Below are 57,671 nucleotides of genomic sequence, written 5' to 3'. Positions count from 1 at the left end.
AAGATAATAAGCACCTGCTCGTCCTACTGCACTCTTTACCAAATCAGGAGTTAAACCTACAGAAGGAACAACAACTGCATCCTTTAAATTAAAATATTTTTCCAGCTTCTGTTCCAATTCAACTGTATGGATACTCTCATCTTTTATATATATTTCAATAATTCCTGCTTCTTTTGCCTTTTGTATCATTTTCGAAACAATCGGTCTAGACACGCCAATTTTTTTGGCAATTTGCTCTTGTGTCCATCCTTCTGTGTAATATAAAGTCGCTATCTTGACAAGTTGTCTCCTTTCTTCCCACGTTAACATTTCTTCACCTCTTTATTTAACCATCAGCATTGTTAAAAATAACTTATATTAACTAACCTTTGACTTAAATTAATCTTATTCCTCAAGTTGTTATATTCAAAAAATTTTGGCTCTTCACCACAAAATGTACTTGACAATCAGGTTGTTTTCTGATCAAGGGTACAAAAAATGCGAAATTTCCTGTATGGTAAAGGTGACCAAACCATCAACCATGGAGGAAATTTCGCATGCAATCTCAGTTTATCAAAGATTTGATCACTTTACCAGGCTTTCTTATTCATGGAGAACGAAAAGAGGGAGAACGATGGATTTTTGAACTTTCCCTCCCTCCTCATTGTCCGATCTGCCCGACTTGCTTCGGACGGACAACCAAAATATCATCGAAACGAAAACAATGGATTCATGGCTATACAAATACGGTCGGTTTATTTTGGATTGAACTTCCCATAGAAAGACGGCGTTGCCAAGCCTGTTTTCTGACGTTCACCGTTTCTTATCCGGGACTTCCGTCTCACAGTATCGCGACGGAATCGTTTCAACATTGGGTCGCCCAGTTATGCATCGGAAAAACGATTCAAGAAGTCGCTCGCTTGTTACAACTCGCCTATACGACAGTAGAACGCTGGTTTTATCAATATGCCCCGGCTCTTTTACCAACATCGAATCCTACAGTAGTATGTGTGGATGAATTCGCTTTCCGAAAGGGACATGATTACGGAGTAGCGGTGATGGACACACAGACTCGGAATGTCCTTTCCATTGCTTCTGGAAAAAATGAAGAAGCCATTGTGGAGGCGCTTCAACCCGTCGCCTCCAAAGTGAAGTATGTTGTCAGCGACTTGGCTCCTGCCATGAGAAAAGCCATTGAAAAGGTATGTCCAAAAGCCATCCATGTTCTTGACCACTTCCATGTGATTCAGTTATTCACCGATGCACTGGAACGTTGTCGCAAATACCTTGCCAAAGGCGGAACCAAACATGGAAGCGTTCGCCGCGTGTGCCGATTGTTAAGCCAACGTCCAGAAAAATTAACAGAAGAAGAGAGACAGGAAGTTCGACAATGGTGCCAAGAAAGTGCTTATTTACGTGATGTCTATCAAGCACTTCAACATTTCCGTTACGTATCCAAAAGCCAAACAAGAAAGCAAGCCGAAACTCGTTTGACCCAATGGTTTGACCGGTACCTTTTTAGCGACTGTGCCGCCGTACGCAGTATTGCCAAGGCACTCATCACCCGAAGAGACGCAGTGCTTTCTTGCATCGTTTTTTCTTACTCAAATGGTCCAATGGAAGGAATCAACAACAAAATAAAATTGATCAAAAGGCGAGGATATGGGTATCGAAATATCCAGCGTTTTACTTTGCGTGTCCGTCTAGAGACCTCTATCACATTTTAACGTAAAAATCAAGTACATCTTTTGGTGATGAACCAAAATTTTGTAATATTTTTAAATATATGGAAAATACATGGTCTTTAATCAGTATAAAAAATCCTTATAATTAGAATTTCTAATTATAAGGATAGTTCCCATGGATAAGGATAACACAAAAAACACAACAAATGAACTAATAAGTACAATGAATAAGCAAGAATTTTCTGAGTTGTTCAATTTGATTCATCAAACACGTCAAGAAACTAACGGCCTTAAGTTTCAACACTTGAGTAAGATAGCCTAAATGAAAAGCATACGAAAGATCTAAAATGGGGAATGGTGAAAGTTGTTGCCAGAGCTGAGAAGGACTATTTCTGCAAGAAAAAAAGCAGAGTGTGGAGTCAACATTAAAAATTTGCAATAATATAACTCAACGATTCAGTTATAAAAGGCTTGACATGGAGCCGCTGCAGCTTAATTCTTCCAACAATCACCAGTTAAAACAGTTAAACTTTTATTGCCTTCCTCCATGTAAAGCCCAGTGTATATCACTGCATAAGCACTTTATTCCTCTCCACACTTTTATATTGAAATAAACAAAGGACTTTTCCTTTATTCAATTTCTTTAATCAAAAAGGTCAAACACAAAAAAGAATCCGCCATGTTTTAACAACAATTTAACGAAGGTGAACTGGGACCATCTAGACTATTTAACTATCATTCCCCTTGTTTCCATATAAATTCTTATTAATCTTTTTTATTATTGTATTTGATAATTGAATTTTGAGCCACTCCGATTACATACTTGTGAGTCACTTCGAAATTGGCAAATGGTAAATCTGGAGTGTCTTGACATGGAGCCTCCAGAGGCATGATTTCACTCGAAACGCGACACATCAAAGTGTTTCGATAGGCAACAAGCCTATCATGCCTCTCACTCCATATCAAGATGGTGTTTTTAGATGGAAATGGAGTGGTTCACGTTTTCATGAGCGAAGTGGCTCAATTTTATGTGAGCAAAAACAATTATGAACGAAAAACACATATAGCTATTGTTTTTTGAACATAAAGTTGCCCCAATACAATATTGACCATTATTTTTAAGATGAAAAAATGGTTCTTGTAAAGCTCAAGAAATAGATGATCAAGTTCAAAACTAATCAAGTGAACTTAACCGCTTTTTGGTCTAAATGTTCTCCCGCCATCTGCAATAATGATTTGTCCATGAATATATGCTGATTCTTCATTAGACAAAAAATTAGTGAGATTTGAAATATCAGAAGGTTTACCCAGTCTGCCTATCGGAATTTCTTTTTTTAGAGTATTTTTGGATCCCTCTGAAGGATACAAGCGGTCAAGCATGTCCGATTCAATTACACGAGGAGCAATCACATTTATGTTAATTCCTTCTTTACCTAGCTCTCCTACTAAAGATCTCATAAATCCAAAAGCACCACCTTTTGAAGCAGCATAATGGATACCTCCGCCTGAACCGGTTATAGCAGAACCAGATCCAATGATTATAATACTACCCCCATTTTTATTTTTCATTAATGGCAACACTGCTTTTGTACTGAAAAAAAGTCCATGTAAATTTACAGCTATTGTTTTTTTCCACGATGCCCAATCAATATTCAAAAAAGAAACTTGTTTCGTAATCCCTGCAGAATAAACAAAAATATCAATCGAATTTAAAGTTTCTTTAACTTTTGTCATCATATTTTGAACGCTTTCCCAGTTCGATACATCTACTTCAAAACTTAAAATGTCATTTGGTCTTCCGCTTTCATTGATTAGTTGATCAAGTGCTTTTTTATTAATATCAGCTACTGCTACTTTTTTTCCCCTTCCGGCAAAGTCTAAAACAATCTGTTTTCCAATGCCCGCCGCTCCTCCAATTACCAATACATTCTCTCTATTCAATGAATATTTTCCTCCTCTCCAAGGAAAATTATTTCGCCTTTTAAATGTGTAGCATATGGAGAGCATAAAAACAAAACTGTGTTTGCAACTGCTTTACTGAGAGAAGACAATGATGTCGATGTTTGAACGATATCAGGAGAAATGCTATTTACACGTATTCCAAATTCACGGAATTCCCTAGACAATCCTTTAGTCATTGAATTTAATGCGCTTTTCGACGCTGCATAATGGGGGCCGATTTCACCGGTGACTGCCGCGGTTGCTGAAATGTTAATAATGTTTCCCTCCCCAATTCTTAGCATGTGTGGAATCACTTCCTTGCTGCATAAGAACGGAATATCAAGGTTGAACTCCAACGTTTCAATCCAATCATTAGGATCTAAATCCTCAATTGTTTCTTTTGACAAAACATGAATATTATTGATTAAAATGTCAATTTTTCCACTATTCTTTGCAATTTTTGAAATAACTTTTTGAACCTCTTCTAGTTTCCTTAAGTCGCCTGAGATGACCTTTGCTGTTCCGCCGAGTGAGGAGATTTCTTTAGAAATTTGCTCAATTTTGTCCTCCTCGTTAAAATGATGAATCCATACCTCAGCGCCAGATAAAGCAAGTGCTAAACATATCTCTTTCCCAAAAATAAAATTACTTCCAACCACGATCGCAACTTTATTTTTTAACTTTATTTCCAAAGGATTTTTCACCACCATTTATTACGATTTAATCAATACTTTTAGGACATTCTCTTTAGTACTGTGTGCACATTGAATGGCTTCATTCAGCTGTGATAAATGGAAACGATGTGTGATCATCTTATCCGCTTCTACAACACCCATCTTAAGTAGTTGTAATGCTTTATCGTAATTATATGGATTGGATGAATAGGAGCCAACAAGTTTAATTTCATCTTGAAAAAACCTATCCGCCCGTAATGGGACAAGGTCCCTCTTAAACGGAGCAAATACTAATATTGTCCCACCTTTGCCTACACATTCCATTGCTTCCGTCAACAGATGATTAACACCAGCTGAAATAATAACTACATCTGCCCCTTGACCATCTGTTATTTCCATTATTCTGTCCCTCACATGTTCATTCTTGCTATTTATGATATAGTCCGCACCAAATTCTAATGATTTGTTTAACCGAAATGGGTTAATATCACTTACGATTACTCTGTCAGCTAAGAAATATTTTGCCAACTGAATTTGAATGCACCCTATTTGACCTGCCCCCATTATAAAAACTGTATCTCCAGGATTTAATGCAATGGACTCAAATCCATGCAAACAACAAGCAACTGGTTCTACAAAAGCTCCTGTTTCAAAGCTCATAGCAGATGGCAATTTTCCCATTGTATGTTTTACATGAACAGCAGAGACTCGAATATATTCTGAAAAACCACCAGGATCTAGATTTGTTGCTTTAAACTGAGTACATAAACTGTAATTTCCTCTATTACAATAATGACAGGTGAAGCATGGTACATGATGGGCAACAAAAACACGATCTCCTTCTTCAAATTGTGTAACATTTTTACCAACTTGTACAATTTCCCCTGCTACTTCATGCCCTAATACTGTATTAGGCGGTACAGTTCTATCGACTACTTTATGAATATCAGTTCCACATACACCACATACCTTCATTTTTAATAGAACTTCATTTTCACCTATTTGAGGAATTGGTCTTTCTTCATACCTTATATCCTCCCTATCATAAAAGACAGCAGCTTTCATATTGATCTCCTCCACTAAAGTACGCGAGCACCTCTATTTATTAATTCACTTAATAATTCAGAGTAACCGTCCATTTTATATGAAATCCAATATCTTCCGCCAAATATTCGCGGGTTACCTATGCGAATGTATATTTGGCCAGCAAAATCATATTTTTTTATTTTCATTTCATTTTTAACTTCACTCCAATCATATTTATGCTGTCTGCCAAATCCTTCAAATAAAATTCCTTCTTTCGTTACCGTGATAGAAGAAGGAAATTGTAAACCAATAACGGAGGATAATATTAAAAAAGGCATAACAATGATTAATAGTTTATATAATTCATTATGTTCATCAATAAGATAGCCATATATCCCATAACCAAACAAACCAACCATTAAAATCAAAGGAACAAAATTTTTACTGCAAACCATCCATTTACTATACCTATACTTTTTCATAACAACCTCCGAATTGAAAGAAGAGTTAGATTTCTTTTTAAGGAATTTGAAATCTAACTCTTTTTCCAGATACATGTTACTTGTTTAAATATTCAATAATTTTGTTAATATCATCATCAATCCCAACACCCGTTAAAAAAGAGACAGTCTGAATAACTGGCACATCCCCAACATTACTTACTGGTGTTGTCGTAACGATTACATCAGCATTTTCAGCTTTTACAGGCACTTCTGCAGCCTTGCATTGTTCAACAGCTACATTGAATCCTTTATTTTTTAAAACTTCTTCAATCTTTTTGGCTACTACAGTAGAAGTGGCAACAGCTGTTCCGCAACATACTAAAATTTTTTTCTGTGCCAAATTTATTCCTCCCTCATATTTTTTGCTATTCTATATTTTTATTATTCTCTTCCAAGATTCCCATTTCCTTTGCGAATTGCTTTTTGATATCATTTCTCACCCAATACCAAATCAACCCATATAGTACTGCGCATATAATTGCAGCAATAAAATAAGGATTTGTTGGGTCCAGTAAACGAACGATGATCCAAGGAATAACATGAGATCCTAAATCAATACCAGAAATCAACGAAGCTCCCTCAGGAAAATCAAAACCTACTGCTCTTCCCATTGTTGTTGCCAATTCCGCTAAATTCGTTGCTATAAAAAGAACAATCATGATCGTAATGATAGCATTAATTAATCCCCTAACAATATTTCCTCTAGCTGCTGCTACAGCCCAAATGACGGTAAAAGGCAGAACCGCTAAATCTGTAAATGGTAACATTTGATTGTATGGAAGAATCACGGCCAAAAGAATCGTTATAGGAACCATAATTAAAGCTACTGCCATATTTGCTGGATTACCAATTACAATAGCAGCATCTAATCCAATATATACGTTTTTTCCAGGAAATTTTTTATTAATGTAATCTCTTGCGCCTTCAGAGATAGGGATCAGCCCTTCCATAAGGAGGGATACCATCCGAGGCAAAAGAACTAACACAGCTGCCATTTGTACGCCAAGTGTTAAAATTCCCTTTAAATCGTAGCCTCCAAGGATACTAATTAGCATTCCTAAAATTAGCCCCATCATCAACGGTTCCCCAAATATTCCAAATCTTTTACTTAAAGTTTCAGGATCTGCATGAATTTTGTTAATTCCCGGTATTTTGTCCAATATTCTATTTGTTGCGTAAGTGATTGGGGCAAAATTGACCGTTTCCGAGTGCGCTAAAGACACGCCTTTTAAGCCAAAATGGTGTTCAACAGCTGGTGCTGTCCAGTCGGCTAGTTTTAATGTAATCGCAGAAACCACTAAACCTACAAACAATGCAAGTATCATTTTGTCATAAGCATAATAAGTAACAGAAGCTGCAAAAATTAAATGCCAAAAGTTCCAAATATCAACATTTAAAGTTTTAGTAAAATTAATCGACAATAAAATAACATTTAAAATTAGTACTAAAGGAATCATAAGTGGAGCGACTGGAGTACCAAATGAAATAGCTGCACCAATCGGCCAGCCAACATCTAAAATTCCCAACTCCAAACCAAGTTTTTTGACCATTGCCTCTGTAGCTGGACCTAATGAATTCGTTAAAAGAGTAATGACAAGGTTTACTCCAACAAAACCAATTCCAATTGTCAAAGCAGCCCGAAATGATTTTTTAAATCCTTGTTTTAAAATCAATCCGAAAATTGTCATTATGATAGGCAACATGATGGATGGTCCTAAATCAAGAATAAAATCAACAGCTTGTTTAATCATTTCACCCACCCCCTGTAATAAATAAGGTATTTAAAACGCTTACATTTTAAAATATTAAAAATTAAATTTATTATCTAATATTTTGTATATTTCAGCTTTTTCCCTAGCATTTTTTAATTTAAACATTTCATCATTATTTTGAAACATTTCCATCAATTTTTCTAACATTGTTAGCTGCTTATTAGGATCTTTAATTGCTAGTATAAAAACTATTTCTACTTCTACAGATTGAGATGGATTTCCCATCATTTGAAAAGTCACAGGTTCACGAAGAACTGCAACACCAACAGTTGGAATGTTAACATGTTCGGGATCCGTATGTGGAATCGCTACCCCCATATTTTCAAGAGGTAAACCAGTAGAATATACTTTTTCCCTACTTAAAACAGCTTTAAGAAACGATTCCTTCACATAATTCTTTTTTTTCATTTTTTCAAACATATAAGTAATTACATCTTCATTCGTTTTTTTATCGACATCCAAGCAAATGATATCTTCATCTAGATGTACAAACTTCTCCATAAAACCATCTCCCTATTGCTTTATAAGGAAAGACAATCATTTGGAATTCTCATCTTCTTTCCAAAAGTTCTTTAATATTACATTTGTTAATAATATTTTAAATCGTTAGAATTATCGAGTCAATACTTTTTAATTAAATTAGAAAAAATAAGAGCTTATTTACAAATTTGTTTTACTAAATGTTAATTAGTATAACAATTGTAAATAAGCCCTTTTTACATCACGCTATTATTTTTTACTTTTGTCTATAATGTTTCTTGCGACGTCAAAAAATGATTCAGATATGGTTGGGTGAGGATGGATCATATTGGCTAGTTCTTCTACAGTGCCTTCTAGGGATATGAAAGAGGAAGCTTCTGAAATCATTTCGGTCACGTGAGGGCCAACCATTGTGACTCCAATTATTTCTCCATATTTTTCATCATACACTATTTTTATAAATCCTGATGTGTCGCCAGAAACAAGCGCTTTTCCATTTCCGGCAAGATCAAATCTTTCAGCCTTTACTTGCAGCCCTTTGCGCTCGGCCTCCTCTTCTGTCAAGCCAACACTAGCTACTTCTGGAAGCGTAAAAATGCACCTGGGAACAACTTTTTCATCCATTTTCCGTTCACAGCCTGCTGCGTTCGATGCGGCAACAATTCCTTCCATATACGCCGCATGCGCCAGCTGATATCCTCCTATGACATCGCCGACAGCATAAATATTCGGATAGCTCGTTTCCATTTTTTCGTTTACTTTAATAAAAGGCCCGTTTTGTTCTAGCTGTAATGCCTGAACGGCAGATAAATTAGGTTTTCTTCCAACGCTTACTAAAAGCGCCTCCCCTTCTACCGATACCGATTCGCCTTTTTCATTTAGACATTCGACAATGGTTTTGTCTCCGTTTTGTTTCACGCTTGTTACTTTCGCGTCTGTTAAAATTTGGACTCCTTTTTTTTGCAGCGATTTAGCAAGCGCTTTGGAGGCGTCAGCATCTTCAGTTGGGATAATCCGTCCGGCCATTTCAATGATCGTTACATTTGTTTTTAGACTGGAAAAAATAGTCGCTAACTCCACCCCAATGACTCCACCGCCAATTATGGTTAGGGAGCTTGGTATTTTTTCAATATCAAAAATGGTATCGCTTGTATAAAAAGACGCAGAGTCCAGTCCATCTATTGGGGGAACGGAAGGGGATGAACCGGTTGCCACAATAATTTTGTCTGCTTGAACACGTTCCTCTTTTTTATCCGAAACTACTTTTACAATATTTCCTTCTTCTACAAAGCCTTCTGCCTCATATACATCAATTTTCCCTTGCTTTAACAAAAACATAACACCGTTTCTGAGACGGGAGATGACTTCGTCTTTGCGCTTTTTCATTTTGTCTAATGAAATCGTGATGTTGTCCGTTTGAATTCCCCATTCTCTTGATAATTCAATTGCCTCAATAATTTCAGCGTTTTTCAACCATGTTTTGGAAGGGATGCAGCCTCTATTTAAACATGTGCCGCCCAAAAAATCTTTTTCGACTAGCATTACTTTTTTTCCAAACCGAGCTGCATGAAGTGCTGACATGTAGCCTCCTGGTCCACCACCAATTACTGCAATATCATACGATTTTGTCAAATTGAGCCCCCTCCTTATAAGATCATTTCATACGGGTTTTCAAGAATGCGTTTTACTTCAGCCAAAAATTCTGCAGCAGGTGCTCCATCTATTACACGGTGATCAAAAGACAGGCTGGCTGTCATCATCGGCCGAATGACGATTTCCCCGTTGACTACTACAGTTTTTTCTTGGGTTCTACCAACACCTAAAATGGCTATTTCCGGCTGATTAATAATCGGTGTAAATACATCTATCGGATACATGCCGAGATTGCTGATCGTAAAGGTAGAGCCTTTAAGCTCGTCAGGCCGGAGTTTTTGTTCCCTTGCACGTTTGCTTAAATCTTTTGCTTCTGCACAAATAGCGGCCAATCCTTTCTGCTCAACTTGTTTAATTACCGGCACCATTAAACCGTCTTTTACCGCAACTGCCACTCCAACATTAACTTCATTTTTATAAATGATTTCATCATGCTCCAAATGAACGTTCACTTCAGGGAATCGTGATAAAGCTGTACCGACTGCTTTGATAATAATGTCTGTATAAGTTAAACGGAATCCAGTTTGTTTTTCTACAACCGGAAGAAGCGCTGTTCTCATTTCGATTGCTTTTGTCATATCAATATCGCTGGCCAATGTAACATGTGGAGCAGTAAATGCGCTTTGCACCATTCTGTCGGCAACCACTTTCCGCAATCCGGATAGTTTCTTCCGGACTTCAGGCTGCTGAGCTTTCTGACTTGATGCTTGAATGGCGTTGATAACATCCTGTTTCATCACCTTGCCTCCTGCACCTGAGCCTTGAAGCGCCTTCAAGTCTATATTCTCATGCTCTGCAATTTTTCTTGCTAGCGGCGATGCTTTCGGTTGTGCCTTTTCTGTTTCTAAATATTGCTTCACATCTTTAAGGTGTATGCGTCCTTTTGGCCCGCTTCCTACAATGTTTCGAAGATCCACTTTCGTTTCTTTAGCTAAACGTCTTGCGGCAGGTGTGGCTCGTACTTTACCATTCTCATTGCTTTTTACTTCGACAGCGTCTTCGTTTGTTTCAGACTGTTCAGTCTTTTCACCGGATTGTTCGCTTGATTCCTCTGATAAAGCCGGCGGCTCGTCAGGAACCTTTTCCCCCGGTTCGCCGATATATCCGATCACTTGATTGACCGGAATTTGGTCATCCGGTTGGAAATATTTTTTCAACAATATTCCTCTGTCATATGCCTCAACTTCGATATTGATTTTATCGGTCATTATTTCAAATAACGGTTCGCCGATCTCAACGGACTCTCCTTCTTCTTTAAACCATTGAAGGAGTGTGCCGACTTCCATCGTACTGCTCAGCTTCGGCATAAAAATTTCTTTTGCCATCGGTTCTCCCCCCTTTTTATTTAAATTGAACCGTTTCTTTTACTGCTTTTATAATATCCGGTACTTGCGGGACAGCTGCTTTTTCTAGATTCGGATTATAAGGAATAGGGACAGGCAGCCCGCCAAGACGTTTGATTGGGGCATCGAGATAATCGAAGGCCTCGCTCTCTGCAATGACACTAGCGATTTCACCGCCATATCCTCCGCGTTTTACAGCTTCATGGACGACTACAACTCTACCTGTCTTTTTCACAGATTCGACGATCGTTTCTTCATCCAGCGGGACAAGTGTTCTTGGATCGACAATTTCGACGTCAATTCCTTCTTTTTCAAGCTCTTTTGCCGCTTCTAATGCTTTATGCACCATAATCGCTGTTGCAACAATCGTCACATCTTTACCTTCCCGTTTAATATCCGCTTTTCCTAATGGAATCGAGTATTGTTCTTCTGGAACGTGGCTTTTTGTTTTGTAAAGGAGTTTGTGTTCGTAGAAAATAACTGGATTATCATCGTCAATCGCTGCTTTTAATAATCCTTTTGCATCGTAAGCTGTTGACGGCTGTACGACTTTCAGCCCCGGAATGTGCGCCATCCAAGCTTCTAAACTTTGAGAATGCTGGGCAGCTGCGCCTGTACCTGATCCGGCAGGAGTTCTTACAACCATTGGAACTTTCCCCTTACCTCCGAACATGTATCGAAGCTTTGCAGCTTGGTTCACAAGCTGATCCATAGCGATTGTGATGAAATCTGAAAATTGAAGCTCCAAAATCGGCCGCATGCCTGTCAGCGCTGATCCGACAGCCGCACCTGCAATGGCCGCTTCAGAAATTGGCGTATTTCTCACGCGTTCCGGACCAAATTCCTCGATCATCCCCCGCGTGACACCAAATGCACCGCCGTAAACCCCGATATCCTCGCCTAATATATAAACATCTTCATTTTTTCTCATTTCTTGACTCATTGCTTCTCGAACTGCTTCTAAATAAGTGATCTCTCTCATCGCTTTTCCCCTCCCTAAATTTACGCATAAACGTCTTCAAGCAATGTATCAACAGACGGTTCTGGACTGTTTTCCGCAAATTTAACAGCGTCTTCAATTTCCTGGAAAGCTTCTTCTCTCAGCTGTTCAGCCTTTTCTTCTGTTAATACTCCTTTGTCAATCAAGTACTCTTTAAACCGTTTGATCGGATCTTTTTTTCTCCACTCTTGCTCTTCTTCACGAGTGCGGTATTTTTTTGCATCGCTTTTTGAGTGGCCTTTCCATCGATATGTTTTTGCTTCAATCAGCACAGGGCCCTTCCCTGATCTGGCATGTTCAACAGCTTCATAAACTGTATTCATCACTTCAAGCATGTCGTTTCCATCGATTACTTTGCCTGGAATACCGTAAGCCTGTGCACGATCTGCTATATTTTCAATATTGAACATTTCTTTTACAGACCCGCTCATTCCGTATTGATTGTTCTCGCAAATGAACACAACTGGAAGATCCCAAATGGAAGCAAGGTTTAATGATTCATGGAAGCTTCCTTCATTTGCTGCACCATCTCCGAAGAAGCACAATACAACATACCCCTCATTTTTCATCTTTGAAGTTAATGCCGCACCGACTGCCAAAGGAATGCCTCCGCCAACAATTCCGTTTGCCCCTAGGTTTCCTTTCTCTACATCTGCAATGTGCATGGAACCGCCTTTCCCTTTACAGTATCCGGTCACTTTGCCAAACAGTTCGGCCATCATTCTATCGACTGTTGCACCTTTAGCAATGCAATGGCCGTGACCCCTGTGCGTGCTGGTAATTTTATCTTTCTCTTGCAAAACGGCAATTGATCCTGCTGCTGTTGCTTCTTGTCCTACACAAAGGTGAGTCGTTCCATGAATCATCCCTTTTGCAAAAAATTGGTCGACTTTTTCATCAAAATATCGAATCAGCCACATTTGTTTATACAATTCAACTAATCTTTCATCCGTTATAAATGCTGGAAGTACATGATTACTCATTTCTTCCACCTCTCCTTTACATTTGTTCTTTATAGTTACTTTTGTAATAAATATAGAGTTTTTTCCGAAAATAGTCAAGGAATATCTATATAAGCTTATTTATTGGAGCCTTTCAAAATAGTGGAAGTACTCAAGCTTCTTTCTTTTGTTTGGTAAACTAAAGATAATCGAGGGGCTGCAACCATGTTTTATGCAAAAAAAATGGCTGCCAATTTGTAGTTATGGCAGCTCAGCTCTTTTAGACAAAATAGAAAACATACGAAATCAAGCAGAGAAATACGGTTTATTGTTTTTTACTTGATTTATTTAGGGACTTATCGAACCCCATCTTACACATATGATTAATTTTTTTAGGTCAAAGCATTTCCGCTGTTTTTTCATCTGTAATTAACACATTTATTAACTTCCCTTTTAAAACGGCTTTGATCGCATCGACTTTTTCCAGTCCTGCTGCCACTCCAATCACAAACGGAATTTCTTTTAATTTTTCAATATTAAAAGAAATGATTTTATCATTCCAAATATTTGAAGGGGCGCTTCCGTTTTCATCGATAAACTTATAGCAAATATCGCCAACAGCATCGAGTTCATTAAAATATTGTCTATATTTTTTTCCCAGCTCTGATCTCGTAATGGTTGAGTGTTTAGGTGAACCGCCGATTCCTACGAGGATGATATCCGCTTTTTCGGCAAGGTTAAAAATGCTTTGTATAGATGTTTGAGTCATAAACAATTCCTTATCTTTTTTGCTGTCAGCCATCACAGGGGCATGGAGAAGCTTATAATTTGCCTTCAATTTTTCAGCAAACATCGAAACAAGAACATTGGCATGTATATCTACCCGTTCATCCCCCATTCCTCCTACAATCGGAACAAAGGTCGTGGAGGAATAATTAAGGTTAGCTGGCATCTGCTTCGCAACAGAAAGCAATGTCGTGCCAGAAGAAACCCCGACAATTTGTCCGTCTTTCAATATCCTTAATAAATATTTGCTTGCATATTCCCCGATATTTTCCAAATCCGGTCCGTTTCCTAGATTCGGAACGCAAATGACTTCCCGAAGTCCATATTTTTTTTCAATTCTTGCTTCTATATTCATGAGAGGATGATGGGAGCCGTCATGAATTTTAATTTCAACAATTCCCAATTCTCTTGCTTTTGATAAATATTTTGAGATCAGCGACCGGCTTACACCGAACACTTTTGCGATTTCTGATTGTGTAGCTCCTTCCGCATAATACATATGAGAAATTTTCACAAGCAGCCTTCTATCTTCCAATAATTCCCCACTTCTTTCTATAAAATCTAGGTTCGTATTAAATTATAATGGTAACAGAAAGAAAATTGTTATTTTTCAAAGCGAATTTCTTTTCCAACTTCGATATGTGGGAATGTAAAAGGCTCGACAAAAACAGCTCCTGGAAGCACATGTTCATTTGGTTTGGAAAAATAGATCGAAATATGGCCTAATTCCTTTAAATTTTTGTTTGCTGCCGAGCCGACTGCTGTGATGAAATATTCTTGATCGCCCCATATAATTTTTCCGCCCTCAACAAGCGGCTCATCCGACACATCGCCTTCAAATTCATGAATAACAGATACTTCTCTAAGCTCTTGAGGAGCATTAGGTCCAAAGAGAATTAAAACTTTTTCTTCTTCAAATGATGGGACTAGAGTACCGATTTCACGAATAATCGTTTTCGACATCTTATGATCCTCCTTGAAATCCTATTCATTATTGATACATGCCGATGCTTGCGGCATATGCGATTAAAACTGCAAGAACTCCTGTGATTAAACGGCTGTACAATACAGCTGGCACACCGTATTGAATCGTTTCTGGCTTCGCTTCTCCAAGAGACAAACCGACAGGGACAAAATCCGCACCAACTTGGCCATTAATGGCAAATAGAGCCGGCAAAGCAAATTGAGGCGGAATGTTGCCCGCTGCAATTTGGCTTCCAATTAATACCCCAATGACTTGCGCAATAACAGCTCCAGGACCTAACACCGGTGACAGAATCGGGATTGTACATACGATAACGATGACGATCAATCCCCATAAAGAACTGGCAAGAGGAGAAAGAGTATTAGCGATCAAATCACCGATTCCCGTATAATTAATTATACCTATTAACATACTAACAAAAGCCATAAATGGAATAATATTTTTAATCAGCATATCAACAGAATCGCGTCCCGCCTGATAAAAAGTACCAGTTACTTTTCCTATTCCTCTTGAAAACTTCATTAATATATTTTCATTGTTTTCACGGTGTTCCTTTTTTACTTGTTCGTATTGAGCTTTAAATGCTTCCTTATCATTCACATTGAATTTTGGACTGTTTTCTTGCTGCTCCGTTTCCGAAGCATCCGTCTGAATGTTTTGTTCTTCTGCTTCGTCCGCAAGATAAATATCCTTCACAGTAACACCCGATACAAAAATATCTTCTGTAATGTGTTTCGCCAATGGACCAGAAGGTGAAGAAGGAAGAATATCAACGGTCGGGATTCTTTTCATTGGATACAAACCAATTCTGGCTGTTCCGCCGCAGTCAATCACGACACACATCATTTCATCTTCCGGAACTGAATTTTTAAAACCATCTACAGCTTCAGTGCCTGTTAATTCTGCTATTCTCGCTGCTACAGGATGGATGCCGCCGCCTGTAATGGATACAACTTTTTGTTTCTTTCCTTTCGGTTCAATGCGCAAGCCTTTTCCCCAGCCGCCAGAACCTTTTGCAACAAAAACAGCTCGTTTTGACATATGTTCTCCTCCTCTTTAAAATTTGAACTCGCTTTCATCTTTGTCCAAAATTTAAGATTTCGCTTCCATTCTGCGCGCCAAAAATTTTGTTATATATTCCGTAATAATTCCGCGCAATAAAATAACTACGATCCCTACGAGAAAATAACGAACAGCAAGCTCTGACATAGAATAGCCGGCTTCTTTTATTCCGTTGGCTATTCCTAAATAGACAAATAATTCTCCTGCGTTTGCATACGGGAACAACGCCGTCACCGGATGAACAAACGATACAGCTGAATCATAAAACGCCGGTTTTTGCTTTTCTGGCAAAAAGCGTCCGAACGTATAACACATCGGGTTTGTTAACAGCAATACTGATAATATCGGCATGACAGTATATCGTAACAGCATATACTTCGAAGCAAATTGTATCGCTCTATTAACCCGCTCTTCACCAATAAATTTAATAACTGCATAAGTAAATGTAAGCAAAACAACCAAAGTCGGGATAATGCCTGTAAACATACCCATAAACGTTTCTCCGCCAGCCTGGAACATTCCGATAAAATGTTCACCAATCCATTTCAACCATTCCATCTTTCACTTCTCCTTTCAGCGCATTTTATATTGAAAGCTTTTTCTTTGAAATGGAAACGATAGCATTTTCGGCCGCCATTGATAAAGCCGCCAAAAATGAAGGGATTTGCCTCTTTTTTCCTGCAGCATTTTCTGTGAATTCATGGTGATCATCCAAAATTTTGGCTACATGATGGCCAATGTATTTTTCATATTTTTTAAACTTTGAGAAAACTGAAATACCTTTTAGAATATAGCAATCTTCTATAACATAATCTTTGTTCACTACAATCATTGCCATAGCGCCGGGACTAAATTTTCGCCGATTCATGCCTGAGTACAAAAAATACCCTTCTTTACCCTTGTAATGGCTTACAATTTTGTCAACATATTTTTTATAATGTCTGACTTGTATAATTGTCGCCACATATTGAACTAGCAAAATCATGGATAAAATGATTGCAAGCTTCAAAAAGAATCACCCCCTTTGCGCTGCACAAATGCATTTTTTAGTTAGAAAATAGATGATCTTGAAGAGATCTTAATTTCCAAACGGTTGTGGTTGGATCTAGCTCAACATCATCTAATGTTAAAAATTGACCTTGTTTAATGGAACGTTTTGCAACAATGTTTCCACTGATTAAACCGATCGGGATGTGTGAATTTTTCTTCATCTCTTGATGAGTTTCAAGCACGCCTCTTACAGAGTAGCCGCCGATGCCATCAATGGCTTCTCCTGCTTGAATATCGCGCTTGGCAACAGCGACTGTTTCTGAAACTGGCGCCCCTAATGGATGAATCGATGTATCGTGATGCAATACTGCTTTTGCAATCGTAATAGGAGTTTCTAAACTTGCTAGATGATAAGGCCGGTAAAGAACGTAATGAGGACCTTTGCCAACTTTCAAATATCTTAATTCTGCATCTACAGGTTCTAATTCGCTTTTCACAATGACAAACACGCCCGGTGCTAATCCGTTTACATATTCAACTACTCCGAATTGACTTAAAACACCGCCGTTTTCTTGTAAATTCAACTTGTCGGCAACCGTTTCCAAATTTGCTTCCACGCCGTGCATACCAATTTTATCTGGAATGAGACCTGTAGCGTTGCTTAATAAATTCATTTCAGCCATTGTTTTTGTGCCGTCTTGGAACGCTGCAAGCATATGGGCGCTCATATGTTTTTGAGCAGCTTCTTCCTTGCATGTATCCGGATTGGCGTTTGGTATGAACGGGTTGTTTTTCCCTTTCCCAGCAACAAGCACTTCAAGACCCATTGTCTTCGCAAACTCATACAGTTCAAGCGTTGCTGCCGGTTCATCTCCCGCAGATCCTGTATAAACTAATCCGGCTGATGTAAACAAATTGTGCATAATTGATCCAATTGTAATATCTACTTCAACGTTAAGCAGTACTAAATGTTTTCTAGATCTTAATGCTTCCAGTGAAATGTTTGCACCAACTTCAGGAACCCCTGTAGCATCTACAATGACTTCTACTTCATCAGATTGAATCACTTTTCGGTAATCACTGCTGACAAGAACAGGATGTTTTTTCGTTAATTTCGATTGATAATAGCTGCTAGCTCTTTCTGCCGCTTCAATATTGACATCACAAATCCCTCTGACTACCATGCCAGGTATGCGTGAGATTTGGGAAATCAGACCGAATCCCATTTGACCTGCACCAACAACACCTACTTTAATTGGCTGGCCGTCACGTTCCCGTGAAAGCAACTCTTGATAAATAGACATGTTTCCAGCTCCTTCTAGGCAATTTTTTGTCGTATGTGCATGTACCCTGTAACATTTGTTACGACTTATAACATTTGTTAATCGTTTGTAATCCTTATTATATTCCAGATGTTTAAAAAGTCAATAAATTCTTGAAAGTATTTTTCAAACTTTTTATACTTTGAAATACATATTAAAATTTGGTTATAATGATTTAAATCGTTGAAGATGTTTTATCAATTGTTGGCATTTAGAAACATTTTTATAGAAGGAAATGAATGCAGCTTTGAATAATATACTTAGTGTAGAGAAGGATTTTGGAGAATTCATCCTTCATAAAAAGAGGTGAAGAACGTGGAAATTAAAGAAATGGAAGCAACGTTATTTTGTATTCATTGCAATGAGGAACAAGATCATATCATTACTTACATTAACGATAAAATTTCAAGGATAGAATGTGCAAACTGCCATCACACAGTTGAAATAAAAATTGATTTATTAAACGAATTTTACCATGAGGTGTATGAAAAAATTGTTCATAAACCGGCTGAGATTACAGAGGAATACCGGAATGACCTCAGTAAATTTTTGCTTTCCCTTCCGATCCGGATCATAAAAAAACCTTACAGCATTTATAAATATATGAAGCAAACACGAGATGTTTTTAAAACATTTAAAGAGAAGCAAAAACGGAAGAAATAGCTGAAGCTTCTGGAGATTTTGTTAATAATATCAAAATGAAAGCTGCGATTCTGACGGGTGAACATAAAATGAAAGTGATGAAACAAGTGTCATATAGCATTCGCAGCTTCCATCATCTCAGAAATAAAGTGTTATTGCTCACTGATCCAATTTTTATACATATAAAAATAAAAAACAGGGGCACTTCGCATCAAGTGCACCCCAATTAAAAATAGGCCGAAATAAGAAAGTAATTTTTTTAATGTTTGTTGTGCCTTCATCATTCGTGTGATTGATTATGTTACCTTACTTTATAAGGAATGATTATTAATGAAGCATATTTTTTATGTGAGACTAGTTTTTTTGTAACAGGAAGTTTTATGTTATTTATGCATCGATTAATGGCTGAAGCAGTGAGATTTAGTCTAGGTATTGAGCATACCGCCCAGAAAACCGCTGCCAATTAAATTTGCAGCTACGCCTGCCGCAAACCCCGGCCCCAATGCCGGCTTATCCGCAATCGAGTAGGCCATATATGCCGCAAGAATTGGAACCATTAAAGTCCCTAATAATGTTCCGCCCAACTGTCTTAACAGCCAAAGCCATGACCCTTCTGTATCATAAACTTCCTGAAGACCAAAAGCCTGGGAGATCAATACAGCAGCTGCCAGAGTCATACCTCCAGCGACAATAACCGGAATGATGTAAGAAATTCCTGTTAAGATGGAATCCTTTATTTCAGTTTTAAAGCTTTTTTTCTCGTTTTCTTCTGTCCCATGTGAAGAGTTAACCGAACCAGCATATTCCTTTTTCTCGACATTTTCAGATTTCTCTAATGCTTGCGTGATAATCGCTTTTGCATTTTTCAGCGGTGCGGCCACAGAGGTTTTCACTTTGGGAAGATGACTGTATCTTTCTTCATTTTTTACCGCCACATCAGTCGCAAAAATAACAGCATCGGCTTTTCTTAATAACTGTGTAGTATGGCGGTCTTCAATGCCGTTCGCTCCTTGCTTTTCAACGAAAATATCAACTCCAAGCTCTTTACCTGCATTTACTAACGCCTCTGCCGCCATATAAGTATGGGCAATGCCAGCCGGACAAGCGGTAACTGCTAAAATTGTTTTATTCATTTTATTGGCTGCTTCAGCATTTTCTTCTTGAAATTGATGATCTAAATGATAAAATAACTCATAATTGGTTTTCGATTTCAATAAACGGTTTTTGTACTCTTCATTTGATAACCTTTTCACAAGTTCTGATAATAACGACAGGTGTGTTGAACCGCTTTCATTTTCAGGAATAGCAAGCAATACAACCAAAGTCACTTCATTATTTGGATCAATGCTTTCCCAGTTAATGATCGGTTTTTTTAGAGTTGCAACGGCAAATGCTGCTTCTTTTACTGCTGCCGACTTACCATGCGGAATCGCCAGTCCGCCTTCAAAGCCTGTCGGGGATAAACTCTCTCTTTCCATGACAGCCTGGTAAAAATCTTTTTCCGAATACAGCTTCCCTGCTTCATATAATTTTTTAATTAAAAAATTGATAACTTCATCTTTCGAAGCAAAGGATTGATTCGTACTAATTAAATCAGGTGATGTCGCAGATACTAATTGCATAAAATCAATCTCCTTTACTTATCAATTGCTGTAACTTTAGCCTTATCGTAGCATAAAAAAAAAGAAGAAGAGATTTCTTCTTATTTTTACACAGTTATTCTTTAATAGAGCGCTTTCATGTGTATTTATACACATCCGCACGTTTCTTTCCAGAAGTATTCTGACAAAGTACGCAAAACAATCATTGGAGATGTTTTATCAGTGACATTGTAGCCGTTCAGCAATTTCTTAGGAGCATGACAATATAGATTGACATCTGCTAATTTCTGAAGAGAATTACGATAAAAATGAGTAAGCGATATGACACAAATTGATTTCATCTTGCCTAGCTCTGCCATTTCCAACACTTGAGGAGTTTCTCCTGATAAACTAATAAGGAAAAGAATATCTCCACTTTTAAGCCGGTTGATCCCATGCCTGATTTCGTGAGGATGAATAGAATAATCGGATTGTTTTCCGGCAACCTTCAAGTTTTTGACCATCATTTCACAAAAAATCACTGAATCTCCTACACCAAAAAATAAAATATTTTTTGCTTCACGTAACAACCTTGTTACAAGTTTAATCTTATCCATATCCATTAAATCAAACGTTTTTTGTACAGTTGTATATAAGCTGTTTTCTACCATATCCTGTCCTTTTAGCTCTGTATGCAATTCTTCCTTAAGACTGTTTTTAAGATGGGAATACCCATCATATCCTAGTTTTTTGCAGAGTCTTGTAATGGTATTTGGAACTGTATATAAAGACGCAGCAAGTGATTGAATAGACATCGTAACAACAAGCTTTTTATTATTCACAATATATTCGATGATTTGATCATCTGTATCATTCAACTTATATTCAAATTTTTGAGCACGCTCTTCTAAGAACATTCTGAAAATCACCTCTACAAATCTTTGCTGACACAGATCCGATTGCTCTAATTATATCAAATTTGAAGTCGATAAAAGCGTATACAATTGCTGCAAGCTATATGTTTTTTCCTAAATGAACACAAACTTTCTCATCTCTACAAAAAAATAGCAGCACAAACCATGGCCGTGGTCTGCACTACTATTGTTAGTATGTTTTTTCAGCCCTTTTGTTTATGGACTGCCGTTATCCGTTGATTGCTTTTCAGATTGTGATTTTCCGTTCGGATTGGTTGTGCCGGCTCCTTTTCCTGGACCATTATTACTGCTTGATCCGCTGCCATTCCCGTTGCTATTCGAGCCGCCGTTTCCACTATTATTTGATCCGTCAGTTCCGTTATTTCCTCCTGATGGTTTTTGGCCGTTTCCTTGGTCGCTGCCGTTGTTAGCTGGCGGTTGTGGTTGCGGCTGTTCATTGGCAGGAGGCTGATTTGGCTGCTCTATTTCTTTATTATCTTCAGGCTGCTCTTTGTTGTCCTCAGAATTTTCTTGCTGCTCTTTATCCATGTCATTTTGATTGTTCTCTTCTTTTGGCTCCTGATTTTCCTCTTCTTGTTTTTGCTCCTGTTCATTATCTTTTACTTGATCCTGTTTTTGATCCTCTTTTTTATCCTTTTCTTTTTGTTTTGGAATTGCTGGGATTGGAGTTCCCCTTACAAATAATTCAGTTCGGCCGCCAACCACTCTTTCGACGACGCTGTCCGGTTTTTCAAAATCAGGTGTTTCTATTTTTTCAGAAACGTGAGACATGATTTCTTTAAAAATAAGTCTTGAAATCTTCGCCTTCTCGTTTGTCACATACGTTTCCTGAGTCGTCTGGTCGTATCCCGTCCAAACCGCAGCCGCATAACGAGTCGTGTAGCCGACAAACCAGGCATCAGATGTTCCATCTCCTCGTATATTTTCCGGCAAGTTGGTTGTTCCTGTTTTTCCTGCTAGTGGAAGTCCTGGGATGTTCGCCAGTCGCCCTGTTCCTTCTTTCACGACGGTTTTCAACATATCGGTCATCATGTAGGCGGTATAGTCGCTCATCGCCTTCACCGGTTTGGAAGAAAGATCGATTTCTTTACCGTTTGGATAGACGACTTTCCTTACCGTAAAAGGCTTATGATAAACGCCCTCATTTCCAAAAGCGGCATACGCCCCAGCCAATTGAAGCGGGGACACACCTTTATTAAAGCCTCCGATCGCATATGAAGGATAGATCTGATCGAGCGGGATTCCGAGTTTTTCCGCAAATTCTTTTGCCCGGTCTTCCCCTACCTCCAAAAATGCTTTTACAGCCGGTATATTGTAAGACCATTGTAACGCTTTTCGCATCGATATACTGCCGCGATATTGACCGTCCCAGTTTTTGATTTCTTTGCCATGGATGGTGAGCGGCTCGTCAATGAACTGTTTATATGTAGACCATTTGAAATGTTCGATTCCCGGGCCGTAATCCAAGATCGGCTTAATCGTCGAACCTGGCTGTCTTTTCGTTTGTGTTGCGTAGTTAAAACCTCTTTGTACTTCTTGATCTGAGTTGCGGTTTCCGCCAATTGCCCTGACGGCGCCAGTCTGTGTATCAAGTAGCACGACTCCTGCCCGGAACTGATCGTCTGGATAATAAATGTATTGATCAGTTGTCAGCACTTTTTCTGTAAATTTTTGAGCATCCGGATCAAGGGTTGTATAAATTTTTAAACCGCCCGTATAGATATCCTTTTCCGATATTCCGGCATCAACTATATCTTTGATGACTTGATCGATAAACGCTTGATATTTCGGCCCTTCTTTTTTCTTCTTTAATAATTTCTCAACCGGGATCGCTTTCGCATCTTGCTCTTCTTTTTCGGTAATAAAGCCATACTTCCTCATTAACGACAATACTATATTTCTTCTTTTTTCAGCTAAATCCGGATTTTTAAATGGATCGTATTCGCTCGGTCTTTGCGGCAGCCCCGCCAACAGCGCAGCTTCACTAATCGTCAGCTTTTTCACGGATTTGTTAAAATATGTTTCTGCCGCTGTCGCAACCCCGTATGCTCCTTGACCGAAATACACTTTATTTAAATACATTTCAAGAATTTCTTCTTTTGAGTAGCGTCGTTCCAACTGAACAGCCAAGTAAGCTTCTTGTATTTTTCGCTTGAGCGTTTTTTCAGGCGTTAAGAATGAATTTTTGACTACCTGCTGGGTAATCGTACTTCCGCCTTCAGCGCCGAATCCTTCTTTTACATTCGCAACGGTTGCACCTGCGATTCGTTTAAAATCGATTCCATTATGCTCAAAAAACCGCACATCTTCTGTTGCGATAAACGCATTTTGTACATTTTTCGGTATATTTTCGATTTTGATGATTTTCCGATGTTCGCTTCCTGAAATATCTCGCACTTTTTCATTATACATATCATAAACGGTTGAGGATAACGGATCTTTCAGTAATTTCGGGTCTAGTGCAGGGGCGCTTATAATGTAAGACAATACCACGATACCGCCCGCAGTCATCATTACGATAATCGCAAGCATAAAGGCTGTCATGATTTTTATGAGCGGAGATTTTTTAGAAGCTGATTTCTTTTTTTGACGTTTCTCCATACGCGTTTGATATTGATCTCCCATTTCCGTCTCCTCCTAACCTGTATAGAAGGTAATCTATAAATAATACACGATTAAGATTATACGGATGACGAGAAGATTTTTGTGGTGGAATTTGTCGGCAACAGACAATTTTTTTTACAAAAAAATTATAACACTTATTTGAACTACTCTTAAAATAAAACACTTTTTAGAATAGTACCCCTGTTTTGAAAAAGATTTGCGAACCTTCATAACATTCCTCTTCATTTAGGAAGTGTTTTATCGAACAGATCGTAATAAGTTCCTACTAAATAGAGGAAAAATCGACCTTATCTTTGCTCCGTAAATATCTTCGAAGTTCAAGAGTATTGCTATTTACCATAAATTGTAACAGTTTTATAGCAATGAGTTTTTTCATTATTCTTTGATGAATCGAAAGAATATTATATACTAGAAACATATTTATTTTTTTACTTAAACGCAGAAAAGCGTAAAACCTGAAAAGCGATTAAGTAAAAAAGTATGCTGCCAGTTATTCTAGTATATTTTTCATAATGGACAGAAAGGCATGAACACCATGGAAAAAGATCAAACATTAAAAAAAGGGTTATTACCTCGACATGTTCAGTTTATTGCGCTAGCAGGCATGATTGGAACAGGAATTTTTAAAGGGAGCTCAGATACATTAAATATTGCCGGCCCAAGTGTTGTAATAGCTTACTTATTAGGAGGCCTTTTATTATTTATTGTCATGACGGCACTGGCTGAGATGGCGATTGTTTATCCGAACTTAAACGTTCAGCATCTTGTTTATAAAGCTTTTGGCTTCCATATATCCTTTATTGTAGGATGGCTTTATTGGATCAATTGGATTGTTGTCACCGTTGTTGAAATTTTAGCAGCAGGAAGCTTTCTGAAATATTGGTTTCCAACCGTACCGTTATGGCTTTTAAGTCTCCTTTGTATGGTTTTAATCGTTGGAATGAATTTGTTTCAAGTAAAGTACTATGGTGAAATTGAGTTTTGGTTTGCAGGAATTAAAATTTTCGCATTAATCGCTTTCATTTTATTAGGCTTTGGCATTTTGTTTGGAATTATTCCGAGCAATATTGATGATCCTTTTTCTAACTATACGGCACACGGCGGGTTCTTTCCTTATGGAATTGGAGGAATGTTAAGCGCCTTTTTAGTCGTCATGTTTTCATACGGCGGGGCTGAGTTAATCGGTGTTGCGGTCACAGAAACAAAAGATGCAGAAAAGGTTTTGCCAAAAGTCATTAAAGGAACGATGTGGAGAGTTATTCTCTTTTATATGCTTCCTATTCTTATTATTTGTGGTTTAATGCCGTGGAATCAAGTGACAGGGGAAGACAGTCCATTTGTCCAAGTATTGAGCATCACAGGTCTTCCTGGAGCCGCTCATATTATGAATTTTGTCCTTATTACTGCTGTTTTATCAGCGGCGAACTCAGGGATTTACGCAACTTCCAGAACATTATATTCCATGGCTCAAAGCGGTGAAGCGCCAAAAAGATTTTTAAAGATTTCCAAACAAGGAATACCGATCAACTGTATTACCGTTACGGCTATCTGTATTTTATTTGGGGTATTGTTAGCTTATATGACTCCAGACCGAGTCATCAGCTATTTAATGACGATACCTGGTTTTACGATTATTTTATTATGGACAAGCATTTGTCTGGCTCAGCTAAAGCTTCGTTCTCAGTATAAGGAGAAACCATATTTCCAAGTAAAATGGTTCCCATACACAACGATAGTAGCCACCGTTTCATTATTGGTCATCTTTTTCTCTTTTATCTTTAATAAGAAAAATATGATCGGTTCTACTGTTTGCCTTGTCATCTTAGCACTGCTCACCATATTTTCTTTTATGAATAAAAACAGAAAAGAACAAAGTGATAAAAATAACAAGGATAAGGTAGAAAGTCCGTAAAATAAGGACATTAAAAGACTCATTCGTAACTCTGTCAAAAAAATGCAGTGTCTTGAAAAATGCACATGATAACAAATTTTAGGGGGGAAACCTTCCCCTGTCAGACAGTCGATTATAAACGGCTTTAGCCCTTTAGAACACAGGGCTAAAGCCGTTTTTATGATAGTTTTCCCACCGGAAGACGGGAATTGGAAACATTATGATAGGTCAAGATAACAGATTATTTTTTCAGCTTCTCGGAAACAAGATATGCTACGAGCACGTATCGTTCCGGCGCGGAGCCGATAAAATGAAACGGATAACATGTACTGACAGTTAACGTAGCCCTCGGTTTCGGAACGATCACGGTCCGGTCGTCTTTATCAACGATCCGAACCTTATAGATTTTATAAGTAAATTCTCCAGCTGAAGTTGTGACGATTAACTCGTCTCCTTTTCCTACTTCCCCCAGCCTACGAAACACGGTGTCGCGATGACCGGAAAGAACCGAATTGTCTGCCTCTCCTGGCAATACGCTTCCTGCAAAATGACCGACCCCTTTTTCAAGCTCTTCTTCGTTCGTTCCATGGTATATCGGAAGTACTGCATTTAGTTTTGGAATAAACAGCTCTCCTATTTGCTCCCCAATTTTAGGTCGTGTCGGATATAAAACCTTTTCTGCCTTCGTATTTTTTTCTGGGGCCGGCTGTGCAGCTTCCGCCTTCTGTTTCATTTCAGAATGGGTCTCAGGCAGTAGCATTCCTTTGAAAAGTTTATAGCTATTTGCGGCTGAAAACCATAGGCCGGCTAATATAATCATTGATGCAAAGAAAAGAAGAAACAACCGCTTGTTTCGGCTGCTTCTTTTTGTAGTTTCCAGCATATTAAACCTTCCTTGCTTGCCTAAAAATTAAAAATCCCGCTAAAACAATGAACAATCCTACAATAGCATTCACGCCATAGCCGGAATCTGTTTTCGGCAATTTTGCACCTTTTACTGTTTTATGCTCATTGTCCTTTACAGCTTTTAGCTTTTTTTCTATTTTTTGCGAAACGTTTTTCTCTTGTTTCACACTTTTGGCTTCTTGAGCGCCGTGACGAATCGTTTGCCCAGTTCGATGTAACGTATCTGAATCAACGATTTCTCCGGTAATGAGGAGATCAGCCAAAAATTCTCCACTTTCACTGTATATGTTGATTTTCAATTTTGCATTGATCAATTCTTTCAAGTTAAATAGATCAAACAGCGAAAGCTCCTTTTCAGACCCATCTTTTACAAGGGAAAATGTAACTTTAATTTTAAAAATACGTTGAAAATCTTTAAAAATCGAAATTAACTCCTCGATTTGGCTCTTTGTAAGCTCTGTCGCTTCATCAAACCCTTCAAAAGCCATCATCCGATCCGCCAAGTCCAACAAAGCTATAATTGTCTCTTCTTTCATAAGATGCTCTTCAATTGATCGCAAATGGTTCTTTAACCGCTCGATTTCTTCTTTTGTCAATCCGTATTCCTGCTCAAAAACCGTTAATAAATCGTAAAGGAGCTCGTCTTCTACACCAGCATCCCATTCTTCACTTAAAAATGTTATAACATCCTCTTCCAAATCATCTAGAAAAACGTAATCCTCCAATTTTTTTCCGTGTTCTTGAAGCAGCTGGCGCAACTCCTTTTCATTTAAATCATATTCATCATAAATATAGGATAAATTGCTTAAATCCTTTTTAATAACTTCTCCTAAAAATCTTTCTAAACTTTTAACGGTTTTAAAGTCTTCCAGTTTTCTCTCATATAAACTCAAAGATCTATTAATATAGTCAATCGTCACAGGAAATCCTCTAATACTACTAATTTTCGCCAAATAGTCTTGCAAATTTTTATCAAAATTTGGATCACGCTCTATGTAAAGCATGACGGCATCATACAAATTTTCTACAAACACATACTCATCTAGATCTTCACCGTGTTCTTGAAGCAGCTGGCGCAAACTGGCTTCATTTAAATTAAATTCGTCATATATTTCGGTTAAATTGCTTAAATCTTTTTGAATGACCTCTCCTAAAAAATCACGAAGTTCTTCAACAGAATCAAAATTTTCGATCTTTTCTTCATATTGAGCTAACGAAAATTCGATATGTTCTCTTGTAACTTTGAAACCTCTTTGTTTACTTACTTCCTCTAAATATTGATTCAGTTCTTTCTCAAAAGATGCTTGTTGTGCAGCTGATGACGGCTTTGGCATCACTCCTATCCACAAAATAAAAGCTAGTAATATGAATCCCCATTTTTTCATCATAATCCTCTTTTCCTCTTTTTTTATATCTCTTGAGAAAATTATAAATAGGAATAACGAATCAATCAACAAAATTTTTACAATTTTTACAAAAATTTTTACATGCACAAAAAAAGTGGGGCTGGACTTCTAAATTAGAAGTCGTTTAATGTTAGAAGTCGTTTTCTTCATTTTCTTCATTCAAATTTTGCAATTGCTGCAATTCCATGATTCGACTTTTATCTTTTTCAAAAAATTGAATCAGATCCCCTATTCGGTCAATAGCATCCCAGCTCAAATGGTGCTCAATTCCTTCCACGTCGCGATAGATGTTTTCTTCTTTGACGCCAATAATCCGCAAAAATTGCTCTAACAGATCATGCCGGTAGACGAGGCGTTTTCCGATTTTTTTTCCTTTCGGCGTTAAGACGAACCCTCTATATTTTTCGTAAACTAAGTAGTCATCCTTGTCGAGCTTCTGCACCATTTTTGTAACGGAAGAAGGGTGTACAGATAACGCTTCTGCTATATCCGACACTCTCGCATAGCCTTTATTTTCAATTAGCAAATATATTTGTTCAATATAGTCTTCCATACTCGGGGTTGGCATTGGTTATCCTCCATTAATATCTTCATCATACAAAGTTTACTATATAAAAGCACCATAAGACAAGCGTATGGAGGAGATCAACCGTTATGAAAGACAATTTAATAGCCGATTTTCATCCTGTCTTTTTTACAGTTTTATGCAATCGCAAATATCTCGCAATCCATCCATGTTTCGGAGAAAACAAAAAGCTTATGAAAAACACTAATCCTGTGGCAAATGCCATTGAGCCAGAAATAGAAGTGTCGACCCAAGCTGCTATATAATAGCCCGCTACAGCAGATATTACGCCAAATAATCCGCTTAATACTAGCATAATAGAAAGTCTATCTGTCCAAAGATAAGCCGAGGCAGCTGGAGTAATTAACATCGCAACGACCATAATTGCGCCGACCGCATCAAAAGAAGCAACTGTCGTGATCGATACTAAGCATAAGAATACATAATGCATGAGTAAAACAGGAATCCCTAAGCTGGCAGCAAGCGCAGGATCAAATGAAGTGATTTTCCATTCTTTATAAAAAGCGACAAGAACAAATAAAACAACAAACAAAACGAGAGCCAGCAATGCTGTAGCCTTCGGAACCTCGCCAATTAGAGGAAGTGACATTTTATTCCAAGGTATAAAGGTGATTTCCCCCATTAAAGCATGTTGAACATCTAAATGTGCATTTCCTACAGAAGTCGCTATTAAAATAACGCCAATAGCAAACATCGTCGTAAACACAATTCCTATTGCTGCATCTTGCTGAACGTCTAAAGAATGAAGCCACTGCACTAAAAAAGCTGTCAATAGTCCTGCAAATATAGCACCAATGAGCATATGAGTTCCGCTTAATTCACGTGTAATAATAAAAGCGATGACAATTCCTAACAGAACCGTATGACTAATTGCATCAGCCATCATCGCCATTTTCCTGAGTATCAGAAATACACCTATTAAGCCGCAGGACAGCCCTACTAAAGAAGCAGTTACGATAATCCACATAGCATGATAAGTCATGGTCATTCTACCCCTTTTGTTCTTAAGGCCTTACTGGTATGAATATTCACTAATCTTTTTTGCATTTTCAATTGTAAATACTTGACCAGAATCCCTTTCTCTTTGCCAAAGAAAAGCGATAAGAAAAACAGTGCGGACGCCACAATGACGATAAAAGGTCCTGTAGGCCATCCTCTTCCCAATGCACTGATGAATGTTCCTAATGCTCCAGCCGCTCCCCCAAACAGTGCTGATATGATAATCATCCGTTGAAAAGACTGTGTCCAATAGCGGGCACTTACTGACGGGATAATCAGCAGGGCGGCAATTAAAATAACTCCTACAGCTTGAATCCCGATGACAATCGTTGTGACAAGAATCGTTGTATATAATCCGTTCATCCATTTAAGTGACAGTCCTAATCCTTTTGCAAATTCCGGATCGAAAAGATATATTTTCCATTCTTTAAATGCAATGAATACAATCAAAATAACCGCCAAAGCTAGGATTAACATTGTAGTGACATCTGATCTGACCATCGAGGCGGCCTGACCGAAAATAAAACTGTCCAAACCGCTCTGATTTCCGCCTGACGTCCGATTCACAACTGTCAGGAGCATGATTCCTAAGCCAAAAAAAATAGACAGCACCATTCCCATCGCCGTATCTGCCGAAATTCTAGTTGATGAACGTATCCATTGGATAAATGATGCTCCAATCAAAGCGCTGATGGATGCTCCAATGATCATGACAAATAAGTTTTTTTCTCCAAGTAGAAGAAAGGCGATCACAACACCGGGCAATGCTGCATGAGCTAAGGCATCGCTCATTAAGCTTTGCCGCTTCCAATAGGCTAAACAGCCCATTGTTCCAGCAGCAATCCCAAAAATCATCGTGCTAAATAACACCCATTGTGTGTTGCTATTTAATAGGATTGTGAACATGAAGACTCTCCTCTCTCAACCAGCGCAAGTCTCCTCCATAAGTTCGCGAAATATTTTCTCTAGTAAAAATTTGCTTCGTTTTTCCGTACTGAATGACGGTGCGATTTAATAAAAGAACATGGTCAAAATAATCTTCTACTGTTTGCAAATCATGGTGCACGACCATGACCGTTTTTCCTAAAGCTTTTAATTCTTTCAGCAATGTCATAATAGCGCGTTCTGTTGCTGCATCAACACCAGCCAGCGGTTCGTCCATAAAATACAAGTCGGCATTTTGCACTAATGCGCGTGCTAAAAACACACGCTGCTGTTGACCGCCAGAAAGCTGGCTTATCTGACGGTCAGCGTAATCAGCCATCCCTAATTTTTCCAAGGCCTCGAATGCTTTTTGTTTATGCAATCGGGATGGCCGCTTCAGCCATCCGATTTGCCCATATAGTCCCATAGTGACAACATCCAATGCGTTTGTTGGAAAGTCCCAATCGACCGAACCTCGCTGTGGTACATAACCGATCCTTTTTTGGACCTTGTTGAATGGCAATCCAAAAAATTTCACTGATCCCGTTAAGGAAGGGTGAAGATTTAATATTGTTTTTAAAAGCGTCGACTTTCCAGCACCGTTCGGACCGACGATTCCCACTAGCGAACCAGCCTGCACTACAAAATTCACATCGAAGAGCACTGTATTTTTTCGATAGGAAGCGGACAGATTCTCTACTTGAAGCACTGCTTCAGCCATGCTATTTTCCTCCTTCGCTTAATGCTTCATAAATCGTATTGATATTATGGCGATACATTCCTATATAAGTTCCTTCTTCTGTTCCTTCCTCACCCATTGCATCAGAGTAAAGCTCCCCGCCTAATGTAACGTTAATTCCTTCACTTTTCGCTCCTTCTATGACAGCCTTGATCGATTTTTCATTAATACTTGATTCGATAAATACGGCAGGAACTTTGTACTTTTTAATAATGTCAATCGTATCTTGAATATCTGTAATACCGATTTCGGAATCAGTGCTAAGTCCTTGAAGACCAACTACTTTAATGCCGTGCATTCGTCCGAAATATCCGAAAGCATCATGCGCTGTGACAAGAACTCTTTGACTTTCTGGAATGTCCGCAAGCTTTTCGGCTTCTTTTTTCAAATCAGCTAATCTAGCAAAATATTTCTTTTTATTTTCTTCAAAATAATCTGCGTCTTCCGGAGAGAATTCTTTTAATTGTTCAACCGCAGCATCCAATGCCTGCTGCCAAAGGTTCAGATCAAACCAAATATGAGGATCAACTACCCCTTTTTCATCCTTTAAAAGAGATTCTTCAGGAATGGTTTCACCGACTGCAAGAACAGGTTTTGATTCAGAGATCTTTTCAAATATTTCAACCATGTTCGCTTCCAAATGCAATCCGTTGTAAAAAATGATATCTGCTTCTTCAAGAGTTTCCATATCACTTTGAGTAGCCTTATACAAATGAGGGTCTACAGACGGCCCCATTAAACTTTTGACATTTAAACGATCGCCGCCGATTACAGACAACGGCTCGCCAATTTGTGCAATCGTTGTGACGACATTAATTTTTCCATCTTTTGATCGTTTGGATGCTTCTTGTCCAGAACTACACGCGCTTAACACCAGCAAGGCACTAATTAAGAATAAGCACCCCATTTTTTTCATAACATTTTTCATTTTTTCGCACTCTCCTTTTATTTTTATGAATTGATTTGATTTTTAAGTCAGCCCATCTCTCTAGTTTATTGGCGAACGATTTCTATTAAATATCGACAACCATTCTGGCAAATTGTGAATTCAGGAATCAAACATTGTCCGTTTTTTATAGAAAACTCCTATATGTAACCTCAATTTGTTTTTATTCCTGAGAAGAAACAAAACTGAAAAAACGCAATCAATGAATAAATGCCAAAACACTTACAGACATGAATTTCATTTCGCTAGTTGATTTGTTTCAGCTTCGCCATTCAGCTTACCGTTTGGCTTAATACTTTACAGAAAGTTGCCGGCTTCATGTTGCACAAATAAGAATTTTTTCCATTCCTTCACCTACTTTTTTACCATAGTTATAAATATTGCCTAAGGGCAAACTTTATGTTAAAAAAATTCCTTCACACATATTTATTTTATTGAGTTTAAATTTTGTTGTGATTGCATATATTTTTCCTTAATGCAAATTTAATACCATTTTTGAGAAACTGTCAAGTATAAACCATCTGAATGAACGGGAGAAATTAAAACGAAATGGAAGAACCGCATTCGTACTCAGCGGTGCAAAGAGATGAGGAACACTCGCACAAGTGTCCTAATGAATGATGATCAAGGAAGGATTTGCTTGTTATTTCTAATACCGGATAACTAAGATACAATTTTCTCAACAATCATAAAGAGCCTTATTAAGATACGAATTATATATAGATCCCATCAGAGCTGTTTGTTTATCGATTTCAATATGGGACTCCTGCAATAAATTTTCTAAAGTCTCGGTCAATCTTGTTGAACCGGGAAATTCTTGATTGAAAAAGACCACGCACTTCTTCAAGTACAACGACCGTTACACAAATTTAAAAAGGGACAACAATGAATCTATTGTTATCCCTATTTTTGTTTAATATATTTTGGCGCAATCCTTTTTAGTTTGAGCAGATCCTCTGTGGTGTCAATGTCAAATCCCCATTCTGAATTTTCAAACGGTACAGCCATTAAGCTGGAATAATGTTTTTGGACAATTGATTTTCCTCCCTCATCACCTTGAATTTGCTCAAATTCATCAAATAATTCAGTATCAAACAATACAGGGTGTCCAAGCACATTATTATACTTAGGGCGGAAAATGCGGACACCTTCTTTTCGATATTGATCATAAGATTCTAGTAGTTTAGTTATAACTATTGGAGGTACAAAGGGCTGGTCTGCCAAAAATACGAAGACTGCATCCGTTCGTCCCTTTAAAGCCTGAATCCCTGCTTTAAGAGAGGAAGCCATGCCGGATTCATAATCCCAATTCTCAATGATTTCTATTTCTGTTAAATCAGATGTGTGTTTGCGCAGCTCTTCGATATGTTTGCCGCCCACCAATACAATTGGTTTTAAGCCAGCTGCGGTAGCGGTGTTCACAGAGTAGCGAAATAATGGCTTCCCACCTAGAGATAATAACAGCTTAGGTTTTCCCATCCGTTTTGACATTCCGGCTGCTAAAATAATTGCTCCAACCTTTTTCAAACCATCTCTCCCCCAGACTCATTGTCACTGTCTCAATTCCTCAACCGCACCCAGCAAATACACTTCCGCTTTCTCACCTGCATTAAATCCTTTTCCCCCAGGCACTTTAACGAGACAATTGCTTTCCAGAAAGCTGGACAGAACATTAGAAGCTTGTTTCTTTGATATTTTCACTCTTAGTTCACCGGTTGGGGAAACGTACGTTAATCCTCGTAAAAACCGGGTGTGAAGCATTTGCTTCCCTTCAATTGCCTCGTCACATACAACCGTTACCCGTTTCGGCAGCGGATCCTTAGAACCGCTCATATAGCGTATAGCAGGCAGCACATAAAGATGTGCATTGACGTAAGACGAAGCTGGATTTCCTGCCAAAGCAAAAATCGGCTTATCCTGCCATACTCCGCACAAAACTGGCATTCCAGGGCGAGCTAATGTTTTCCAGAATATCACTTTCGCATTAATTTTTTCAAATACCTTTCCAAGGAAGTCATATTCGCCCATGGACACGCCTCCGCTTGTTACTAAAATGTCCACCTGCTGTAGAATCTCTAGCATCTTTTTTTCTAGCTCTTCTACTTTGTCCGGGGCAATCCCGAAATAAACCGGTTCACCTCCTGCTTGACTCACTTGACCGGCCAGCATTACGCCGTTACTGTCACGAAGCTTTCCAGGGACGATCGGCTCATCTACGTTTAATAATTCACTTCCCGTTGAAAGAATACCAACCTTAGGCTTCGCATAAACCGCAACAGATGCAATCCCGAATGTAGCGAGCAGACCCAGTTCAATTGGTCCTAAAAGCGTCCCTTGTGTGAGGACGTCCTTCCCTTCTTCAACATCTTGTCCCTTTTTGGCAATAGCATCGCCAATTTTAACCGATTGATAAACCAAAACGCTTTCGCTATCTTCCATTGCATTCTCAGTTTTCTCTACCATAACGACTGCGTTTGCACCTTCGGGGATAGGTGCTCCCGTCATAATGCGGCTGGCCGTACCTTGGGTAATTTTTTGTTGAGGTAAATATCCAGCGGGAATCTCTTCCAAAACCTTCAGCTTTACCGGGTCAGAAGCGCTGGCATTGATCACATCCTCCGCACGCAGAGCGTAACCGTCTACAGTGGAACGGTCAAACATAGGGACATCGTGATCAGCCCTTACCGTTTCCGCTAGATAGTACCCAAGAGCTTTAGACAGAGGTATGGTAATAACCGGAAGGGGACGTATCACAGAGAGAATAAGACGTTGTGCTTCTTCAAATGGGATAGGGGAAGAATTCGGGATATATAACATGCAATCACCACCTGTATATTTTGAAATGATCCTGCGCCTTTCATTAGTTGAAAAATACGTTCTTTTGTCCCTTCAATCGACCGACAATTTCGTTGTTATCATAGCGATTAGCTGAAATATATGTTCTTTTCTCCCCCCGCTCTGTTTTATCCTCCAATATAGTACATCTCTATCTTCTTTTTGTTCGGCATCGTTGTATTGTTAAATCTTTCTTCAGAGTAACGATCAGCTCGACGGCTCCAAACATCCTGAATGAGATTCCTAATTTCTTCATCCTTTGCCCCGCTGCGGAGCTGCGCCCGCAAATCTGTCCCTTGCGAGGCAAATAGACAGGTGTAAAGATTGCCGTCCGCTGAGAGGCGAGCTCTTGTGCACGTGGAACAAAAAGAGTCCGTTACGGAAGAAATAATGCCTATTTCCTCATTTGTGCCGCGATAGCGATAACGAGAGGCTACTTCTCCAAAATAATTGGACGGGATTGGTTCTAACGGCATTTCAGCGTTCACACGTTCGAAAATTTCTTGCTTAGATACCACTTGTGTAAGATTCCAGCCGTTGCTATTTCCTACATCCATAAATTCAATAAAGCGTAAAACATGTCCGGTCCCGCGGAAGTGACGCGCCATGGGCACAATGTCCTGATCATTGATCCCCTTTTGTACAACCATATTCACTTTCACCTTCATACCTGCCTTTGCGGCCGCTTCAATCCCTTCAAGAACTGTTTTGACGTCACAGCGGCCGCCGTTCATTTGGCGAAAAACTTTATCATCTAAGCTGTCCAAACTAACGTTGACACGGTGAAGACCAGCGTCCTTTAACGCTTTCGCATGTTTGGCAAGAAGAGAACCGTTCGTAGTCAAAGCAATGTCAGAAATACCCTCTATAGAACCGAGCATTTCAATTAACTTCGGCAGCTCTTTGCGCAGCAACGGCTCTCCCCCTGATAGGCGAATTTTCTCGACGCCAAGTGAGGCAAAAATGCGAGCCAGTCGAGTTATTTCCTCAAAACTGAGCAACTGATCATTTTTGAGAAATTGAAAATAAGGACCAAAAATCTCCGCTGGCATACAATAGCGGCAGCGAAAATTACACCGATCAGTAACTGAAATGCGCAAATCACGGAGAGGACGCTGAAGGGTATCGGTTATTTTGTTCATATTGCCCATTTTTACACTCTCCTATCATGCTAACATTATTTTGGAGAAAAAGCTTCTCATGAAAATTTCAAGTTGTTCCGAATTTTCGAAACTTTTTGATACAGGCGTTGATGAATCAGTTCTCACTTGTTTTTTAGTTACCGCCTAAAAATATAAATGGCGGAGGATGGAGAAGACTCCATCTAAAACTCCGTCATTTGTTTCAATTTTTCAAGCAAGCTTATTTTCAAAAACGAGTGATACTCTGGTACTGTCTCCGGTACTGCTTATAAAACCTGCTGACCTTGGTTTATAAAGGAGATGGCCGGAAATCCTATTATATGTTTCTATCAAGTTGAAAATTATGTCTAGTCATTCTAAATCTTCAGACAATATTTTCGGTGTGCACCAGCTCCTGCTCCTCAGATCAGTGTCAAAGATAGCATGATTAAAAGCTTTGCTTAATGTCCTTCTCAGAAAAATTGTTTTAATGTTCGAATGCTCATCATGGCAACTTCCTAATGATTTCATTATTTTACTGTTGAAAAGATATTCCATTGACCTGATTGCAGCTGATCACATAATTGAGCGAGAAATCTTCCACCGTAGGCGCCATCAATTGTACGATGATCAAATGAAGCATTTAATGTGATCATCGGCTTTATCAAAGTTTCATGACGATTCGTTAAAACAGGCTGTTCTATTATATTTCCAACTGCTAAGATGCCGGTTTCAGGAGGATTTACGATTGCCACAAACTCGTCAACTCCAACTGAGCCAAGATTGGAGATTGTGAAAGTTCCTCCACGCATTTCTTCAGGCTTCAATAAGCCTTTTCTCGCTTTTTCAACCAATTCTGTTCTTTTTTCTGCAATCTCGATTAAGGACAATTGATCTGCCTGATGGATGACGGGAACAACTAGACCGTCATCAATAGCAACCGCTAGACCAATATTAATATCTTCATGCTCCAAAATATAAGGATCTCCTTCAGAATCTATGAATGAGGCATTTACCCTCGGGAATTTCTTCAATGTTAAAGCCACCGCCTGTATGAGAAAATCATTAAATGATAAACGAACGCCTGCCGAATGTTCAATGCTTGAAACTACTGCCTGCCGCAATTGTACAATGGATGATACATCGACTCTTTTCTTGATTTGGAATTGAGGAACATTCATAAAGCTTGCGGTCATTCGCTGCGCAATCGTTTTTCTCATACTTGTAAGGTTAACCCTTTTTCCTTTAGCATGTATCGATGCTATGACTTTATTTTCTATTTTAACACTTTGATTCACTACATTTGCAGCAGCTTCCGCCACATCTTTCAGAATCACTCTTCCCCTTGGTCCCGAACCTTTAATTTTGGTTAGATCTACTCCGCGTTGCTTTGCAAGTCTTCTAGCTGCTGGAGAAACTCGGATTCTTTCAGTCTTTCCTAGTGAGATGTTCTCTTCTTTTACAGGATTATGATCGGAACTGCCTTTTTGATCGGTGGAATGCTTACCACTCGATACATATGCAAGAACAGTTCCTACTGGTACAGTTTCACCCTCATGTAAAGCTCTCCAAGAGCGTTATTTATGCTATCTGAGTTCCTACTGGTACAGTTTCACCCTCATCCACAACAATTTCTTCTAACGTTCCCTCTACTTCCGATTCAACCTCAAGACTGGATTTTTCAGTTTCTACAATTAAAATTGGGTCATCTATTTTAATGGTATCACCAATTTTGACCTCCCATGAAACTATACGAGCCTCTTCCATTGATGAATCCAATTTAGGAAGTACAATTTCCTGCCGCACCTTTTTTCCTCCTTCGTCATAACACATAGATAGCATCTTTTTGTGTTTATAAATTGCAATTATTTATCAAAATGCTTTCAAATAATTGTTGTACTGTGCCATTACACTGTTTCCAATTGTAAATACAAAGATTTTTTTACTCCTTGAATGATATCTTTCGTTTGCGGGAGCATTTCTTTTTCTAAATTTAAGTTATATGGAACAGGAACATCTTCCGCCCCCACTCGTTGTACCGGTGCATCCAGATCATCAAAAGCCTCCTCTTGAATTCTGGCAGCAATTTCAGCTCCCCAGCCGTAAGAACGAGTCGCTTCATGCACAACAACTACTCGGTTCGTCTTTTTTACTGACTCCTTAACTGTTTCTATATCTAGAGGAACAAGAGTACGCAAATCAATGACTTCAGCATCGATTCCTTCTTTTTCTAATTCTTTTGCAGCTTCAAGCGAAAACTGTACCATTCTTGACAGCGTAACAATCGTAACATCCTTTCCAGACCTTTTAATATCTGCCTTTCCTAAAGGAATCGTATATTCCTCTTCCGGAACTTCTCCTTTTTGAGAGTAAAGCATTTTATGTTCAATAAATATGACCGGACTTCCTTCCCGGATGGATGATTTCAATAATCCTTTCGCATCATAAGGGGTAGAAGGAGCAACGACTTTGAGCCCCGGAATATGTGCAAATAATGTTTCAAGGCTTTGCGAATGCTGGGCGCCATTTCCTCTTCCCCCGCCGCCTTGTGTACGTATTACCATCGGAACGCTCGTTTGTCCTCCAGACATATAGGCCATTTTCGCTGCCTGATTAATAATTTGATCCATCGCTACTAGCGAAAAATCAATCCACATAATCTCAATGACCGGCTTTAACCCCGTCATCGCTGCCCCAACTCCTGCTCCGATAAATCCGGTTTCAGAGATAGGTGTATCGATGACTCGTTCTTTTCCGAATTCATCAAACAAACCTTTTGTCACCTTAAAAACGCCGCCATATGAACCAATATCTTCCCCTAAAAGGATTACTCTATCATCTAATGCCATTTCTTCTTTAAGAGCTTCATTGATTGCTTGGGCATAACTGATGATTCTATTAGTAAACATCATTAAAGATCTCCTCCATTTCAGGTTCTTCAGATTTCATCGCACGTTCATATGCAATGTCAATTTCTTGTATGACTTGCTGTTGTATTTCATCTAATTCTTTTTCGTTCAATACATTTTGTTTTAAGCATACGTCCCGAAAATATCTGATCGGTTCTTTTTGTCTCCATTCCTCCACTTCTTCTTTTGTTCGGTACGTCTCCGCATCACCAATCATATGTCCTAACAATCTATAAGTTTTGGCTTCTATAAAGGTAGGCCCTTCACCTGAACGCGCCCGTTCCACAGCTTGTTTTGCAACCTCGTATACAGCTCGCACATCATTTCCATTCACGATGATCGACGGAATGCGATAGGCCAGTCCTCTTTCTGCTAAATGCTCATTTAATACAGCATTTTTAATTGGCGTCATTTCTGAATATAGATTGTTTTCGCAAACGAAAACGACCGGTAGTTTATAGATCGCAGCCAAATTTAGAGCTTCATGAAATGCTCCCTGGTTTGTCGCCCCATCTCCGAAAAACGCAACAGAAACTTGATTCTTTTTCAACGTTTTGATGGATAAACCTGCTCCGACAGCAATTGGAATACCTGCACCGACGATGCCATTCGCTACTAATATTCCAAGCTCTTGAGATGTAATATGCATGGGGCCCCCTTTTCCTTTGCAATAGCCTGTCTTCTTTCCTAAAATTTCGGAAAATAATTGAAAAGGATCGGCCCCTTTTGCTAATGCTTGACCACGCCCCCGATACGTAATGGAAATATAATCGTCTTTTTTCAAATTCATACAAACTCCAGCTGCTACAGCTTCTTGGCCAATAGATGAGTGAAGTGATCCACCCATGAGTCCTTTTTTGTAAATTTGAATGCTTTTTTCTTCAAATACACGTATCGTGTTCATAATCCGCCATGCTTGTATGAACCGGTTTTTATCCCAATTGAACTTGTTTTCATTTAAGTGGTATGTTTGAAGCAGCTCTTGCATTTCCATAAACCTCCTTTATTCCATCACCATACAGATATGCTTTTGCTAGAATCTTGATTTAATTATGGTTAAAGTCAATTACGAACATAGATAGTCTTTAAGAATGAGTCACAATCTCATCTAAAGCAGAAGCGATTTTCCTAGTCGTTTGAAAAACTACGGGGCTGTCCAAAAGGTCAGGGTTAACTGACTTTTTGGAGCCCCTTCATTTTAGGAACTTATCAGAACCATTTTTTCCTATCTTGTTTATATCCTTCAGAAGGCTTATGAAGAACTTTTCTTATGCTCTCTTTCTGAATTAAGTTCTTCAAAAGTTTTATAACGGACATTCAGCACATACAATTGCTTCTTGTTGGACTTCATTGCCTCTATGAGAACATGTACAAATTTGATTCCATTATTTTTGTCCTTCACAGTAGTATTTCTCCCAAATCCTTCATTTTAGGAACTCATCAGAACAGCCCCTGATTATTTATTTAACCAGCCAATTCCGATTGTTTTAATTTTTCTGCAGCTGCTTTTACCGATTTAATAATTCCTTGATATCCTGTACAACGGCACAAATTACCGGACAACGCTTCACGAATTTCTTCATCGGATGGATCAGGATTTTCTTTTAAAAATTCGTAAACAGATATCACAAATCCTGGAGTACAGAACCCGCACTGCAAACCATGATTTTCCCAAAAAGCCTCCTGAATCGGATGAAGGTGATCAGGCGTTCCTATTCCTTCAATGGTGGTAATGGAGCGATTATCTGCTTGAACCGCTAACAGCAAACAGGAACGGACTGCCTGACCGTCCACCAATATCGTACAAGCGCCGCATACCCCCTGTTCACAACCAACATGTGTTCCCGTTAAACCTAATTCTCTCCGGAGAAAGTCACTTAGTAATGTCCGAACATTCACTTCACGCTCATATACCGTTCCATTGACAGTGACCGTGATTTTTTTGCGAGTAGTTTTATCTATCATGTAAATTCCTCCCCCTACTTTTCATTATTTATTTATTGTTTCCTCACATTTTCTTTAAAACTTTTCAAACCCCGCACAAATGCTATATGAAGAAATATGGGTAAAGGGATGTTTTCTTATCTATGAGGAAGTGAAACATCCCGTTATAACCCCCTTGAATTTACATTTGTCTCATGGTCGCTTCTATTGGGACCATTCGGTGTAACCGCGAGTGAAGGCGAACATGTTCTCCGTACACTTACAAAAATTCGTCTGTATTCCGAATTAAAGCCGCAGCGATCGGTGGTGACAGCATTCGTAAAAAGAAGACCGCCGGCTCTCGGTATGATCAAGCCTTTTATAGCGGTCATTTTGTCTGATTCAACACCTACAAATGACCTTTCTTCAATGGTTCAAAGTCAATGATTGAATTTTCGAAAATGAAACGAGCAGCGATTATCTCGAGCTCTTTTCGGAAAAGATGAATGCAGGTAATGACTGTTACTAGTGTCATTTGCTTAATTTTTTCATCGAGTTATAATACAAGTGAGTCCTCTTTGGTTTTTTCGTTAGGGAAACGGCCTCAAACCCTTATCAAAACCAAGGGGACTTTTTATTTTTCTTCATTACTGAAATGTTCCTTTAATTTGTTGGTATGCCTTTTGTAAAGCCCGAATACTCAATACGGATGACGCTTCTTTTCGATACTCAGCACTGGAAATTTCAGAAACACGGCGTCCCATAATTCTCGAAAGCTGCAATGTATAGCCAGCTTTTGCATCTGCTTCAGGATCTGGATTGACTTCATTCTTTATATCGTTTGCTAGTTGATCAAGAATTTCCTGAGTAAATGGTTTCCCAATCAATTGTGAAACAGATTGCACTTTGTAAGGGACACCTTGAGGGCTGACATTCCCTAAAGCTACCTGCGCATCTTTCACCGTGTCATCTTCATTTAACTGAAGAGTCGCCGCTGCTGAAACAATGGGAATATGTCCATGTCTTCTTGTTACTTCCAAAAATCCATATCCCGTATCTTTTGTTAATTTTGGGAATATGATTTCGACAATGATTTCATTTTGCTTCACTGCTGTTTTAAAGTGGCTGACGAAAAACTCTTCTCCGGAAAGTACGCGTTTGCCATCAGGACCGGCAATGACAAACTGAGCATTTAACACACGAGCAACGACTCCGTATTCAGCGCCTGGCGGATTTTGTCTCAGGCTTCCTCCTATCGTACCTCGATTGCGGATCTGGAAATGCGCAATATGGGTAACGGCTTCCTGAAGCAAAGGACAATTTCGTTTTACAATTTCAGACTTTTCAACGGTGCGGTGCCTTGTTAATGCCCCGATTTTAATGGCATCACCCGTTTCTTCAATATAATCAAGATCTGTGATCCCATTTATATCAACCAAACATGAAGGACGAGCCTGCCTTAAATTCATTTCCTGCATCAGACTTTGTCCTCCAGCGATGATGACTGTATTGTCTCCGTACTTTTCGAGTGCGGTTATCGCTTCATTTACACTTTTAACAGCCACATATTCAAATGGAACTGGTTTCATTCATTCTTCCCCCTAACCTATCATTTTCCGGAAGATAACGCTTTCAAAGAATCATTACCTTCGTAAGATACAAATACAATTCGAAAATCTCCAATTTTCACAATCATATGTTCCATTTCTCCCACTGTAAAGTGCGCGAGAATCTCACCTCCAGCTTCCAAAACAGCAGGATGAACGTCTTGTATGTTCTCCACACGAAGGTGAAAGCTTCTCAATGATTCTTTCTCTAAATCTGTCTCTTCTAAAAGTTCAATTCCTAGCGGAGAAAAAGCCACTTTTATCACGGAATCGTTTATTTGCACATTTTGCCGCTGAAAAGTTGTTCCGAAGAGCTTCGAAAAAAATGTGATCGATTGATCGATGTCTTTTACCTGCAATGCCACTCGTTCAATTCCTTTAATTTTCATGAACTGACGTCCCTTCTTTTAGTCCGTTCCTATATTTTTTTACTACTTCATAATCATGACTAGGAAGAACAATATCAGCCTCATTCTTAATTCGAATCATCGCTCGATAGGTAGCCTCTAAATCGTAAAATAATCCAGGTGGAATTTCTTGATTAATATTTAATTCAACATTTCTGGCAATGTCTCCAAGAATAACGGCGGTGCCGAATTCCGTTTGGACATAAACTGCTTGGCTGCCTGGCGTATGAGTGTTTTGGAATAAGACACATTTCACTCCAGGAGCAATTTCTGTATCCCCTTCGATCAAATGAACTTGAGGCCATAAAGGGTCGATTAATTCTGCAATGTCTTTTCTATCGTAAAATAACGCTCCTCCCCCTATTTCCAGCTGTGAAGAAACCATCGGTGCCGCAGCAGCCTGCAATTCAGTGCGTTGGACGATGAATTTTGCATTCGGAAATTCGGCGCATCCTCCTGCATGATCATAATGAAGGTGAGTTAGGATTACTTTTTTTATCTCTTCAGCTGTAAAGCCATGGTTCTTCAATTGGGTGCGAAGGCTCCATTCAGGTTTTGTCCGATGAGGACCTAAGCCATGGACGGTCTGGCAGCGTTCAGCATCTCGAAAACCGGTGTCAACTAAAATTGGCTCTTCCTTAAATGTCGGAACTAAAAGCCAGGCTAAAATCGGCACCGTTACCATCGATTTGTCGCGGCTCAGCGACCAAAATGTATCTAATACCTTTGATACATCTGCTTCTCCAAGCACCAATGGGTATATTTCCCAATTATGATTTGACATTTTGCATTTCCCCTTGCTTAATCCATTCTAAAACTCGTTCAGGAGTAATTGGTAAATCTTTTACAATTACACCAAAAGGTGATAAAGCGTCTTCTACCGCATTCGCTACTGCTGCTGGAGACGGAATCGTTCCGCCTTCTCCCATTCCTTTTGTACCAAGCGGTGTAAAAGGTGATGGGGATTGCATGTGAATGGTTTCGATGTCTGATACATCCATTGCAGTTGGACATAAGTAATGCTGAAAATCAGGGTTTGTCATGAATCCGTTGCTGTCATATGCAAGGTCTTCTAACAGCACGCCGCCAATTCCATGTGCGATGCCGCCGGCAATTTGTCCATCTGCAATCATAGGATTGATAATTGTGCCGCAATCATGGGAAACAACGAATTTGTCTACTTTCACAAGCCCGGTTTTAATGTCAACCTCTACTAGAGCAACAAAGACTCCTGTCGGATGTGTCGTATAAAGATTGACTCGCCCGTGTTCATCAGGCTCCCACTTCACTACTTTACTCGTCCATGTATAGGTTGCTTCTAAATTGCAATCTATTCCTTCCGGCACTGTCGCATAAGGTCCCGGCCATAGATAAACTTTATTGCCGATTTCTTTTAAACTGATGGCTGCTTCCGGATTTGTCGTCCCTTTAACCCTTACTGTTCCATTTGCCATTTCAAGATTTTCCGGATCTTCCTTAAGCAGATAAACGGCAATTTTTAAAAGCTTCTCCTTTAACATCTTGGCAGCTTCATATACGGCAGAAACAGTATACGTTGCACCTCTGGAAGAAAATGGACCTAATCCGTACGGCGTAATATCCGTATCTCCATAAACAAATCGAATATCGTCTATATCTACATCCATAACTTGTGAAACAACTTGTGGAATCGTTGTTTCAACCCCTTGACCTATGTTCTGATGGCTGGTTAATACTTGGAAATGTCCTTCAGGCGTCATTCGTACAGTTGCTGCCTGATAACCATTAAATATGCCATTAAAGACAGCAGCGCCAGACGGCTCAAGCATAGCGGCGATTCCAAGTCCAATGTACTTGCCTTGTTTACGAAGCTCTAATTGTTTCTTTTTAAAGTTTTGATAATCAATTTTATCCATTACGAGATCCATAAGTTTATCAAAATCTCCGCTATCATAAAGCGGTCCAGAAATTTGTTGATAAGGAAATTCGTCTTTCTTTATAAAGTTGCGACGTCTTAATTCTTCTGGTGATATACCAAGTTTTCGAGCTGCTATATCCATCATCCGCTCAATAGGATAATTGGCAATATCCTTTCCATATCCGCGGTGCGCACCATAAGGCGCTTTATTTGAAACGACCCCAATGATTTCTACGTCATAAACAGGCACTTTATATGGACCTGGAAAATAAGCACCTGCAACCGATAGAGCAGGGGTTCCCGGTGCATGGCAAGTTCCATCAACCCCAATATGCTCCACCATATCGTTTCACTGATTTTCATCAAGTGTCAAAATCCTTGATATGAAAGGAATTTGGCACTTTTTCTTTTTCATGGAATGTCAATACATTTCATTTAAACGTAGTCAAAATGTTGTCGTTTCTACAGATTTACATAGCTTGAAAGTTGCTAATGGCGAGTTTAGAAAAGAATGGGCTGAAACATTTAACATTGCTGGATCTAACATACTTGACATATCGAGAAATGTAGATATAATAAATGGTATGGATCTGATTGAAGTGTTCAAGGCGTTGTCTAACGAGTCGAGGCTGCAGATTTTGCAATGGCTGAAGGAGCCTGAGACACATTTTGTGCCCCAAGAAGGAGTGGATATGCGGGAAATCGGGGTGTGTGTCAGTCAGGTGACGGATAAGTTGAATATGACACAGTCGACGGTTTCGCAGTATTTGTCCATTCTGCAGCGGGCCGGACTGATTCAAACCAACCGGATCGGCAAATACACGTACTACAAACGGAATGAAGAGAAAATAAAGGAATTGGCAAATTTCTTGAATCAGAATCTTTGAATAGCGGACTGAATACCTCACACGTATTCAGTATTTATTTGACCCATTAAATCGACATATCGGGATATGTATATATAAAAAGGAGTGGAATGCATTGTCCAGCACGTGGAGAGTTTATTTATTGGCACTGGTTTCATTTTTAGTGGGGACATCCGAGTACATTATTTCCGGTATCCTGGATATGATCTCGGATACCATGAAAATTTCCGTTACTTCAGCAGGGCAGCTCATCACGATTTTTTCTTTTGTGTACGCCATCGGCACCCCGATCCTAATGGCGCTCACGGCCAAGTCGGAACGACAGAAACTGCTGGTGTGGGCACTTGGCGTCTTCGTATTGGGAAATGTGCTTTCCTACGCTTTGCCCGGCTATACATCGTTTCTCGCAGCTCGGGTCATCATGGCGCTGGGCGCGGGAATGACTGTCGTCACCGCTTTGGACATTGCCGCGAAAATTGCCGCCCCTGGCAAACAAGGCAGCGCGATTGCCACTGTAGTGATGGGCTTTACGGCTTCCCTGATTATCGGCGTGCCTCTCGGACGCGTCGTTGCAGCCCAATTCGGGTGGCGAGCTGTTTTCGGTCTGCTGGCACTGGCCGGTCTGGCGGCCATGATCGTTCTGTACGCCAGCATCCCTCGGGTTCAGGGGGATAAACCGATGCCGTTGTCCCGGCAACTTGCCTTCTTGAAAAACGAAAATGTGGCGTTGGGGCTTGCGATCACCTTTTTCTGGCTTGGCGGATACTCAATCGCCTACACCTACATTTCGCCGTATTTGCTGGAGGTTGCCGGGTTGGGAGAAGAGATGCTGAGCGGCGTGCTGCTCGCATTCGGCATCGCCAGCTTGATCGGATCCAAATTCGGTGGTTTCAGCACGGATAAATGGGGGGTATTCCCGACGCTGTCATGGGGGATGCTCCTGCACGTCATCGCGCTGATTCTCCTCTCGCTGACCGCGGCCAACATGCAATCGTGGCTGTCGGTCGTGATCCTCCTGATCTTGTGGTCGTTCGCGGCATGGTCCTCCGGCCCGACGCAGCAAGCCAATCTCGTTAGGATTGAACCGAATTATTCCGGCATCATGCTGAGCCTGAACCAATCCATGATGCAGTTGTCCATGGCTGCGGGCGCCGCAATCGGAGGTGTTGTGGTCGACCGGGTGTCTCTGTCATCCATTACATGGGTCGGGATGGTTGGCGTCGTTATTGCGATCGTGGTCGTGTGGTTGTTGAAGCTGCGATTGAGTGCCGGCCGGTAAGTTGTCGGGGAGTATTCCGATAATTGACACAGGAAGGGCTGTCCGTCCAGGATGGCCTTTTTCGTCGTCGTAACAAAAAGAGAAGGAAAAAATATTTTGTCGGCGTATTATAACAGTAAACCCGGTTCGGGATGAAGGCGGCATACGGCCCGGAAATATCTTGGTACATACGATATTCGTGCTCGGCCGTCTTGACGAAAGGCTAGGGTGGGTATAATTTAACTAGAGAACCTCATCCTAATCCTGTTGGGAGATAAGAAGCCCTCATGTCATACCTTTTACTTGTTATCGTCATTCTGTTATTTTACTGTTTGTTCATTCTCCCGACGCAGTGGCTAAAAATTGAGCGCGTGCGCCATCCGATCGGGTTAAATAAAAAGGTGTTGCAAATTAGCGATTTTCACGTTGAACGGTTAAGAATCAGCCAGGAGAAACTGAGGCACATCATTCAAAGGGAAGATCCCGACTTCATTTTTTTAACCGGTGACTTTACTAAAAAAGCAAAACAGATGCCGCGATTGAAAAAATACTTGGAGGTGTTTCAGGGAAGCGGACGGCCGACGTACGCGGTACTGGGTAACCACGACTATAAGCAGCCTTCCGTGGGAAATTTAGTAAAGCAAATTGAAAGATACGGCATTCAAGTGCTTCGAAACGAATCGGTTCGACTTGACGAGTTCACCTTGATCGGCATTGACGATTTCGTGAGCGGCCACAGTGATGTGGACCAATCGTTTCGGAATGTTGACAGCGATTTACCGAATGTTGTCATCACCCACGATCCGAATGTCGTGTTGACAATCAACCGACGGTTTGATTACTTAATGGCCGGCCACTTTCACGGAAAACAGTTTAACATTCCGTTTCTGTTTAAACTGAAGCCGATGGGTCCGCTTCCGGCGATGGGGATTTACAAAGGCTTGCACCATAATGCGTACGGAACGTACTACATCTCTAAAGGCATCGGGCAAACGGGTTTTAACTTCCGGTTTTTAATCCGAAGCGAAATAACGGTGCATCACGTGTAACGGCGTCTCACCGCATCCCGTGATACATGGGAGGGTGAGCGACCATAAGTTGTGTGGAGAATAGGGCAAGGTCATATCTTTTTTCAACCAAATGTTCACAATTTGGCTGTTAGGATGGATTAAACCCCGTTTGAATATTCTGCACTCTTTGCATAAGCTCTGTCCACAAATACATTCAAAAAACGAAGTTTGAGCAATTCTAAGAAAACAGGAGCATTTTGAAGAAAAACGAAGTATATAGAGGGAGTGGGAAGATGAGAGATATTTCGATATTAATTGCTGAAGATGATGAGGAAATTGCTGATCTTATTGCGTTCCATTTAGAAAAAGAAGGGTACCATGTTGTTAAAGTATCAGATGGACAAGAGGCAGTTCGTGTTGTGGAGAATCAGGCATTTGAGTTGCTGATTTTGGATATTATGATGCCGAAAATGGATGGATATGAGGTAACTCGTCGTATTCGCGAACAATATAATATGCCTATCATTTTTGTAAGTGCCAAAACTTCTGATTTTGATAAAGTACAAGGGCTTGTAATTGGAGCTGATGATTATATAACAAAACCTTTCACCCCTATTGAATTGGTTGCTCGGGTAAATGCTCAGTTACGACGCTTTATAAAGCTGAATCATCCCCAAAATGATAATAATACGAACTTGGAATTTGGTGGACTAGTGATTTCCCTTGATCAACGCACGGTTACTCTATATGGTGAAAACATTGAGCTGACACCAAAGGAGTTTGATATTTTGTATTTACTGGCTAGTCATCCAAAGAAGGTTTACAGTGTAGAAGATATTTTTCAGCAGGTGTGGGGCGAAGCATACTTTGAGGGCGGTAATACCGTTATGGTCCATGTTCGTACAATAAGGAAAAAGCTTAGAGAAAATAAACGAACAAACAAATGGATTAAAACTGTGTGGGGCGTTGGGTATACATTCAATGGCTAAATTCTCAAGAAGTTTTCGTGCAAAAATGATTATAACATTTGGCTTAAGTATGTTTCTCTCGGGTACAATCACGTATATCATTTATAAAGTCCTTCAATTTTTTTATTACACTGTAGTTGATTATGAAAGTCCGTTAGCCCATTTTCGCCAAATCATTAGACAAATTGGGGACATTAACTTTTTTTTACTAATTTTTATCCCACTTTCGATATTGTTCTTCTTTTTACTCACTAGGCGCTATTTGACCTACTTTAATAAGATTTCAAACGGTATTCATCATCTCGCTAATGGCAACTTTAGTCACCGTGTTGAAATTCATTCAAATGACGAATTTAGGGATATTGCGCAAGATATTAATTTGGCTAGTGAAATATTGAAACAGGCCATTGAAAAAGGGGAATTTTCGGAAAGCAGTAAAAATCAGTTAGTCGTAAATTTAGCTCATGATCTGCGTACACCGCTCACTTCCGTATTAGGTTATTTAGATTTAATCCTTAATGATGAGAATTTGACGGAGGAACAAGTCAAACATTTTTTGACAATTGCTTTTACTAAATCTCAACGTTTAGAAAGTCTAATTGATGAATTATTCGAAATAACGAGAATGAACTATGGCATGTTGCCAATTGAACAAAAGTACATTAATTTAAGTGACCTCCTTCATCAATTGAAAGAAGAATTATATCCTGTCTTCACGAAAAATAATTTGACCGCTCGAATGAACTTGCCTCCCTACTTACCTATTATCGGTGACGGAGAGCTTTTAGCACGTGTGTTTGAAAATCTTTTGATGAATGCGACTCGGTATGGTTACGACGGTCAGTTTGTAGACATTAACGGCTTTATTGAGTCGGAGGAAGTTGTTGTACAAGTTGTGAATTATGGTGATCGTATTCCTCCGGAGGACCTCCCGCATCTATTTGATATGCTCTATACTGGAGACAAAGCAAGAACTCAAAACAAAAATAGCGCTGGTCTTGGATTGTTTATTGCGAAGAATATTGTGGAGCAACACAACGGTTCAATTACTGTTGAAAGTAGTGTAACTCAGACAGTTTTTGAAGTCCGTTTACCAAAGGGAAGTCAAACATTAAGAAATAATGGAGATGGAATAAATTCAAATACTTGATTTAAGAAAAATTTAAGATTTACCCCACTCTTTTTTTAAAAAGTTTTAGCTATTCTTTTAAACAAGGAAGAATTAGGAGGAAGCTAAAAATGAAGAAGTGGGGATTTTTAATTTTATTTATAGTGGGCTTGTGTTTTGTTTTCATAATTAATGGCTCTTTTTTTGAACCAAAAGTAGAAGTACGAGAAGATATTCAACAGGAAAATGATAAAGGAGAGGATTTTGATAATATCCAAACAATAAAGATTACAGAAGAACAAATCTATCAAGGTAATCTGCTTTTGGTCAATAGTGAATATCCTGTTCGCCAAGAAGGTATTAAAACAGATGTCGTGAACCTTTTTACACACAATGAATTGGTGAAGGGATATGGATTGTTATATAACAATATTTATTTGTCAGAGGATATAGCACATGAATTTTCGGAAATGATTGCTGCCGCAGAAAAAGAGGGAGTTGATAATTTTTGGATTACTAGTGGCTATCGAACCTTAGATGAGCAAAGGAAACTTTATGAAGAATTGGGCCCTGATGTTGCTTTGCCTGCCGGATATAGCGAACATAATATGGGGTTAGCGCTTGATGTAGGAACTACTCAAACGACGATGGATAAAGCACCTGAAGGAGAATGGATAGAAAAAAATGCTTGGAAATACGGATTCATTTTACGTTATCCAGAGGATAAAACGGACATTACGGGAATTCAATACGAACCTTGGCATATTCGCTATGTTGGTTTACCTCATAGCGTGATTATGAAGGAAAAGAATTTTGTTTTAGAAGAGTATTTGGATTATCTCAAAGAGAAAAAGAAAATTACTGCTGAATTTGATGGTAAAAAATATACCGTTTCTTATCATTCGTTTTCCGAAAACATGACTATTCATATACCGAAAAATCAAGAGTATAAGATTTCAGGTGACAATATGGATGGAATAATTGTGACTATGTACGACTAAAGGACAGAAAAGGACAAACAAAATGACGGATCTATTATTTCTACCAGACCTTAAAGCAATTGAACCATCGCAGGAAAATGAAACCGATATGATGTTTAAAGTGGAAGCAATAGATCCACCCGAACGTTGTCCAGAATGTGGATTTGACAAACTTTACAAACATGACTCACGAAAGCAACTAATCATGGATTTGCCCACGACAATACCAATTTGAGACTCCTAAATGGCTTGGGATTGATGAAATATATATCATCCGTAAACCTCGTCTTGTATTGACCAACGTAGAGCGTAGAACCATTTTCGATATTAAGCCTAATCGTAACAAGGAAACAGTCATTCAACGCCTTACAGAGATAGGAGACAGACTTTACATTGAATACGTCACAATGGATATGTGGAAACCTTATAAAGATGCAGTATATACCGTTCTTCCACAAGCTAAAGTGGTTGTATATAAATTTCACGTTGTCCGTATGGCTAATCAAGCCTTGGATAGCGTTAGGTAGGCTCTGAAAGCCGAAATGAACATGAAGCTGAAATCATGTTTGAGGATGAAACAGAAGATGTAAAAATTAAAGGGGTTAAATTCTATACGATGAATGATGGAAGGAACACAATTAAACAAATCGGTGAAATAGCATTAGGACGAGCGTTTAAAGGTTTAAGTGTTCAAGAATTATAATTAAACGTAGTCAAACACGTAGTCAAAAACATCAAATGCCCCCGCAAATATTGATTTGTTCGTGTTTTGAGACGATTGGGTTCAGGCCCAATATTTCCAATCAGCTTCGCTTGAAGTCCTGTGATGCGAAAATCTTTGTCGAACCCAATTTTCACCGTGCAAGTATAGTCTCTAGAATGAACTCCAGTTAGAATATTCTCTACTCTGTCTTCCGTCCATTTAACCGGCTTGCCAAGCATGCGCGCCATGATACAAGCAATGATTTCTGCATTTGCCTGCAACTTTGTGCCATAACCGCCGCCAACATCCGGGGCAATAACTCGTATATTATGCTCAGGCATTTGCAATGTCTGGGCAATCAGCGTACGTACTTGAGAAGGTGCCTGTGTCGAGCATGTAACTGTCATCTTTTTAGATCCAGGATTATATTCGGCAATACATACACGAGACTCCATCGGAGTTCCGGTGTAGCGGTTATGTGTAATGGTTTCTTCAAAGACATATTCCGAATTGGCAAATGCATCGTCTATATCGCCGATAGTGGTACTTGATTCTAACTGTTTATTATCTCCCCATTCTTCATAAAGAAGCGCCTTTGGCTCCAGTGCATCTTCAATCGTCACAACAGCTGGTAAAACCTCATATTCTACTTCAATAAGATCGACTGCATCTTCAGCAATATATCGGTCTTCGGCAGCAATAACGGCCACTGGCTCACCGACATAGCGAACCTTTTTATAGGCAATCGCATACACTTCTGGTACTTTGTTAAAGATATTGATCGTCGGTGCAAGTGGTCCTGAATATTGAAGTGCCTCTTCTCCCGTTAGAACAGCTACTACTCCAGGCAGTTTTTTCGCTTTGCTTGCATCAATATTTACAATACGTGCATGAGCATGAGGACTCCGTACAATGGCCAAATGTAACATGCCTGGTTTTTCAATATCATCGGTAAATTGTCCATTACCAGTCAAAAGTCTTATGTCTTCTTTACGCTTCAAACTTACACCTAAACCTTTTTTTACAGTAACCATTTTTTCGCCTCCTCTGTTTTTTTATTTCTTAATTAATATAAAGTTTTTACTAAGTATTTTTTTATATTGTTGAAGATAATGAAATTTTGTGGATATTGTGCGTTTATGCCTTATAAGGTTAATTTTATTATTTGAATATTTAGGTTATTTTTAGTTAGTGCTTACTTTATTATTTGGCGATATCAAAAAGTGCTAATTCAAACGAGAAAATAAAGATTTAAAAAATTGGATAGATTAAGCGCTTGCAAATGATTACTATATGCATCAAGAAGACGTCTTCTATATTCAAAATAAAGAATGAGAAAGGGGATGTTGGATGAGCGAGGTGTTTATCACTTTATTTTTTCTAGTATTTGCTATTGTTATGTTTGTATGGGAAATAATCCCTTTATCTATCACGGCAATGATCGTTGCAGTTGGTCTTACGGTTTCCGGGGTTCTTGAGCCTGCTGATGCTTTTGCTGGGTTCGTTAATGAAAATGTTCTTCTTTTCATGGCGATGTTTATCGTTGGTGCTGCTTTTTTTGAAACGGGTATGGCACAAAAAGTCGGAGAGGTTGTTACTAAATTTGCTAAAACAGAAAAACAGTTAATCATAGCTGTGATGATAGTTACTGGATTAATGTCTGGATTTCTTTCTAATACTGGAACAGCAGCAGTTTTAATACCGTGTGTCATAGGTATTGCAGCGAAATCCGGTTTTTCGCGTTCCAGATTATTGTTACCTCTTGTGTTGGCTGCTGCAATGGGAGGGAACTTAAGTTTAATTGGTGCGCCTGGAAATATGATTGCTCAGTCAGCGCTTCAAGATATTGGATTAGAATTCGGCTTTTTTGAGTATGCCAAAGCAGGTTTACCAATTCTAATTGTAGGTATTTTGTACTTCAGTTTATTTGGTCATAAGCTTTTACCAAAGGGTGAAGATACTCTTTTAGATTCAGATTCCATTTACAATAAACAAATCGATTATTCAAGCATACCGAAATGGAAACAGCATATGTCCTTCATTGTGCTCGTATTAACTATTTTGGCGATGGTATTTGAAAAACAAATTGGAATAAAGCTTTATGTGTCAGCGTGGATAGGAGCATTAATATTAGTAGCGATGCGGATTATTTCTAAAAGTAATGCGATGAAGTCAATAGATATGGATACGATCATGTTATTTGTCGGTTCTTTCGCACTAGCTAAAGCTATAGATGTAACTGGAACAGGGGCGGTCATAGCCGATTCAATTATTGGTGCTGTAGGAAACACTCCATCTCCTTACGTTCTGTTGTTCGTTATTTTAATACTTTCGGCGATGATGACAAACTTTATGTCGAATACGGCGACAACTGCATTGCTCGTTCCTATAAGTCTTTCCATTGCTAGTGCTATGGATGCAGATCCAAGGGCCGTTTTAATGGCGACAGTAATTGGTGGTTCCATGGCTTATGCGACACCTATTGGAATGCCGGCAAACACAATGGTCTATGGTATAGGAGGGTATAAGTTTAAAGATTATGTAAAAGCTGGCGCACCGTTAATTATTATTTCAATTATTGTATCGATGATTTTGTTACCGATTTTCTTTCCTTTCTATAGGTAAAATGGTGGTTAAGCGCTTTATTTTAGCTTATAAACAAAAGTACCATTGTTCAAACTCATACTTAAAAGTTGAATCGACTTAAAAATTATCTTATTAGAAAGTGAGGTTGAGATTTTGATGGATAAAAAACAGCAAAAAGAAAAAATGATTGAACTGATGTCGAATTTTATTTCACTCGTTAGCTATAAGCTTCCAGATGATGTGGAAAGTAAATTGAGAGAACTGAGTGAAGAGGAAAGCAACCAGCTTGCTAAAACCATATACAAAACGATGTTTGAAAATCAAAAGATAGCTTATAAGTTAAAGAGACCTTCCTGTCAAGATACGGGTGTACTACAGTTTTTTGTGAAATGCGGCGAAGACTTTCCTTTAATTGGACAGTTAGAAAGTATTTTAAGAGAGAGTACCTATAAAGCAACAAAAGAAACTCCATTACGTCATAATTCGGTTGAAACATTTGATGAATTTAATACTGGAAAGAATATCGGCAGCGGTACACCGAGCATTTTTTGGGAGGTAGTAGAAGGTAGTGACAAAGCAGAAATTTATACTTATATGGCAGGCGGGGGGTGTACACTTCCGGGAGTGGCAACGGTTCTAATGCCGAGTGAGGGATATGAAGGGGTTGTCAAGTTTGTGCTTGATCGTATGACAAGCTACGGAATTAATGCATGTCCTCCTCTTCTCGTCGGAGTAGGTATCGGTACATCAGTTGAAACAGCAGCTTTAAATTCAAAGCTGGCACTTATGAGGCCTGTCGGTAGTCGAAATGAAAATGAAAACGCTGCTAAATTAGAGAAACTTCTCGAAGATGGAATAAATGCGATCGGTCTTGGTCCTCAAGGATTAAAAGGTTCGAAGTCTGTCATGGGAGTTAACGTCGTGAACTCAGCAAGACATCCTTCTACTATCGGAGTAGCTGTTAATACAGGCTGTTGGTCGCATAGAAGAGGCAAAATCACTTTTGATAGAAATTTGAACTATGAAATTCACACACACAAGGGGGTAAAGTTGTGAATAAGAAAATATTAACTACTCCAATAACAGATGAAGATCTAAAGAATATAAGAATAGGAGATATTATTTACTTAAACGGAACGTTAGTTACTTGCAGAGATGTCGCTCATAGAAGAGTGGTTGAAGGAGGAATTCCGTTACCGATTGACCTTAAAGGAAAAGCGATTTTCCATGCGGGTCCCATCGTGAGAGAAACTGAAGATAAAAAGTATGAGATTGTTTCTATCGGCCCTACTACAAGTATGAGAATGGAAAAATTCGAAAAACAATTTATTGAAAAAACTGGCGTTAAACTGATTATCGGAAAAGGTGGAATGGGGAAAAGGACAGAAGAAGGGTGTAAAACTTATAAAGCTCTTCATCTCGTCTTTCCCGCTGGTAATGCAGTTTATGCTGCAACAAAAGTTGAACGGATTAAGGACGTTTATTGGACAGACTTAGGAATGCCGGAGTCACTTTGGGTATGTGAAGTGAAGGAATTTGGTCCTTTAATTGTTTCCATTGATGCAGAAGGTAACAATCTATTCGAACAAAATAAAGCGGAGTTTAATAGAAAAAAAGAAGAGCAATATGAGTACATTAGCAAGCAGGTAGGATTTATTAAGTAGTCGAGGGAGTTTTGTGAATCATGCGAATAATGACCAAGACCCAAACGATAATTCGGTATCAACGATATGAAGGCAATATTTTCTATGGCGTTTTAGAAGGAGATGAAATTTTACAACTGTCTAGTGATTTTAAGGACATTGTCCACAATGAATTAAAATACGATGGTGAAAAAGTAAAATATAGTGATGTGCAGATTTTAGAACCGATAGTACCATCAAAGATTATTAATTTCGGCTGGACATATGCTGAACATGCTGTTGAAACGGGAGGGAAGGTTGGTCTCCAAGAACCATTTTTGTTTTTAAAGCCGCCGTCTTGCTTGATTCCGGATCAAGGGGATATTATCATTCCGCCAAGTGATTTAACTAACCAGGTGGAGATGGAAGGAGAAGTAGCGCTTATTGTTGGAAAACAAGGAAAAAATATAAAAGAAGAACATGCATTAGATTATATTTTCGGCTGTACGATATTTAATGATGTGACCGCGAGGGATCTTACAAAAACGGATCCGCAATTTACTAGAGGTAAAGGATTTGATACTTTTGGTCCTATTGGTCCGTATATTGTAACGGGTATTGATCCAACTAATTTACGAATCGTTACGACTTTAAATGGGAAAGTTGTGCAAGAAGGTAATACGAATCAGATGTTATTTTCGATCCCTTATCTCATAAGTTGGGTTTCAAGAATTATGACGTTAGAGCCCGGCGATGTTTTAGCTACAGGATCTCCTTCCGGCAGTTGTGCGATGAAGCGAGGAGATACTGTAGTCGTCGAAGTAGAAGGTATGGGTAAGCTTTGTAATTATGTGAAGTAAAAGCAATTAGTCTTTACCCGTGGTGCTAGTTGAGCGTTAACACTTAACTAGCACCACGGGTATTTTGATTGTTTGTGCGGATTATTTCCAATCCCGGATACGGTTTGAGAAAATGTGGAAGAAGGGAGATTAGGACTCACTATCCTATAGAAGGACGTGAAAAAGTTCACTCTGAGAGAGGGGATGATAGGGCTTGTGTCGAAAAAAGTAAAAGAATGTTGTCGGGCTGTTTACAAATATAAAAAAAGTCGGGGGGATTTAATGAGTATCGTATACTATGAATGGAAGAATGATAAAAAAGATATAGATGTAAAGCAGTACGTGTATTATATCAAGCATTATCATTACAACTGGCATGAATCATTAGAGTTCATCATCGTTCTTCAAGGCGAGGTTGAAATGAGCGTAAACGGGAATATATATATTTTGCAAGAAGACGATATTATGCTCGTTAACTCTAATGTTGGGCATGCTACTCTTGCGAAAAAGATAAATTCAATAGCTATGGTTATTCATCTTAATCCGATATATTTTCGCTCTTATTACAAAGACTATCATTTACTTCAGTTTTCATGTAGATCTAACTTTAAAACTAGAAATAATGAGAGTTTTAGCCGATTAAGAAATATAGCGCTCGAAATGGTTAAATATATAAAAGGTGAACATCCTGAAGAAAAAATTTACTTCGAG

The 57,671-nt window shown here is 39.1% G+C and carries 56 protein-coding genes and 1 pseudogene (2 of these 57 only partly in view); 16 read left to right on the top strand and 41 right to left on the bottom strand.

The genetic code is table 11. The features are described 5' to 3' along the window. On the bottom strand, window positions 1-309 hold the beginning of the coding sequence (locus NSQ71_RS02870) for a sugar-binding transcriptional regulator (RefSeq protein WP_066246910.1). It extends 639 nt beyond the left edge of the window; the window shows 309 of its 948 coding nt (coding positions 1-309); it begins with the start codon at window positions 307-309; the stop codon falls past the left edge of the window. Window positions 310-536: 227 nt separating this feature from the next. Here NSQ71_RS02870 and NSQ71_RS02865 point away from each other — a divergent pair, with 227 nt between their 5' ends. Continuing rightward, window positions 537-1,706, top strand: coding sequence for an ISL3 family transposase (locus NSQ71_RS02865; RefSeq protein WP_021292746.1), 1,170 nt, complete (start codon window positions 537-539; stop codon window positions 1,704-1,706). A 1,146-nt stretch (window positions 1,707-2,852) separates the two neighbouring features. On the opposite strand, the gene NSQ71_RS02860 is transcribed toward NSQ71_RS02865, so the two are convergent. From NSQ71_RS02860 to NSQ71_RS02780, 17 genes are all read right to left on the bottom strand, one after another. Then, window positions 2,853-3,605: an SDR family NAD(P)-dependent oxidoreductase gene (locus tag NSQ71_RS02860; protein WP_340732767.1), complete on the bottom strand. Its 753-nt coding sequence runs from the start codon at window positions 3,603-3,605 to the stop codon at window positions 2,853-2,855. Next, window positions 3,602-4,297 carry an SDR family NAD(P)-dependent oxidoreductase gene (locus NSQ71_RS02855; protein WP_165381940.1) on the bottom strand — a complete coding sequence of 232 codons (696 nt, stop codon included), beginning with the start codon at window positions 4,295-4,297 and terminating at the stop codon, window positions 3,602-3,604. The genes NSQ71_RS02860 and NSQ71_RS02855 overlap by 4 nt, the downstream gene beginning before the upstream one ends. Before the next feature lie 21 nt (window positions 4,298-4,318). Next, a complete protein-coding gene (locus NSQ71_RS02850) occupies window positions 4,319-5,344 on the bottom strand; it encodes a zinc-dependent dehydrogenase (RefSeq protein ID WP_327848380.1) in 1,026 nt (341 codons plus the stop codon). Between the two features lie 14 nt (window positions 5,345-5,358). Then, window positions 5,359-5,787, bottom strand: coding sequence for a hypothetical protein (locus tag NSQ71_RS02845; RefSeq protein WP_130157757.1), 429 nt, complete (start codon window positions 5,785-5,787; stop codon window positions 5,359-5,361). A 76-nt stretch (window positions 5,788-5,863) separates the two neighbouring features. After that, window positions 5,864-6,148, bottom strand: coding sequence for a PTS sugar transporter subunit IIB (locus tag NSQ71_RS02840; RefSeq protein WP_066246917.1), 285 nt, complete (start codon window positions 6,146-6,148; stop codon window positions 5,864-5,866). Between the two features lie 25 nt (window positions 6,149-6,173). Next, on the bottom strand, window positions 6,174-7,559 hold the full coding sequence (locus NSQ71_RS02835; protein ID WP_340732761.1) for a PTS galactitol transporter subunit IIC: 1,386 nt from the start codon (window positions 7,557-7,559) through the stop codon (window positions 6,174-6,176). Window positions 7,560-7,613: 54 nt separating this feature from the next. Further along, on the bottom strand, window positions 7,614-8,081 hold the full coding sequence (locus tag NSQ71_RS02830; protein ID WP_066246921.1) for a PTS sugar transporter subunit IIA: 468 nt from the start codon (window positions 8,079-8,081) through the stop codon (window positions 7,614-7,616). Window positions 8,082-8,309: 228 nt separating this feature from the next. Further along, window positions 8,310-9,692 carry a dihydrolipoyl dehydrogenase gene (gene lpdA, locus NSQ71_RS02825; RefSeq protein ID WP_340732759.1) on the bottom strand — a complete coding sequence of 461 codons (1,383 nt, stop codon included), beginning with the start codon at window positions 9,690-9,692 and terminating at the stop codon, window positions 8,310-8,312. Between the two features lie 14 nt (window positions 9,693-9,706). Beyond that, window positions 9,707-11,038 (bottom strand): dihydrolipoamide acetyltransferase family protein, encoded by a 1,332-nt coding sequence (locus NSQ71_RS02820; RefSeq protein ID WP_340732756.1) that lies wholly within the window; start codon window positions 11,036-11,038, stop codon window positions 9,707-9,709. 16 nt (window positions 11,039-11,054) lie between these two features. Then, entirely contained in the window at window positions 11,055-12,038 is a 984-nt protein-coding gene (locus NSQ71_RS02815) for an alpha-ketoacid dehydrogenase subunit beta (RefSeq protein WP_063386333.1), read from the bottom strand. A gap of 20 nt (window positions 12,039-12,058) precedes the next feature. After that, on the bottom strand, window positions 12,059-13,039 hold the full coding sequence (gene pdhA / locus NSQ71_RS02810; RefSeq protein WP_063386334.1) for a pyruvate dehydrogenase (acetyl-transferring) E1 component subunit alpha: 981 nt from the start codon (window positions 13,037-13,039) through the stop codon (window positions 12,059-12,061). Window positions 13,040-13,394: 355 nt separating this feature from the next. Then, a complete protein-coding gene (locus NSQ71_RS02805; RefSeq protein WP_232515658.1) occupies window positions 13,395-14,318 on the bottom strand; it encodes a sugar-binding transcriptional regulator in 924 nt (307 codons plus the stop codon). A 68-nt stretch (window positions 14,319-14,386) separates the two neighbouring features. Next, the gene (locus tag NSQ71_RS02800) at window positions 14,387-14,746 is read right to left on the bottom strand and encodes a PTS glucitol/sorbitol transporter subunit IIA (RefSeq protein ID WP_063386335.1); all 360 of its coding nucleotides are present in this window, start codon (window positions 14,744-14,746) and stop codon (window positions 14,387-14,389) included. 28 nt (window positions 14,747-14,774) lie between these two features. Next, window positions 14,775-15,809, bottom strand: a complete 1,035-nt coding sequence (gene srlE / locus NSQ71_RS02795) for a PTS glucitol/sorbitol transporter subunit IIB (protein WP_340732750.1) — start codon at window positions 15,807-15,809, stop codon at window positions 14,775-14,777. Between the two features lie 51 nt (window positions 15,810-15,860). Beyond that, window positions 15,861-16,388 (bottom strand): PTS glucitol/sorbitol transporter subunit IIC, encoded by a 528-nt coding sequence (gene srlA, locus NSQ71_RS02790; RefSeq protein ID WP_066246929.1) that lies wholly within the window; start codon window positions 16,386-16,388, stop codon window positions 15,861-15,863. A gap of 25 nt (window positions 16,389-16,413) precedes the next feature. Continuing rightward, entirely contained in the window at window positions 16,414-16,839 is a 426-nt protein-coding gene (locus tag NSQ71_RS02785; protein ID WP_242009285.1) for a transcriptional regulator GutM, read from the bottom strand. 37 nt (window positions 16,840-16,876) lie between these two features. Continuing rightward, complete coding sequence (locus NSQ71_RS02780) at window positions 16,877-18,124, bottom strand: NAD(P)H-dependent oxidoreductase (RefSeq protein ID WP_340732747.1); 1,248 nt, start codon at window positions 18,122-18,124, stop codon at window positions 16,877-16,879. 333 nt (window positions 18,125-18,457) lie between these two features. Here NSQ71_RS02780 and NSQ71_RS02775 point away from each other — a divergent pair, with 333 nt between their 5' ends. Continuing rightward, window positions 18,458-18,805 carry a hypothetical protein gene (locus NSQ71_RS02775; protein ID WP_063386339.1) on the top strand — a complete coding sequence of 116 codons (348 nt, stop codon included), beginning with the start codon at window positions 18,458-18,460 and terminating at the stop codon, window positions 18,803-18,805. Window positions 18,806-19,209: 404 nt separating this feature from the next. Here the strand turns inward: NSQ71_RS02775 and NSQ71_RS02770 are convergent, their stop codons facing one another. From NSQ71_RS02770 to NSQ71_RS02760, 3 genes are all read right to left on the bottom strand, one after another. Beyond that, complete coding sequence (locus NSQ71_RS02770; protein ID WP_340732745.1) at window positions 19,210-20,406, bottom strand: fructose PTS transporter subunit IIA; 1,197 nt, start codon at window positions 20,404-20,406, stop codon at window positions 19,210-19,212. A 125-nt stretch (window positions 20,407-20,531) separates the two neighbouring features. Beyond that, a complete protein-coding gene (locus NSQ71_RS02765; RefSeq protein WP_066246933.1) occupies window positions 20,532-21,281 on the bottom strand; it encodes a MurR/RpiR family transcriptional regulator in 750 nt (249 codons plus the stop codon). Window positions 21,282-21,494: 213 nt separating this feature from the next. Continuing rightward, window positions 21,495-23,924: a PBP1A family penicillin-binding protein gene (locus tag NSQ71_RS02760; protein ID WP_340732742.1), complete on the bottom strand. Its 2,430-nt coding sequence runs from the start codon at window positions 23,922-23,924 to the stop codon at window positions 21,495-21,497. Window positions 23,925-24,459: 535 nt separating this feature from the next. Here NSQ71_RS02760 and NSQ71_RS02755 point away from each other — a divergent pair. Further along, window positions 24,460-25,836, top strand: coding sequence for an amino acid permease (locus tag NSQ71_RS02755; protein ID WP_340734395.1), 1,377 nt, complete (start codon window positions 24,460-24,462; stop codon window positions 25,834-25,836). Window positions 25,837-26,056: 220 nt separating this feature from the next. On the opposite strand, the gene NSQ71_RS02750 is transcribed toward NSQ71_RS02755, so the two are convergent. The 19 genes from NSQ71_RS02750 to NSQ71_RS02660 all read right to left on the bottom strand — a co-directional run bounded on the left by NSQ71_RS02750 (window position 26,057) and on the right by NSQ71_RS02660 (window position 45,363). After that, window positions 26,057-26,698 (bottom strand): class D sortase, encoded by a 642-nt coding sequence (locus tag NSQ71_RS02750; protein WP_063386345.1) that lies wholly within the window; start codon window positions 26,696-26,698, stop codon window positions 26,057-26,059. Window position 26,699: 1 nt separating this feature from the next. After that, a complete protein-coding gene (locus tag NSQ71_RS02745) occupies window positions 26,700-28,109 on the bottom strand; it encodes a processed acidic surface protein (protein WP_339198653.1) in 1,410 nt (469 codons plus the stop codon). Between the two features lie 148 nt (window positions 28,110-28,257). After that, window positions 28,258-28,695 (bottom strand): transcriptional regulator MntR, encoded by a 438-nt coding sequence (gene mntR, locus NSQ71_RS02740; RefSeq protein WP_327856929.1) that lies wholly within the window; start codon window positions 28,693-28,695, stop codon window positions 28,258-28,260. Window positions 28,696-28,807: 112 nt separating this feature from the next. Further along, window positions 28,808-29,695: a metal ABC transporter permease gene (locus NSQ71_RS02735; RefSeq protein WP_063386347.1), complete on the bottom strand. Its 888-nt coding sequence runs from the start codon at window positions 29,693-29,695 to the stop codon at window positions 28,808-28,810. Window positions 29,696-29,697: 2 nt separating this feature from the next. Continuing rightward, the gene (locus NSQ71_RS02730; protein WP_066246943.1) at window positions 29,698-30,618 is read right to left on the bottom strand and encodes a metal ABC transporter permease; all 921 of its coding nucleotides are present in this window, start codon (window positions 30,616-30,618) and stop codon (window positions 29,698-29,700) included. Further along, the gene (locus NSQ71_RS02725) at window positions 30,596-31,357 is read right to left on the bottom strand and encodes a metal ABC transporter ATP-binding protein (protein ID WP_063386349.1); all 762 of its coding nucleotides are present in this window, start codon (window positions 31,355-31,357) and stop codon (window positions 30,596-30,598) included. The genes NSQ71_RS02730 and NSQ71_RS02725 overlap by 23 nt, the downstream gene beginning before the upstream one ends. A 1-nt stretch (window position 31,358) precedes the next feature. Continuing rightward, window positions 31,359-32,303, bottom strand: coding sequence for a metal ABC transporter solute-binding protein, Zn/Mn family (locus NSQ71_RS02720; RefSeq protein WP_339198650.1), 945 nt, complete (start codon window positions 32,301-32,303; stop codon window positions 31,359-31,361). Window positions 32,304-33,224: 921 nt separating this feature from the next. Next, window positions 33,225-33,848 (bottom strand): nucleotidyltransferase family protein, encoded by a 624-nt coding sequence (locus tag NSQ71_RS02715; RefSeq protein WP_340732738.1) that lies wholly within the window; start codon window positions 33,846-33,848, stop codon window positions 33,225-33,227. Window positions 33,849-33,872: 24 nt separating this feature from the next. After that, a complete protein-coding gene (locus NSQ71_RS02710) occupies window positions 33,873-35,138 on the bottom strand; it encodes a molybdopterin molybdotransferase MoeA (RefSeq protein ID WP_066246947.1) in 1,266 nt (421 codons plus the stop codon). Between the two features lie 146 nt (window positions 35,139-35,284). Continuing rightward, entirely contained in the window at window positions 35,285-36,307 is a 1,023-nt protein-coding gene (moaA, locus tag NSQ71_RS02705) for a GTP 3',8-cyclase MoaA (protein ID WP_066246949.1), read from the bottom strand. Window positions 36,308-36,807: 500 nt separating this feature from the next. Beyond that, complete coding sequence (locus NSQ71_RS02700) at window positions 36,808-37,701, bottom strand: dihydrolipoamide acetyltransferase family protein (RefSeq protein ID WP_340734394.1); 894 nt, start codon at window positions 37,699-37,701, stop codon at window positions 36,808-36,810. Window positions 37,702-37,858: 157 nt separating this feature from the next. After that, window positions 37,859-38,083: a biotin/lipoyl-containing protein gene (locus tag NSQ71_RS02695; protein ID WP_340732735.1), complete on the bottom strand. Its 225-nt coding sequence runs from the start codon at window positions 38,081-38,083 to the stop codon at window positions 37,859-37,861. Window positions 38,084-38,184: 101 nt separating this feature from the next. Further along, complete coding sequence (locus NSQ71_RS02690; RefSeq protein ID WP_340732733.1) at window positions 38,185-39,189, bottom strand: alpha-ketoacid dehydrogenase subunit beta; 1,005 nt, start codon at window positions 39,187-39,189, stop codon at window positions 38,185-38,187. Next, on the bottom strand, window positions 39,176-40,174 hold the full coding sequence (locus NSQ71_RS02685; protein ID WP_327848476.1) for a thiamine pyrophosphate-dependent dehydrogenase E1 component subunit alpha: 999 nt from the start codon (window positions 40,172-40,174) through the stop codon (window positions 39,176-39,178). Before NSQ71_RS02685 ends, NSQ71_RS02690 begins: the two co-directional genes overlap by 14 nt. 476 nt (window positions 40,175-40,650) lie before the next feature. Beyond that, window positions 40,651-41,151 carry a (2Fe-2S)-binding protein gene (locus NSQ71_RS02680; protein ID WP_063386354.1) on the bottom strand — a complete coding sequence of 167 codons (501 nt, stop codon included), beginning with the start codon at window positions 41,149-41,151 and terminating at the stop codon, window positions 40,651-40,653. Window positions 41,152-41,756: 605 nt separating this feature from the next. Beyond that, window positions 41,757-42,698: an FAD binding domain-containing protein gene (locus tag NSQ71_RS02675; RefSeq protein ID WP_063386355.1), complete on the bottom strand. Its 942-nt coding sequence runs from the start codon at window positions 42,696-42,698 to the stop codon at window positions 41,757-41,759. 20 nt (window positions 42,699-42,718) lie between these two features. Beyond that, window positions 42,719-43,105, bottom strand: a complete 387-nt coding sequence (locus tag NSQ71_RS02670) for a VOC family protein (RefSeq protein ID WP_339198640.1) — start codon at window positions 43,103-43,105, stop codon at window positions 42,719-42,721. Continuing rightward, entirely contained in the window at window positions 43,095-43,907 is an 813-nt protein-coding gene (locus NSQ71_RS02665; protein WP_339198637.1) for an N-acyl homoserine lactonase family protein, read from the bottom strand. Before NSQ71_RS02665 ends, NSQ71_RS02670 begins: the two co-directional genes overlap by 11 nt. Next, the gene (locus NSQ71_RS02660; RefSeq protein WP_339198634.1) at window positions 43,894-45,363 is read right to left on the bottom strand and encodes a xanthine dehydrogenase family protein molybdopterin-binding subunit; all 1,470 of its coding nucleotides are present in this window, start codon (window positions 45,361-45,363) and stop codon (window positions 43,894-43,896) included. The genes NSQ71_RS02665 and NSQ71_RS02660 overlap by 14 nt, the downstream gene beginning before the upstream one ends. 241 nt (window positions 45,364-45,604) lie before the next feature. Between NSQ71_RS02660 and NSQ71_RS02655 the strand changes: the two genes are divergently transcribed. From NSQ71_RS02655 to NSQ71_RS02620, 8 genes and pseudogenes are all read left to right on the top strand, one after another. Continuing rightward, window positions 45,605-45,907: an ArsR/SmtB family transcription factor gene (locus tag NSQ71_RS02655; RefSeq protein ID WP_339199948.1), complete on the top strand. Its 303-nt coding sequence runs from the start codon at window positions 45,605-45,607 to the stop codon at window positions 45,905-45,907. A gap of 94 nt (window positions 45,908-46,001) precedes the next feature. Then, window positions 46,002-47,165, top strand: coding sequence for an MFS transporter (locus NSQ71_RS02650; RefSeq protein WP_339198630.1), 1,164 nt, complete (start codon window positions 46,002-46,004; stop codon window positions 47,163-47,165). Window positions 47,166-47,431: 266 nt separating this feature from the next. Continuing rightward, on the top strand, window positions 47,432-48,193 hold the full coding sequence (locus tag NSQ71_RS02645) for a metallophosphoesterase (RefSeq protein ID WP_339198627.1): 762 nt from the start codon (window positions 47,432-47,434) through the stop codon (window positions 48,191-48,193). A gap of 254 nt (window positions 48,194-48,447) precedes the next feature. Continuing rightward, window positions 48,448-49,143, top strand: coding sequence for a vancomycin resistance response regulator transcription factor, VanR-F/VanR-M family (gene vanR, locus NSQ71_RS02640; protein ID WP_212967287.1), 696 nt, complete (start codon window positions 48,448-48,450; stop codon window positions 49,141-49,143). Continuing rightward, window positions 49,136-50,272, top strand: a complete 1,137-nt coding sequence (locus tag NSQ71_RS02635) for a sensor histidine kinase (RefSeq protein WP_306068156.1) — start codon at window positions 49,136-49,138, stop codon at window positions 50,270-50,272. Before vanR ends, NSQ71_RS02635 begins: the two co-directional genes overlap by 8 nt. Window positions 50,273-50,361: 89 nt before the next feature. Next, a complete protein-coding gene (gene vanY, locus NSQ71_RS02630; protein ID WP_340732725.1) occupies window positions 50,362-51,231 on the top strand; it encodes a VanY-A/VanY-F/VanY-M family D-Ala-D-Ala carboxypeptidase in 870 nt (289 codons plus the stop codon). Between the two features lie 22 nt (window positions 51,232-51,253). Next, window positions 51,254-51,734 (top strand): annotated as a pseudogene (locus NSQ71_RS02625) (transposase); the annotation flags it as partial. A 38-nt stretch (window positions 51,735-51,772) separates the two neighbouring features. Continuing rightward, window positions 51,773-51,913: a hypothetical protein gene (locus NSQ71_RS02620; RefSeq protein WP_212967284.1), complete on the top strand. Its 141-nt coding sequence runs from the start codon at window positions 51,773-51,775 to the stop codon at window positions 51,911-51,913. Here NSQ71_RS02620 and NSQ71_RS02615 read toward each other — a convergent pair. Then, window positions 51,901-52,947, bottom strand: coding sequence for a xanthine dehydrogenase family protein molybdopterin-binding subunit (locus tag NSQ71_RS02615; protein WP_340732721.1), 1,047 nt, complete (start codon window positions 52,945-52,947; stop codon window positions 51,901-51,903). The genes NSQ71_RS02620 and NSQ71_RS02615 overlap by 13 nt on opposite strands. Window positions 52,948-53,263: 316 nt before the next feature. On the opposite strand from NSQ71_RS02615, the gene NSQ71_RS02610 reads away from it, so the two are divergent. The 5 genes from NSQ71_RS02610 to NSQ71_RS02590 all read left to right on the top strand — a co-directional run. Beyond that, the gene (locus NSQ71_RS02610; RefSeq protein WP_144597176.1) at window positions 53,264-54,538 is read left to right on the top strand and encodes an SLC13 family permease; all 1,275 of its coding nucleotides are present in this window, start codon (window positions 53,264-53,266) and stop codon (window positions 54,536-54,538) included. A 117-nt stretch (window positions 54,539-54,655) separates the two neighbouring features. Then, window positions 54,656-55,555 carry a L(+)-tartrate dehydratase subunit alpha gene (ttdA, locus tag NSQ71_RS02605; RefSeq protein ID WP_044748618.1) on the top strand — a complete coding sequence of 300 codons (900 nt, stop codon included), beginning with the start codon at window positions 54,656-54,658 and terminating at the stop codon, window positions 55,553-55,555. After that, window positions 55,552-56,163 carry a L(+)-tartrate dehydratase subunit beta gene (gene ttdB, locus NSQ71_RS02600; protein ID WP_044748619.1) on the top strand — a complete coding sequence of 204 codons (612 nt, stop codon included), beginning with the start codon at window positions 55,552-55,554 and terminating at the stop codon, window positions 56,161-56,163. Before ttdA ends, ttdB begins: the two co-directional genes overlap by 4 nt. A 20-nt stretch (window positions 56,164-56,183) precedes the next feature. After that, window positions 56,184-56,981 carry a fumarylacetoacetate hydrolase family protein gene (locus NSQ71_RS02595; protein WP_044748620.1) on the top strand — a complete coding sequence of 266 codons (798 nt, stop codon included), beginning with the start codon at window positions 56,184-56,186 and terminating at the stop codon, window positions 56,979-56,981. A 261-nt stretch (window positions 56,982-57,242) separates the two neighbouring features. Beyond that, on the top strand, window positions 57,243-57,671 hold the start of the coding sequence (locus NSQ71_RS02590) for an AraC family transcriptional regulator (RefSeq protein WP_044748621.1). The gene runs 657 nt beyond the window's last position; only the first 429 of its 1,086 coding nucleotides appear in the window; its start codon is at window positions 57,243-57,245; its stop codon lies beyond the right edge, outside the window.

The organism is Aeribacillus sp. FSL M8-0235 (assembly GCF_038000355.1).
Taxonomy (GTDB): Bacteria; Bacillota; Bacilli; order Bacillales; family Aeribacillaceae; genus Aeribacillus; species Aeribacillus composti.
This window is presented reverse-complemented; position numbering and strand designations above follow the sequence as displayed.

What these genes read in the sequence shown, in the direction of transcription:
- NSQ71_RS02865 (WP_021292746.1), top strand. Translation starts at nt 537, where the DNA reads ATGCAATCTCAGTTTATCAAAGATTTGATCACTTTACCAGGCTTTCTT.
- NSQ71_RS02850 (WP_327848380.1), bottom strand. Translation starts at nt 5,344, where the DNA reads ATGAAAGCTGCTGTCTTTTATGATAGGGAGGATATAAGGTATGAAGAA.
- NSQ71_RS02845 (WP_130157757.1), bottom strand. Translation starts at nt 5,787, where the DNA reads ATGAAAAAGTATAGGTATAGTAAATGGATGGTTTGCAGTAAAAATTTT.
- NSQ71_RS02835 (WP_340732761.1), bottom strand. Translation starts at nt 7,559, where the DNA reads ATGATTAAACAAGCTGTTGATTTTATTCTTGATTTAGGACCATCCATC.
- NSQ71_RS02830 (WP_066246921.1), bottom strand. Translation starts at nt 8,081, where the DNA reads ATGGAGAAGTTTGTACATCTAGATGAAGATATCATTTGCTTGGATGTC.
- NSQ71_RS02820 (WP_340732756.1), bottom strand. Translation starts at nt 11,038, where the DNA reads ATGGCAAAAGAAATTTTTATGCCGAAGCTGAGCAGTACGATGGAAGTC.
- NSQ71_RS02815 (WP_063386333.1), bottom strand. Translation starts at nt 12,038, where the DNA reads ATGAGAGAGATCACTTATTTAGAAGCAGTTCGAGAAGCAATGAGTCAA.
- pdhA (WP_063386334.1), bottom strand. Translation starts at nt 13,039, where the DNA reads ATGAGTAATCATGTACTTCCAGCATTTATAACGGATGAAAGATTAGTT.
- NSQ71_RS02800 (WP_063386335.1), bottom strand. Translation starts at nt 14,746, where the DNA reads ATGTCGAAAACGATTATTCGTGAAATCGGTACTCTAGTCCCATCATTT.
- srlE (WP_340732750.1), bottom strand. Translation starts at nt 15,809, where the DNA reads ATGTCAAAACGAGCTGTTTTTGTTGCAAAAGGTTCTGGCGGCTGGGGA.
- srlA (WP_066246929.1), bottom strand. Translation starts at nt 16,388, where the DNA reads ATGGAATGGTTGAAATGGATTGGTGAACATTTTATCGGAATGTTCCAG.
- NSQ71_RS02780 (WP_340732747.1), bottom strand. Translation starts at nt 18,124, where the DNA reads ATGTCTATTTATCAAGAGTTGCTTTCACGGGAACGTGACGGCCAGCCA.
- NSQ71_RS02770 (WP_340732745.1), bottom strand. Translation starts at nt 20,406, where the DNA reads ATGCAATTAGTATCTGCGACATCACCTGATTTAATTAGTACGAATCAA.
- NSQ71_RS02765 (WP_066246933.1), bottom strand. Translation starts at nt 21,281, where the DNA reads ATGTTCTTAGAAGAGCGTGCTCAAAAATTTGAATATAAGTTGAATGAT.
- NSQ71_RS02760 (WP_340732742.1), bottom strand. Translation starts at nt 23,924, where the DNA reads ATGGGAGATCAATATCAAACGCGTATGGAGAAACGTCAAAAAAAGAAA.
- NSQ71_RS02755 (WP_340734395.1), top strand. Translation starts at nt 24,460, where the DNA reads ATGGAAAAAGATCAAACATTAAAAAAAGGGTTATTACCTCGACATGTT.
- NSQ71_RS02750 (WP_063386345.1), bottom strand. Translation starts at nt 26,698, where the DNA reads ATGCTGGAAACTACAAAAAGAAGCAGCCGAAACAAGCGGTTGTTTCTT.
- NSQ71_RS02745 (WP_339198653.1), bottom strand. Translation starts at nt 28,109, where the DNA reads ATGATGAAAAAATGGGGATTCATATTACTAGCTTTTATTTTGTGGATA.
- mntR (WP_327856929.1), bottom strand. Translation starts at nt 28,695, where the DNA reads ATGCCAACCCCGAGTATGGAAGACTATATTGAACAAATATATTTGCTA.
- NSQ71_RS02735 (WP_063386347.1), bottom strand. Translation starts at nt 29,695, where the DNA reads ATGACTTATCATGCTATGTGGATTATCGTAACTGCTTCTTTAGTAGGG.
- NSQ71_RS02730 (WP_066246943.1), bottom strand. Translation starts at nt 30,618, where the DNA reads ATGTTCACAATCCTATTAAATAGCAACACACAATGGGTGTTATTTAGC.
- NSQ71_RS02725 (WP_063386349.1), bottom strand. Translation starts at nt 31,357, where the DNA reads ATGGCTGAAGCAGTGCTTCAAGTAGAGAATCTGTCCGCTTCCTATCGA.
- NSQ71_RS02720 (WP_339198650.1), bottom strand. Translation starts at nt 32,303, where the DNA reads ATGAAAAATGTTATGAAAAAAATGGGGTGCTTATTCTTAATTAGTGCC.
- NSQ71_RS02710 (WP_066246947.1), bottom strand. Translation starts at nt 35,138, where the DNA reads ATGTTATATATCCCGAATTCTTCCCCTATCCCATTTGAAGAAGCACAA.
- moaA (WP_066246949.1), bottom strand. Translation starts at nt 36,307, where the DNA reads ATGGGCAATATGAACAAAATAACCGATACCCTTCAGCGTCCTCTCCGT.
- NSQ71_RS02690 (WP_340732733.1), bottom strand. Translation starts at nt 39,189, where the DNA reads ATGATGTTTACTAATAGAATCATCAGTTATGCCCAAGCAATCAATGAA.
- NSQ71_RS02685 (WP_327848476.1), bottom strand. Translation starts at nt 40,174, where the DNA reads ATGCAAGAGCTGCTTCAAACATACCACTTAAATGAAAACAAGTTCAAT.
- NSQ71_RS02680 (WP_063386354.1), bottom strand. Translation starts at nt 41,151, where the DNA reads ATGATAGATAAAACTACTCGCAAAAAAATCACGGTCACTGTCAATGGA.
- NSQ71_RS02675 (WP_063386355.1), bottom strand. Translation starts at nt 42,698, where the DNA reads ATGAAACCAGTTCCATTTGAATATGTGGCTGTTAAAAGTGTAAATGAA.
- NSQ71_RS02670 (WP_339198640.1), bottom strand. Translation starts at nt 43,105, where the DNA reads ATGAAAATTAAAGGAATTGAACGAGTGGCATTGCAGGTAAAAGACATC.
- NSQ71_RS02665 (WP_339198637.1), bottom strand. Translation starts at nt 43,907, where the DNA reads ATGTCAAATCATAATTGGGAAATATACCCATTGGTGCTTGGAGAAGCA.
- NSQ71_RS02660 (WP_339198634.1), bottom strand. Translation starts at nt 45,363, where the DNA reads ATGGTGGAGCATATTGGGGTTGATGGAACTTGCCATGCACCGGGAACC.
- NSQ71_RS02655 (WP_339199948.1), top strand. Translation starts at nt 45,605, where the DNA reads ATGGATCTGATTGAAGTGTTCAAGGCGTTGTCTAACGAGTCGAGGCTG.
- NSQ71_RS02645 (WP_339198627.1), top strand. Translation starts at nt 47,432, where the DNA reads ATGTCATACCTTTTACTTGTTATCGTCATTCTGTTATTTTACTGTTTG.
- vanR (WP_212967287.1), top strand. Translation starts at nt 48,448, where the DNA reads ATGAGAGATATTTCGATATTAATTGCTGAAGATGATGAGGAAATTGCT.
- NSQ71_RS02635 (WP_306068156.1), top strand. Translation starts at nt 49,136, where the DNA reads ATGGCTAAATTCTCAAGAAGTTTTCGTGCAAAAATGATTATAACATTT.
- vanY (WP_340732725.1), top strand. Translation starts at nt 50,362, where the DNA reads ATGAAGAAGTGGGGATTTTTAATTTTATTTATAGTGGGCTTGTGTTTT.
- NSQ71_RS02620 (WP_212967284.1), top strand. Translation starts at nt 51,773, where the DNA reads ATGTTTGAGGATGAAACAGAAGATGTAAAAATTAAAGGGGTTAAATTC.
- NSQ71_RS02615 (WP_340732721.1), bottom strand. Translation starts at nt 52,947, where the DNA reads ATGGTTACTGTAAAAAAAGGTTTAGGTGTAAGTTTGAAGCGTAAAGAA.
- NSQ71_RS02610 (WP_144597176.1), top strand. Translation starts at nt 53,264, where the DNA reads ATGAGCGAGGTGTTTATCACTTTATTTTTTCTAGTATTTGCTATTGTT.
- ttdA (WP_044748618.1), top strand. Translation starts at nt 54,656, where the DNA reads ATGGATAAAAAACAGCAAAAAGAAAAAATGATTGAACTGATGTCGAAT.
- NSQ71_RS02595 (WP_044748620.1), top strand. Translation starts at nt 56,184, where the DNA reads ATGCGAATAATGACCAAGACCCAAACGATAATTCGGTATCAACGATAT.